The sequence below is a fragment of the Paeniglutamicibacter psychrophenolicus genome, from assembly GCF_030812255.1.
In the GTDB taxonomy this organism is placed as follows: Bacteria; Actinomycetota; Actinomycetes; order Actinomycetales; family Micrococcaceae; genus Paeniglutamicibacter; species Paeniglutamicibacter psychrophenolicus_A.
Window position 1 is genome coordinate 115,344 of sequence record NZ_JAUSSH010000009.1, and the last position, 49,068, is coordinate 164,411.

The following is a 49,068-nucleotide window of genomic DNA, read 5'->3' on the forward strand; positions in this document are numbered from 1 at the left end:
CCGCCCGCGCCTTCACCATGGACGCCAAGCGCCGCCGCGAACTGGCCACGGCGTTCAAGGTCGGCGGCGCCCACTATGACGCCGTGCGTCCCAACTACCCGGATGCCGCACTGGCCTTCATGGTCCCCGCGGCCACCCGCGAGGTCGTGGACGTGGGAGCCGGAACCGGGATTTTCACCGCCCAACTCCTGGCCCGCGGGCTGAACGTCACGGCGGTCGAGCCCTCGGCCGACATGCTCGCGGTGCTGCGCGGGCGCCTGCCCGAGGTCAGGGCGCAGGAGGGGACCGGGGAAGAGACCGGGCTGGGGGAATCCAGCGCGGATGTCATCACCTACGCCCAGGCCTGGCACTGGGTGGACCCGAACGTTGCCAGCACCGAGGCTGCCCGCGTGCTGAGGCCCGGCGGGAAATTGTCCCTGGTGTGGAACCAGCTCGATGTCTCGGTGCCCTGGGTGCACCGGCTGGCCCGGATCATGCATGCCGGGGATGTGCACCGGCCGGACTTCGTCCCGCCGGTGGGCCCGGAGTTCCATGCCCCCGAGTCCGGCTCCTGGATCTGGGAGCAGTCGCTGAGCGCCGAGCAGGTCATCGAGCTGGCCAAGTCCCGCAGCTATTACCTGCGTGCCGGGGCGGCGACCCGGGCGCGGGTCGAGCACAACCTGTCCTGGTACCTCTATGACCACCTGGGCCACACCCAGGGGGAGCCGTTCGGGCTGCCGTACCTGACCCACGCCTGGCGGGCACGGCTGCGCAGCTAGAATCCCGGGGTTTGGAATCCCGGGGTTGGCTTGGGCGCGGGACGGTTCCACCGCCGCTGCCGCAAGGCCATGGCGTTGATGCCCGCGCCGTCTGCGTCGCCGCACTTGCCGCCCTTCGGGAACCGAAATAGGGCAGACCCCGGCGGGGTTGTCCCCGTGCTGTCGATTCCCCCAGTTCCGTGGCCGGCATCGGCAAGGCCGGGCAGGGGTCACAGGAGGGGCCGGTGGCCTTTTCGTCGTACCGCGGAGCGGTCGTTCCCTTGCAGAAGACCACTGCACGGCGGAAGCCCACGGCAAGAGGCGCCGAGCGGGCGGTGAACGATGGTTCCCGGGGGACACCGGCGCCGGTGGCATTGCCTGTCGACGGTTGGAGACGATGGCGGTCTGGACCGCGGTGCGTGGCGGGCACGGCCGGGCGGCCAGGGCCTTGGCACGGGTGGGGAGCGCGGGCTCCATCCGGCCCCGGAGACCCGGCGGCAGCGCCTCCGCCGATTGCCCGGGCGGCAGAGGCGATGCCGCCGGATGTGCGGGCTGAAGCATGGGACCGCCGCAAGATGTGATGGTGGTCTCTTTCCTAACGTGTTACCGTGAGGGGAATTCGAGGTTCCGGGCCCGGTCACACCGGCAATTGCCATTTGGGCCTGGGCAAGTGCACCGATTGATTCCGGCGTTCCTGCGCCGGGGGAGAAGGTTCGGCATGGGCACCAGCATGAACTCCGGCTTGACGGATGCGTTGATCAGCACCCGGAGATTCTTCACCGGCAAGCAGGAGGTCTCACCCGACGGACGAACGCTGCTCAAGGTCGGCGGGCGCACCGGGGACGCGTTCTACCGCGACCGCTGGAGCCACGACAAGGTGGTCCGCTCGACCCACGGGGTGAACTGCACCGGCTCCTGCTCGTGGAACGTGTACGTCAAGGACGGCATCATCACCTGGGAAACCCAGGCCGTCGACTACCCCACCACCGGGCCCGACAAACCGGAATACGAACCGCGCGGCTGTCCGCGCGGAGCTTCCTTCTCCTGGTACACCTACTCGCCGACCCGCACGCGCTATCCATACATCCGCGGGGTGTTGCTGGAGATGTACCGGGAAGCCAAGGCCCGGCTGAAGGACCCGGTGCTGGCCTGGGCGGATGTCACCGAGGACCCGGAACGCGCGCAGCGCTACAAACGGGCCCGCGGCAAGGGAGGACTGGTGCGCGCCAGCTGGGACGAGGCGGTCGAGATCGTCGCCGCCGCGCACGTGCACACCATCCGCAAGTGGGGGCCGGACCGGGTGGCCGGTTTCTCGCCGATCCCGGCCATGTCGATGGTCTCCCACGCTTCCGGGGCCCGGTTCGTGAACCTGATCGGTGGCTCGATGCTGAGCTTCTACGACTGGTACGCCGACATGCCGGTCGCCTCCCCGCAGGTTTTCGGCGACCAGACCGATGTGCCCGAATCGGGGGACTGGTGGGATGCCGGATACCTCATGATGTGGGGCTCCAATGTCCCGGTGACCCGGACCCCCGACGCGCACTGGATGACCGAGGCGCGCTACCGGGGGCAAAAAGTGGTCGTGGTGTCTCCCGACTTTGCCGACAGCACCAAGTTTGCCGATGAATGGCTGGCCGCCGAGCCGGGCACCGACGGCGCTCTGGCGATGGCCATGGGGCATGTGATCCTCAAGGAATTCCATGTCGAGCGGCAGACCCCCTACTTCACCGAGTACGTGAAGAAATACACCGACCTGCCGTTCCTGGTCATCCTGGACGAGGCGCAAGACGCGGACGGGGCACGCACCTTCACCGCCGGAAAGTTCCTCACCGCCGAGGACCTGACCACGGAAATCGCCCCCGAGGAGGAAAACGCGGCCTTCAAGGCCGTGCTCGTGGATGCGGCGACCGACTCCCTGGTGGTGCCCCCGGGCACCCTGGGCCACCGCTACGGCGAAACGGGCGTGGGCAAGTGGAACCTGGACCTGGGGGACATCGACCCCAGGCTCACGCTGATCGACAACTCCGATGAAAACGTGAGCGTGGACATGCCGCGCTTTGACGCCGGCCAGGGCAACATCGGGGTCATCCGCCGCGGGGTCCCGGCCCGCCGGGTCGCCGGCCGGCTGGTGACCACCGTCTTTGACCTGCTGCTGGCCCAATACGGGGTGGGACGCCCCGGGCTTCCGGGGCAGTGGCCCACCGGCTACGACGACGCCGACTCCCCGTACACCCCGGCCTGGCAGGAAAGGATCACCGGGGTCCCGGCGGCCGCGGCCGCGCGGATCGGCCGCGAGTTCGCGCAGAACGCGGAAGACTCCAAGGGCCGGTCCATGATCCTGATGGGTGCCGGAACCAACCACTGGTTCCACTCCGACACCATCTACCGCACCTTCCTGACCATGACCACGGTCACCGGATGCCAGGGGGTCAACGGCGGGGGCTGGGCCCACTACGTGGGCCAGGAAAAGGTCCGTCCACTGACCGGATACACGCAGCTGGCCAACGCCCTTGACTGGATGCGTCCGGCACGGAACATGGTGCAGACCGCCTATTGGTACCTGCACACCGACCAGTTCCGCTACGACCAGTTCGGCGCGGACGCGCTCACCGCCCGCACCGGCAAGGGCCAGCTGGCCGGCAAGACGACCGCCGACGTCATCGCGCAGTCCGCACGCCTAGGCTGGATGCCCTCCTACCCCACCTTTGACCGCAACCCGCTGGTCATCGGCGCCCAGGCCCGGGAAAAGGGGCAAACCGCTGCGGACTACGTGGTCGATGAGCTCAAGGCCGGGCGCCTGGCCTTCGCCGCGGAGGACCCCGACGCCCCGGAGAATTTCCCCCGGGTGCTTTCGCTGTGGCGCTCGAACCTGATCGGTTCCTCGGCCAAGGGCAACGAGTACTTCCTCAACCACCTTTTGGGGGCCTCGCACACCATCACGGCGAAGGAAACGGCCGAGCGGTTCCGGCCCAAGGACGTGAAATGGCATGAGAAGGCCCCGATCGGCAAGCTTGACTTGCTGACCACGCTGGATTTCCGGATGACCAGTTCGACCCTGCACTCGGACATCGTGCTGCCGGCGGCGACCTGGTATGAGAAATACGACCTGTCCACTACGGACATGCACCCGTTCGTGAACTCCTTCAACCCCGCCATCTCCCCGCCCTGGCTCGCGCGCACGGACTGGGACGCCTGGCAGGAGATTTCCCGGGTCTTCAGCAAGCTGGCCGAACGCCACCTGGGAACGCAGACCGACGTGGTCGCCGCACCGCTGACCCACGACACCCCCGACGCGATGGCCGCTCCGCACGGAAAGGTGCGGGACTGGAAGCATGGCGAATGCGAGCCCGAGCCGGGCGTCACCATGCCCAGGATCATCGAGGTCGAGCGGGACTACACGGCCATCGGGGAAAAGATGCGGTCGGTCGGGCCCCTGCTGGACACCCTGGGCGCCACCACCAAGGGCATCACCTTCGAGCTGGGCCCGGAGATCGAGGAGCTGAAGAAGAAGAACGGGGTCGTGCGCGGAGGCGTGGCCCACGGGCGCCCGGACATCCTCAAGGACTTCCAGGCCTGCGAGATGATCTTGATGCTCTCCGGCACCACCAACGGGCGCCTGGCGACCGAGGGCTTCAAGACGCTGGAGAAGCGCACCGGCACCAGGCTGCACGACCTGGCCTCGGAACACGAGGGCAAGCGCATCACCTTTGCCGACACCCAGCGCGGGCCGGTGCCCGTGATCACCTCCCCGGAATGGTCGGGCTCCGAATCCGGGGGACGGCGCTACTCCCCGTTCACCATCAACGTCGAACGGCTCAAGCCCTGGCACACGCTCACCGGGCGGATGCACTTCTACCTGGACCACGACTGGATGACCGAGCTGGGCGAGTCGCTGCCCACCTTCCGCCCTCCCTTGGACATGACCGCGCTCTTCGACGAACCGGAGATCGGCTCCACGTCCTCGGCGGGCGTCACCGTGCGCTACCTGACCCCGCACAACAAATGGTCCATCCACTCCGAGTACCAGGACAACCTGCTGATGCTCTCGCTGTTCCGCGGCGGGCCGGGGATCTGGATGAGCCCGATCGACGCGGAAAAGATCGGGGTGCAGGACAACGAATGGATCGAGGCGGTCAACCGCAACGGCACCGTCACCGCCCGGGCCATCGTCTCGCACCGGATGCCCGAGGGAACCGTCTACATGTACCACTCCCAGGACCGGCTGATCGACATGCCGCTGTCGGAGACCAGCGGCCAGCGCGGCGGAAACCACAACTCGCTGACCCGGCTGATGATCAAGCCCACGCACATGATCGGCGGCTACGCCCAACAGACCTACGCCTTCAACTACATGGGGCCCACGGGAAACCAACGCGACGAGGTCACCGTGATCCGCCGCCGCAACCAGAAGGTGGAGTACTGATGCGTGTCATGTCGCAGATGGCCATGGTGATGAACCTGGACAAGTGCATCGGCTGCCACACCTGTTCGGTCACCTGCAAGCAGGTCTGGACCAACAGGTCCGGAGCCGAGCACGTCTGGTTCAACAACGTCGAAACCCGTCCCGGCCAGGGATACCCGCGCACCTACGAGGACCAGGAGAAGTGGAAGGGCGGCTGGACGCTGACCAAGCGCGGCCGGCTCAAGCTCAAGGCCGGGGGACGGCTGAAGAACCTCATGACCATCTTCGCGGCCCCCAACATGCCGGGCATCAAGGACTACTACGAGCCGTGGACCTACGACTACGACAACCTGACCACCGCCCCGGCGCAGAAGCACATGCCGGTGGCGCGGCCCAAGTCGCTGCTGACCGGGCAGGACACCAAGATCACCTGGTCCTCGAACTGGGACGACGACCTGGCCGGGTCGACGCAGAACACGCACAACGACCCGATCCTGAAGCAGGTCGGGGACAAGATCAAGTTCGAATACGAACAGACCTTCATGTTCTACCTGCCGCGCATCTGCGAGCACTGCCTGAACCCCTCCTGCGTGTCCTCCTGCCCCACCGGGGCCATCTACAAGCGCGAGGAAGACGGGATCGTGCTGGTGGACCAGGACCGCTGCCGCGGCTGGCGCCAGTGCGTGGGCGGCTGCCCGTACAAGAAGATGTATTTCAACCACAAGACCGGCAAGGTCGAGAAATGCACCTTCTGCTACCCGCGCATCGAGATCGGCCAGCCCACCATCTGCTCTGAGACCTGCGTGGGGCGCCTGCGCTACCTCGGGCTGATGCTCTACGACGCCGACAAGGTGCTGGAGGCGGCATCCACCACCGACGAACACGGCCTCTACGAGGCCCAGCGCAACGTGTTCCTGGATCCCCGGGACCCCGAGGTCATTCGCGAGGCGAGGCTGGCCGGCATTCCGGACGACTGGGTGGAAGCGGCCCAGCGCTCGCCGATCTGGGCATTGATCAACGAATTCAAGGTGGCCCTGCCGCTGCACCCCGAGTACCGCACGATGCCAATGGTCTGGTACATCCCCCCGCTGTCCCCGGTCGTGGATGCGGTCGGCGAGACCGGGGAAGACCCGGAGCACCAGGGCAACCTGTTTGCGGCCATCGACAAGCTGCGGATCCCGATCGAGTACCTGGCCGGGCTCTTCACCGCGGGGGACACGGTGCCGGTGGACCGGGTGCTGCGCAAGCTTGCGGCGATGCGTTCCTACATGCGCGACATCAACATGGGACGGGAACCCGACGAGTCCATCGCCGCATCGGTGGGGATGACCGGGCAGCAGGTCCAGGACATGTACCGGCTGCTGGCCATCGCCAAATACGAGGAACGCTACGTGATCCCGGCGGCCCACTACGAGGACGCCCACAAGCTGGAGAACATCGCCACGGAGTGTTCGCTGGACGTCGAAGGGGGACCGGGCATGGGCGGCATGGGCGGCATGGATGATTCCTTTGGCTCCGACCCGGGCGGCGGGGGACCGGATGTCCCGGGCCGTCCCGAGGGGGTCCGCATCAACCTGCTGAACTGGAACGGCCAGGGCACGCCCACCGGGCTGTTCCCCGGTACGCCGCCGGCCACGGGAGGCACCCCGTGACGCCCAAGGTGCCGGCCCTGAAATACTCCCCGGAGGAAGTCACCGCGGCCTGGCAGTGCGCCTCCATCCTGCTCGACTATCCCGACGAGCTGCTGTTCTCGCGCCTGGACCTGCTCGAGGAGGTCGCCGCGTCCCTGCCGGCCAGGATCGGGACGGGTTTGCTCGAAACAATCCGCTACCTGCGCCGGCCCGGGGTGGCGGACACCCAGAGCCAATACGTCGACACCTTCGACACCCGCCGGCGCGGCTGCCTGTTCCTGACCTACTTCTCCAACGGCGAGACCAGGAAGCGGGGGCTGGCGCTGCTGCGCATCAAGCAGGTCTACGCCCGGGCGGGCCTGGAGCTGGCCCCGGAGCAGCTGCCGGACCACCTGTGCGTGGTCCTGGAGTTCGGCGCGCTAACCGACGCCAAGGCGGGCCTGAAGATCATCCTGGACAACCGGGCGGGCCTGGAGCTGCTGCGCCTTCACCTGCGCGAGACCGGCTCGGCATGGTCCGGTGCGGTCGAATCGGTCTGTTCCACCCTCCCGCTGCTCAAGGGGAAGGACCACGAAATCGTGGCGCGGCTGATTGCCGAAGGGCCCGCGGACGAACAGGTTGGACTGGACACCTATGGAATGCCGGACTTGGCACCGATTCAGGGAGGCGCATGATGAACAACGGATGGGAAGTATTCCTGTGGCTGATTTTCCCCTACATCTGCCTGACGGTCTTTGTCCTGGGGCATATCTGGCGCTACCGCTATGACAAATTCGGATGGACCTCGCGCTCGAGCCAGATGTACGAGAGCAGCATCCTGCGCTGGGCCAACCCGATGTTCCACTTTGGCATCCTGGCCGTCTTCCTCGGCCATGTCATGGGACTTGGCATCCCCAAGACCTGGACAGATGCCGTGGGCATTTCGGATGGGGCGTACCACTTCATGGCGATCTCGGTGGGTGCCGTTGCCGGGGTCTTCACCATTGTGGGATTCATTGGACTGCTCTACCGGCGCCGCTTCACCAAGGCGGTGATGGGGGCAACCACCGTGATGGACAAGATCATGTACCTGGTGCTCGGAATCGTGATCGTGGGCGGACTGGTGAACACCGCCTCCGGGGTGGTGGGGCACTACAACTACCGGGAAGGGGTGTCGGTCTGGTTCCGCAGCATCTTCTACTTCAACCCGCAGCCGGAGTTGATGGTTGGCGCCCCGCTGAGCTTCCAGTTCCACGCGATTGCCGCCATTGCGCTGTTCGCGCTGTGGCCTTTCACCCGCCTGGTGCACGTGTTCACCGCGCCGGTGGGCTACCTCTTCCGCCCCTATGTGCTGTATCGCAGCCGTGACGCCCACGAGGGCTCGCGCGCGCACCGGCGCGGCTGGGACAAGGTCGATACGATCCCGCGCCGCCCCAAGTGAGCGGCGCGCCAACCATGCCATGTCCCCGGAACGGGGCCGGAGATTTCAGGGCGTGGAGGGCCCCGTTCGCGTTCCACGGAGGTTGCGGCGGCCGCGCAGCCAGGAGAACGCCGAATGGGCCATGGCGAGGGAGGAAGCCAGCCAGGCGAACAGCGCCACCCAAATGATGATCCGGCCCAGCCCCACCATGAAGTCCAGCCCCTCGACGGTCCCAAAGAGATTGCTGGCGCTGGCGTACATGCCCAGCGGGAAGACGATGCTCCACAGGCTGATTTCATAGCGCAGGGGCCGGTGCCGCAGCACGTGCCGCCAGATCCCGAAGAGCAGCAGCAACGGGATCCACCACAGGCCCAGGGCCCACAGGATGAAGCTGATCCCGGCAACTGCCGGCGCCGCGGTGTCCATGATGGGCATCTGCGCGGGCAACAGCAGGATCCGGGATCCGGCCAGCACCGAGATGGCGGTGGCACCCATGTAGATCCAATAGGTGGGGCTCAGGGATGCCGGGTCCACGGGGTGGGTGAGCAACCGTATCGTGACCAGGGTGGCCACGATCAGGTAGAGCATCACCCCGACTCCCCACAGCCCCACGGCGGAAGCGGCCAGCAGCTCCGATCCGCCCAAACGGGCCACCATGGCTGCGGCCACGGCAACGGACTGGGTTCCCACCACCCACAGGAACCAGCTGCCGTTGATTTCCGCGATGATCGGGTTCTTGCGCTCCGCGACCAGCAACTCCGTTGGCAGCGTGTAGTTGAGCACCACCCACACGACGGCACCCACCACGGCCATGGCCATGGCCGTGGACATCCAGCCGTACATCTCAAATCTTGCGCCAAGCACGTTGGCGGCGGCGACGATCGTGAAGAATCCGAAGGCGCGTCCGGGACTGCGGACATCGCGCACCACCCTGCCGAACATCCCGATCAATCGCAGCAGGGTCGCCGCGGCGAGCACGATGCCGGCGAGCACCGCAATGATGAACAGCACCAATGCCGGGACGGGCGCGCCATAGAGATCCAGGCCGGTCGAGACTATTCCGGTGGCCATCACGAAGGAAAAGGAAGCCGGCGGCAGGTTTGCGATCAGGCCGCCAGAGGGTTTTTCAACACCGGGGATTGGGGCATTGGCGGGATTGAGCTGCCCTTCGCTGAATTCGTCGGGGGCCAGCATGGCTACGGCACCGGTCCAACGGAGGGCAGGCATGCGGCATTTTCCCGCGCACGAACCGCGTTCCGACTGTTGGGCGTGGCCCGATCGCCGGATTCCGGACCTCTTGGTCTTGTCTCCATGCCTTCACCCTAGGCATCCAAGAGTCCCGTGGCCAGAGAAGCCAGGCACATCGACAGGAAACGCCGGTATCGGCGCACCGATTGCTTGGCGGGAACCGGTGCCGGCAAGGAGCGGATCATGTGCGTTGCGTCTCGAGGCGTGCCGCCAGGGGCCAAGTTCTTGGTAGACTTTTCTGCGGTGCCCGCTGCAGTCCGCGGTTGCGAGTGCACCTGCCGGTGACGGTGTTTTGAAACGCGGTACAACTCTAGGAGTTATTGTGGCATTAGACGCCGCTGTCAAGCAGGAAATCATGAAGGCCTACGCCACCAGCGAAGGCGATACCGGTTCGCCGGAGGTCCAGATTGCCGTGATGTCACGTCGCATCCTGGATCTGACGGAGCACCTGAAGATGCACAAGCATGACCACCACACCCGCCGCGGCCTGATGGCCCTGGTTGGTCGTCGTCGTCGCATGCTTGCGTACCTCAAGGGCACCGACATCGAGCGCTACCGTTCGCTGATCGAGCGCCTCGGCCTGCGTCGCTAATTCTTGGCACTAGGTTTGATTGAGATTCCCCGGTTCCCGTCACAGGGCGCCGGGGAATTTTTTTGCCCGGAGGGCGGCGGTGCCGGGTCCAGGGTTCCGCGGCAGTCTGTTTGCCGCCTGTGTAATTTTGGTGAACTTCGCGGGATGGCGCACTTTTCGGCAAGGGGCGCCGAACGCGGTGAAATGATTTGAGGATCAAGTAAAAATTTCGCCGGGAATCGGCGCGACCGATCAGGAGAACCCATGACCGACCAGCCGGCACCCGCCCGCCCGAAGAACAAGCGCCTGATATGGATCATCGCCCTGGTGGCGGCGATCGTTGTTGCGGGCATCTTCGTGGGTAGCCGCATCTACGCGGCCAATGTTTCCGCCCGGGCCGAGGCCGTTCCGGCCTTGTCGGCAACGCCCAGCGGCGAAGCGTCGAAAACGACGGGGCAGAGCGGAGCCGCAACGGCGGCCGAGGACCACTCGGGCACCTGGACCGTCGGTGCCGGGTCTTTCGCCGGATACCGGCTGGAAGAAGTCCTCAACGGAGCCGACGTGACGGTCACCGGACGCACCAAGGACGTGAGCGGTTCCCTGACCGTCGAGGACGACCGGCTGACGGCCGCGGACATCGAGCTGTCGGTGGACACCATCAGCACGGACTCCGATCGCCGCGACCAGTACTTCCGCACGACGGCCATCGACACGTCGCGATACCCCGAGGCAACGTTCACGCTGACCGAACCCGTTGACGTGTCGGGGGCGCTTGAGGGTGACACGCAGGCCTTCGCCATCACCGGAGACCTCACCCTCAACGGCCAGACGGTTTCCGTGGATGCCGACGTCCAGGGCGTGTTGGCCGACGGCTCGGCACAGTTGGTCGGCCAGATCCCGATGACCTGGGCGGAATTCGGTGTCGAGGCGCCGAACCTCGGGTTCGTCGCCGTGGAGGACTCGGGCTTCATCGAGTTCTCGCTGAATGTCGCGCGGGGCTGAGGACGGCCGGAAAACGATCCGGAGCGCACCGCACTGGTGTTCGTTCAACGAGGACCGTCACTGACGGATAGTCCGTGAATCCGTCGGGCCATGGCATTCGAACCTGCCTTGTCGGGGTTCAACAAATTGGTTTTCGGCCAGCGACGCTGCCGGTTTCCGCCCACCGGCATCCCCTGCGGCGGGCGGGAAACCATCGACGGTCGGCCTTTCCTGTGCTGCCGACTCCCGGTTCCCCCGTGGCCGGTGGTCTGTTCGCCGCCATATACTCGGAACATGCCAAATATGCGCCTCGACCGAGGCCTCCACGACCACTCGTCCGCCCTCGAGCAACGCCGGGGCGCTCTGTGAGCGGCGGCCTCGTCGCCCTGCTGGACGATGTCGCGGCCCTGGCCCGCATCGCGGCCGCCTCGGTGGACGACGTCGCCGCCGGCGCCGCGAAGGCGGGAGCCAAGGCAGCCGGGGTGGTCATCGACGATGCCGCCGTCACCCCGCAGTACGTTTCCGGTGCCGACCCCTCCCGTGAACTGCCAATGATCAAGAAGATCTTTTGGGGTTCGCTGCGCAACAAGCTGCTGGTCATCCTGCCGGCGCTGTTGCTGATCAGCGCATTCCTCCCGGGGATCATTCCGTTCATCCTCATGGCCGGTGGCACCTACCTCTGCTACGAGGGCGCCGAAAAGGTGTGGCACAAGCTCCGCGGACACCATGAGGCGGCAAAATCCCCGGCGGTCGACCGCGGACCGTTGGCGGAGGCCAAGGTCATCAAGGGCGCCATCACCACCGACTTCATCCTCTCCTGCGAGATCATGGTGATCTCCATGAACGAGGTGGCCACCGAGTCCCTGCTCTCGCGGGCCATCATCCTTATCGTCGTGGCGCTCGCCATCACGGTGCTCGTGTACGGGGCCGTGGGGCTGATTGTGAAGATGGACGACATCGGCCTGCACCTGGCCACCCAGGATTCCGCGGGCGCCAGGCGCTTCGGCGAGGCGCTGGTCAGGGGCATGCCCGCGGTGCTGGCCGCAATCACCTTTGTCGGGACGATCGCCATGTTGTGGGTGGGTGGACATATCATGCTGCAGGGCTCCTACGACCTCGGGTGGCATGCCCCCTACGACCTGGTCCATGTTCTTGAGACGCCTTTCGCCTCGATCCCCGCGGTGGGCGGCTTCCTGGCCTGGCTCGTGAACACCCTGTGCTCGGCCATCCTCGGAATCATCTGGGGAAGTGTCGTCATGGCCATTGTGCACCCGCTGCTCAAGGCGCTGCCGATGGGCAAGGCGAAGGACAGACACGAGGAGGGCGACCTCAGGGCGGAAATCGCCGGGTATCGGCCGGGGAAGGACACCGTGGATCCCGCCCCGTGAGCAGGAGGAGGAGGTCCCCAGGAATGCCTGCTGTCCGCATACGGGGCTCATTTTCCAGCCAGTGCTCCGGCACCGTTCTTTCCGGGTGCCACTTCTTCGGTGTCGTGCCCAGCCGCACGGTCTCGGGGATCGGTCAATCAGCATGTTTGACCAGTCGGGCTTGGACCTGTTTGGTGCCCTCGGCGTGTGTGGGGCGCCGCAGCGGATGACAGCGGGGGAGTCGCGCCGTCTGTCGGTGTGGCCTCCGGTTGCGGATTTCCCGGTTCGTCGGGCTCTTGATGTTTCCCCTGGGCGGCATCTGGAAGACGACAGGCGCTTGCTCCCGCCGGCAACTGTGCTTTCCCTAGAACAGCGGCCAGGGCACCGCCGGCATCCCACCGCTCGGAGCCGGAAACCGCCGGGCCAGGCGCAACCGCGTGCAACGTGCGCCGAGCGCGGAGATTTCCTCGGCGCTGAGCAGGGCCGCCAGGTCGCGTCCCAGCTGGCCGTGCAGTCCTTGGATGACTCGGTCCACCCCGTCGAGTTCCCCTGCGTCCAGGGCGGCTCCACTCCAACCCCACAGCACCGTCCGCAGCTTGTGGTCACGGTGAAAAGTGAGCCCATGGTCCACGCCGTACCGATGTCCGTCCCCCATGGCAAGAACGTGGTTGCCTTTGCGGTCGGCATTGTTGACGACCACGTCGAAAACGGCCATGCGTCGGAGTGCCTGCGAGTCTTCATGGACGAGGGCGACTATCCGCCCCTCCTCATCCCGGCCCTCAAGAACATGCTTCCAGCCCGTGTGCGGCACGTCGTCCGCAACCACCAGGTCCACGGCATTCTGGGAGGGATCTTGCTCCTGCCAGAGCTGCACCATTCCTTCACCCAGCGGGCCGTCGCGCAGCCAGGTGTGCGGCACGACGTTCCAGCCCAGGGCCTGCGAGACCAGGTAGGCGGCCAGCTCCCGGTGGGCCAGGGCGCCGTGGGGAAAATCCCACAGCGGCTGTTCACCTGCAATAGGCTTGTAGACGACCACCGCGTCGCCGATGCTGCCCATGAAGGTGGCATTTGAAGCCGTGGTGATGCGGCCGGTGAGCGTCAGCTCCGCGTTTGCCAGGTCGGGCTCCGGCATCAGTTCTCGGGAAGGGTGCAGGTGTGTCCGTCGGCGTCCATGGGGTAGCCGCAGAGCGGGCACATCGGACGCCCGGCGGCCACGATCTCGCGGGTGCGCTTGGCGAATGCGCGGGCGGAGCCCACCGGCATGCTCACCAGCAGCATTTCGTCCGCGTTGGGGTCAAACGCATCAGGCAATTCGACGTCTTCGTCGTCGTTGTCATCGACCTCGGTGATCGGGTAGGCCTTGATGACGACCTGGGCCGTCGTGGGGTCCCAGCCCAGGCCCATGGCCCCGGTGCGAAACTGCTCCTGGACGGCCTCGAGCTGGTCGTTGTCGACCAGTTCAATGGGAGTGCTCGCGGGAACACTGAAGGGGTTGCCCTCGAGGGCCATCAGTTGGTCGAGAATTTCATCGACCTTCTCGGCAAGCAGGGCCGCCTGCTGCTTCTCAAAGGCAATACTGACGATCTGAGTCCCTGCGCGCACCTGCAGGTAGAACGTGCGCGACCCCGGCAGGCCCAGGGTGCCGACAATGACCCGATCAGGCCAGATGAACTCGTGAACGCGTGTAGGCATGCAACCATCTTAGGCTCCGGGGGATCGTGGCGTCTCTTGCCCTGCCCCGCCGCCCACCGGTGCGTCGCCGGAAGGGGTGCTGTTCGCGAGCCACGCAAGATCCCCGGCGTCGGTGTTGGTCGCGTGGACGGTCGGCCGGCTGGCGCCATAGCGCACGATGGACATGGAGGCGGGGCCCACATTGATGCGCTGGAACAGGTCAAGGTGCATGCCAAGTGCGTCGGCGAGGATTGACTTGATGAGGTCGCCATGGGTCACCGCAGCCCATACTGCCCCTGGCCCGTACTCTGCTTCGAAGGCTGCATCGTGGCGTCGAATCGCTGCCACCGACCGGGCCTGCATTGCGGCCAATGATTCACCGCCGGGAAAGGTGACGGCTGAGGGTTGCGACTGCACCACCGACCAGAGGCTCTCGGTCGCCAGGTCATCGAGCGTGCGGCCCTGCCACCGGCCGTAATCGCACTCGATGAGATCCGGTTCGACCGGCGCGTACGGGGCCCCGGCCTGGCGGTCGAGGAGGAACCGGGCGGTCTGCCGGCAGCGCTCCAGGGGGCTGGATACCACGGCGACCAGGGGCACGGCCGCGAGCCGGTCTGCGGCCCGGGCCGCCTGGTCGATCCCGATGTGGTCCAGGCTGATGCCCGCTGCCCGGCCGGCCAGCAGCCCAGCGGCATTGGCCTGGGTGCGGCCGTGCCGCACGAGAATAACTGTCGCCATCCACCCAGCATAGCCATCGGCTCGACCGTCCTTTCCATCGGGGCCATGGGAACCAGTCGAGAGCGGATCAAGGCGGCTTGCCGACGGCAGGCGGGTTCCGGGCAGCCCGGCCACTTGTTGCGCCGGCTTCGATTCCGGTGCCGCCGGATGCCGTGCGACGTTGGGCGGTGCGGCTCCGGCTCGTTCCAGCGACTAGTTCATGACCATGTTCATTGGCACGTTCCTGGATCATCCATGTTCCGCGGCTGCTCCGGCGTACCAGTCCCGGGAATCCAGCGGGAGGTTCTTGTCCGGCAGGACCCGGATGTGGCGCCACGGCAAATGTCCCACAGCTGTGGTGCATTTGGCTCCAGGGCAGTCCACGCGGCTGCGGACGGACTTTCCCGGCCTTCGCGTTTCTGCTCGTTCAGGATCCGGGTCCGATTTTCCCGTACAAGTCAATGAGGGCGCTGTCCACGACCCATGGGGCCTGTGCCCGGGCCGAGCGGACATGGTCCTTCAACTCGGAGGGGGATTGCGTGCAGCCCGGGGCCTTCTGTGGAAGACCCTGCAGGGCTGCGCTGGCCATCCGGCTTCGGCCGGACCCCGGTGGTGCGGTTGGAACTCGCAGCGGGCCCACGCAGGGGTTGGCCCGCCAGTCAGGTGAACTACGACCGTGCCCGCGGAAGGTATGCGTGATAGCGATGTCAGCGCCGAACCACCAACCATTTTCACACGCGCCCACGTGTGGCCCTTGCGTTTTTCGCACTGCCCTGTGGGGCGGCGTCGGTGGGAGCAGCTCGATGGTCGATCTCGGCCGTGAGGCTGTCGATACGCTCCAGGGCGGCATTGAGGTCCGTGACCGTGGCCCAGAGAGCCGGGTGCTGCTCGCGGACCTGTTCCATGGTGCTGCCATGGGAGGTGAGCGCGGCGAGGTCGAAACTGACGTTGGTGCGCGCCCCGGCGACCGTCGCCCTGAGGGAGCCGAACGCGACCACGACATCGGCGATGAGTGCCCGGTTGCCGTGTACCGCGAGCCATGCCAAGGCGTCGATGGCCTCGATGGCCTCGATGGCCCGCTGGCCCAACACTGCCGAGGACTTCGCGGCATCCACGGAAGCTCGGGTCACGGCCTCATCACGCTCGGCTCCCGGTTCCAACCGGAACGCGGCACCGAAGGCCAGGGAAGCGGATGCGTCCTGGTCGGCCAGCCGCAGGGCCTCCTCGCGGAGAGCCTGGGCACGCTCCCGCACGCGGGAGAGTTCCGCCCGCCGGTCTTCCTCGGGTTCCGTGTAGCCGGCAACCATCGAAGCCATGGACGCGGCGAGGGCCAGCATCAGCCCCGTCCCGGCCCCGCCGCCCGGCGAACCTGTCGCTTGCGCCAGCGCGCGGGTCCAGTCCTCAACCGTCGAGCCCTGGGTGGTCACCGAGTCCGTTTCATCCATGGCACCCAGTGTGCCGCAAGGCGGGCGTCTTTGTGCAGGGGACGTTGAACCCGGACAGCCACGTGGATGCCGGCTATCGGCAGGCCTTCGATCACTTCTGGCGCCCCCCGAAGGCATCGCGTCCATCTGTTTGCCCCGGACTCCTCGCGTGGACGCCCGGGTTTCAGCGCCGGGACGGCCCGGCACCCTGGCGGGCGATGGCACGGGCGAGGCGGCCGGCGGCACGCATGCAAAACTGTTGCCACCGGGCTTTCGATCAAATAGCGTGGGTGTTCCCAGCGGTGGCCCGCATGCGGGCCAGATGCCGGGATTGTTCTTGTTACATCTAGCGAAGGAGGGCCCCGATGGGTCTCGACGACAAGATTGGCAACAAAGCGCAGGAAGCCGCCGGCAAGGTGAAGGAAGGCGTGGGAGACGCCACCGACAACGAAAAACTGCAGGCGGAAGGTGCCAGGGACCAAGCAGCAGCCAAGGCCAAGCAGGCCGGGGAACACCTCAAGGATGCTGCCAAGGATGTAACCGGCCACTAGGGCCGCTGCGGTCATTGGCGAAAATGCTCCCCGTTCCGGGTTCCGCGCTCAGCGGGAACCGCTGGAACGGGGAGCATTTACGTTCCCGGGCGGGGCCGGAACTTACCTGTTACGCGGACGTGTCCGAGCGTATGGTGCTCGTATGGACGATAATTACCAGGTCATCGTGGTTGGCGGCGGATTTGCCGGCATGGCCGCGGCCCGGGAGCTGGGCCGCAAGCGGATTTCGGTGCTCCTCGTCGACGCGAACAACTACCACCAGTTCCAGCCGCTGCTCTACCAGGTGGCGGCATCGCAAATAGGGGTCTCGGCGGTGGCCCGGCCACTGCGTTCGGTATTCCGCCGCATCAGGGACGTGCGGGTGCTCACCGCCGAGGTGACAGCGATCGACGCGGCCGCCCACACCGTCACCACCGCTGACGGCACCCGCTACCAGGGACAGGTCCTGGTCATTGCCGCGGGCGCGGTTCCCAACTTCTTCAACACCCCCGGTGCGCAGGAGCACTCCTACCCGCTGTACTCGCTGGACGATGCCGTGCGCCTGGGCACCGTGTTGACCCGGACACTGGAAACGGCGGAGCGGGAAAACTCCGGAGCCACGGACGTCGTCATCGTCGGCGGCGGGCCCACGGGCGTGGAGACCGCCGGAGCGCTGGCCGAGAACATCAAGTACATCGTGCCGAAATATTTCTCGCCGGCCCTTGCCGACCGGTGCCGGGTCCATCTCGTGGACATGGTCCCCAACGTGCTCAACGCCTTTTCCCCGAAATCCCAGGCCTACGCCCGGGCCCGGCTGGGAAAGCTCGGGGTGCAGCTGCACATGGGCCAGAGCGTGGGCGAGGTCCGTCCCGACGGGGTGGCGCTCGCCGACGGAACCGAGATCCCCGCCCGGATCACGGTGTGGGCCGGTGGCCTGCAGGCCGGGAAGATCATTGCCGAGTCGGGCCTGGAGCAGGGCAGGGGCGGGCGCATCGACGTCACCCCCGAGTTGCGGGCACCGGGCGTCGAGGGGGTCTACGTGCTGGGGGACTCGGCCAACATCACCGATGACACCGGAGCCAAGCTGCCCCAGCTCGGATCCGTGGCCCAGCAATCGGGCAAGTGGGCGGCCCGCAACATCCATGCCGACCTCACCGGCGGCACCCGCCAGCCGTTCAGGTACAGCGACAAGGGGTACATGGCGATGGTGGGCCGCGGCGCGGCGGTGGCCGAGCTCGGGCGCAAGCGCATCCAGGTGCAGGGGCCGCTGGCCTTTGCCTCCTGGCTGGGCGTGCACCTGGCGCTGCTCCCGGGCGTGCGCCAAAGGATCCGTGCATTGTCGTCCTGGGCCGCCGGCTACCTGACGCACAGCCCGACGCAGGTGTTCGTGGCCAAGCCGGACTAGCGGCAGCGCCGGGGGACCGGCACCGAACCGCTGCATGCACCACCGCTGCATTGCCCTCCGTTGCGCGCGGCACTGGCCAAGGAAGAAATCTCTGCTTCGGGAGTGCCCATGCATGCCCTGACGCTCATCCCGGGCGTGAAGGATTAGCCCCGCCCCTGGTGCGCCGGAGGGCAAAGGTGCCCGGGGAGGAGGCCGGGCCGACCTCGGCAGGAGGCGCGCATTGAACGCCACGGGAATGAACCGGGACGGGATGGTTACCAGGTGGTAGTGTCCCTGTATTCAATGTCGCAGCAACGGATATGGAACGCTCATGGACGACACACACCTGGACCACATTCCCGCCGGCGTGGACATGACCAGCTGGAAGTTTCCCGAGAACCTGCGCTGGTCCTTCCAGCACATGGCCGACTTCCTGCCCACGGCGGAGATATCACGGGGTGAAGGGCCAACGGCGCGGCTTCCGGCAGCCCACCGAGATCTGGACTCGGTGATGGTGGCCCCGGCCGTCCCCGGGGAAATTCCGGTGAGCGTGGGTTCGGTCATGGGCACGACCGAAACCGACGGGTGGATGTTCATGCACCGCGGCACGGTGCTAACCGAACAGTACTTTGGGGGGATGAAGGCCGACACCCCGCACCTGCTGATGTCCATGAGCAAGTCGTTGGTCGGCGCGGTGGCGGGGGCCTTGTGCGATTCCGGGGTGCTCGATGACGGCGCGCAATTGACCGATTACCTGCCGGAGCTTGCCGAGACGGGCTATGCCGGGGCCACCGTGCGCCAGTTGCTCGACATGCGCTCGGGCATAGATTTTTCCGAGAACTATCTGGACCCGGGCTCAGGGGTGCGGATGATGGAGCAGGCCATCGGCTGGTCTTCCCTCGGTGTTCCCGGACCCACGGGCATGTACCCGTTCCTGCGCACCTTGGTGCGCAAGACCGCCCACGGCGGGGTCTTCGAGTACCGCTCCTGCGAGACCGACTTGCTCGGCTGGATCTGCGAGGCCGCGTCCGAGAAGCCCATGGCCACATTGATGACCGAGTTGGTGTGGGGCAAGCTGGGCGCCGAATCGGATGCCACCATGTGCATCGACCAGTTCGGCACCGGGATATTTGATGGCGGGATCAACGCCACGATGCGGGACATGGCCCGTTTCGGCTTGCTCTTCCTGAACGAGGGCCTCTCGCCGAACGGCGAACAGGTGCTGTCGCGGGAATGGATCGCCCAGACGCTGGCCGGGGCACCGGACTCCCGAGATGCCTTTGCCGACAGCCCCGTGGACAACCTGATGCCCGGCGGGATGTACCGGAACCAGATGTGGCTCCCGTACCCCGGCGACGATGTCTTGCTGTGCCTGGGCATCCACGGGCAGATGGTCTACATCAACCGTCCCGCCGAAGTCGTGGCGGTGAAAATGTCCAGCTGGCCGGTGCCGCAGGACCCCGCCAGGCTCTTCCCCACGCTGCGTGCCTTCGACGCCATCGCCGCGGCCCTCTTGGTCGAGGCCAACACCGCATCGCCTGCCGCGGTGGAACCCGCCCCCGCCGGCTGACAGAAGCCGAGGCGGCCGGAAGCCTCGGAAAGCATTGCCGCCGCCCTCGGCCCGGCGGCGTACCGGCATCTTTGAAAAGGTCAGTGGAAGCCGCCCCGCGTGGGGGCGGCCACCGGTGTCAGCGAGCTGCCGCGATCAGTGCTCGTGGTGTTCGTCGGACGCCTTCTTGGCTGCCTTTTCGGCGTCCTTCTCCGCACGAAGCGCTGCGGCCTCGTCGTGTTCATCGACCTTCTCCTGATGGATGACCTCGGCCAGGAGCTTCTCCATTTCCTTGGCCACGCGGGCCGCGGACGCGGGGTTCTGGCCGGTCACCAGGCGTTCGTCCACCACGACGTTCTCCGTGAAGTTCTCCGCCGGCACGTGGGTGGCACCCTGTTCCTCGAGTCGGTCGGCGAGGAAGAACGGGATGACCTTGTCCTTCCCGACCGCGACTTCCTCCTCGTTGGTGAAGGCCGCCACCCTCCGGCCCTCGACGAGGCGGAACCCGTTCGCCAGTTCCACGTTCACCAGGCCGGCCGGTCCGTGGCAGACCGCGCCCACCACGCCACCTTTGTCGTAGACGCTGGCCACCAGGTTCTGCAGGCCTTCATGGTCGGGGAAATCCCACATGGTGCCGTGGCCTCCCACGAGGTACACCGCGTCGTATTGGCCGGGGTCAACGACGGCGACGCGGGCGGTGTTGTAGAGTCCGGCGCGCGTGGTTTCGTCCTGGGTGAAGGCGACCTGGATGGGATCTTCAGGGTCCACCGTGTCGCGCGGCGGCTGTCCGCCCTCGATGGAGGCGAAGTCGACGAAATGCCCGGAATCCTTGAAGACCTTCCAGGGGTGTGCGGCCTCGGCCACGTTGTAGCCGGTCTTTTCTCCCGTATCGGCGATCTCGGAAACGCTGGTCAGAACCATGAGGATTTTCTTCATGAAGTGCTCCTTTCGTCCACTTCCCACCCTAGGCGAGCGCCCGAGGCCTGCCTACCCCATGAATGCCCACCCGCCCGTAACCTTGCAGCCGTGAACGTTGAAAACCACCAGTATTCTGCCGTCTGCCGGCCGATTCTTGGTGCCCGCGTGTTGCGGTGGGGGATCGGTGAACGGATGTGGCGCCGAGGGCTGCGTTTCCCCGTGCGGCAGCACCACGCGCCCAGGGTGCCGCGGGCTGTCAGGGTTCATGAGCGAGTGCTTGCGGCCATAGTGGAGGTGGATGGCCGGGCCGGCCACCACCAGATGGCAATCCTCAGCCACGTCTCCCGGCGCAGCCGCGAGTCAGGAATCCCTTGGGCCAGCACTCCGAAGGCCGGGACCACCGGCATGAAGGGAAGCCGCAAGGTGCGGTGGACGTCGGGCTTCTTGTCGCGGAAGATGGTCACGGAAAGGTGGACCACCACGAAGGCCGCCGGGATGCCGACGTTGGCCGGGGCAGCGACGGCCTTGGCGGGGAAGGCGCCGGGCAGGAACCTCGGCATCACGATGGTGATGGACCGGGCGGCGAACATGGAGATGGTCGTGGCGATGGCCGGGAGCCCCGCGCCGTCGAACGCGGGGCGAATCCGGCGGTCGGGTCCATACCCCGCTCGTTCTGCATGCCGGTGGGCACCGGGGCGGACGCGACGTGGAGCCGCATGGTCATGATCAAGGCGTGCCCCGCAGGAATCCCGCTCATAGAGACCCGCCCCACAGAGGCAGCCATAGGCACCAGCGTGGATCGAACCGGCAACCGCGCAGTGCTCCTCCACCTGACACCATGTATACAAGACCGTGCAGATGCAGGAGACGCGCCCTATGCCGTGCGGGCCTCTGAAAACGGGCACGCTGCCTCGGATGGAGGGGGCGTGCCCGGATGCTACATGTTGGTCTAGACGACCGTGTAGCCGCCGTCGATCGGGATGGTCGCCCCGGTGATGAACTTCGCCTTGTCGCTGGCGAGGAAGGTGATGAGGTCGGCGACTTCCTGTGCCTCGCCGACGCGGCCGGCCGGGTGCAGCTTGGCATACTGCTCGAGGGTCGGCTCGTCGATGAGCGGGGTGCGGATGACGCCCGGGGCCACCGCGTTCACGCGGATGCCTTCCTTGGCGTACATGGTCCCGGCGGAGCGGGTCATGTTCACCACGCCGCCCTTGGAGGCCGAATAGGCGATGTTGTTCGAGACGGCCACGAGGCCGAACATCGAGGCGAGGTTGACGACGCCGCCGCCGGCGCCCTGCTTGAGGAGCTGCTCGATGACGTACTTGTTGGTGTAGAACACGCCCGAGTAGTCGATGCCGTTGGTGCGCTCCCAGTTGTCGATCGTGGAGGTCACGACGTCGCCCTCGCCGCCGACGCCCGCCGAGGTGACTGCAATGTCGACGCGGCCGAATTCCTCGACCGTCTTCGCGACGGCGGCCGGGACGCTCTCGGCCTTCGAGACGTCGCCCTGGACAAACTTCGCGCCGATCTCGTCGGCGACTTCCTGGGACTTGGGATTGAAGTCAAAGATCATGATCTTGGCGCCTTCGGCGATGAAGTTCCTTGCGGTGGCGAGGCCGTGCCCCGATTCGCCGCCGGTGATGAATGCGACCTTGTTTTCGAGTTGCACGAGCCAATCCAATCTCTAAGCGTTCCTGTCATGGTGATGACCTCCGTCAGGCAGGTACAACACCCGGGTGGACCAAGGGGCCACCAAACATTTTTATATGCGTATGCATATATCACCCCGCCATTGGGTTGACGTGTCAACTAAAAAATGAGGAGCATTGATGCCTGGCGCCGCATTCGTAGGGCGAGGGTAGGAGATTGGAAATTGCTGGGCCACCCGGCGATCCGGCAGTTCGCGCCGGGCCGGTCCGCGGACAGCCGCACCATGAGCGGTTACGGCACCACGGTCGCCGTGTCGGTGCTCGTCAAGGTCGTCACGCTCCGTTGATGCCGGCCGTCTGGTGCCGCGGCCAGGGGCGCAGGGCGTGTCCGCGTGCCCGGTTGCGCGTTTCGGGTCCCCGGTCCCCGGGCGTGCATCCGCGTCGGTCCGCATCGCGCGACACCAGCAACGGGCAGGGGCACGGCGTCCCTCACCCCGGAAGGCGCCGAGATGACCGCAACGGGCACCGCCGCCACCTCGGCGGCCGGCCACGGAACACCGCACAGGCCGCCTACACTCGAAGATGGTCGCCGGCAACAAGGCGCAGGCGGCGCCCGGGCCCACCTGCACCCGTGTCCAAGGAGTTCTCCATGACGTCATCCGCAGCACAGGGCCCCGCCCTCGAACCTGCCACCTGGCACCTGCGGGAAGCCGCGGAGGCCCTGGCTGCCTTCCGGGTTGACCCGGCCACGGGCCTGGGGGCAAGCGAGGCCGCAGGCAGGCTGCGGCAGGAGGGGCCCAACGAACTGCGCGCCGCCGCACCGGTGCCGATCTGGCGCAAGGTCCTGGCCCAGTTCCAGGATCCGCTGGTCTATCTCCTGCTGGTGGCCATTGCCATCTCCCTTGGTGCCTGGGCGGTGGAGGGCGCCCGGGGCGTACCCATCGATGCGGTGGTCATCGCCGCGGTGGTCCTGCTCAATGCGATCCTGGGATTCGTCCAGGAAAACAAGGCCGAGAACGCCGTCGCCGCCCTGCAGTCGATGACGGCGGCAAACTCCACGGTATGGCGCGACAGCGAACTCAAGACGGTCCCCTCCGCGCAGTTGGTCCGCGGCGACGTCCTGGTCCTGGGAGAGGGGGATGCGGTCGGGGCCGATGCCCGGCTGATCACGGCCACCTCGCTGCGCATTGCCGAGGCCTCACTGACCGGGGAGAGCGAGGCCGCCCTGAAGGATCCCGCGACACTTCAGCGGGAGGCACCGCTGGGGGACCGGGCGAACATGGTCTACAAGGGGACCGGGGTCGTGCAGGGAGTGGGCCGTGCAATCGTCACCGGGACGGGAATGCACACAGAAGTGGGTGCCATCGCCGGGATGCTGGAGGAAACAAGGTCCGAGCCGACCCCGCTCCAGAAGGAAATCGCGGGAGTCGGGAAGCTGCTGGGCATCACGGTCATCGTCATCGCCGTCGTGGTGATGGCAACCATCATCCTGGTCAACGACGTTTCCTCGCTGCCGGACCTGGTGAGGGTCCTGCTGCTGGGGGTCTCGCTGGCGGTGGCCGCGGTCCCCGAGGGGCTCCCGGCCATCCTCTCGGTGGTGCTCTCGATCGGCGTCCAGCGCATGGCCAGGCGCCATGCGGTCGTGAAGGAATTGCACTCGGTGGAAACCCTGGGCTCCGCCTCCGTTATCGCCTCGGACAAGACCGGGACGCTGACGCGCAACGAGATGACCATTGGCCGGATCCTCACCGCCTCGGGGCAGATCCAGCTCACCGGCGTCGGGTACCGGCCCGAAGGCCGGGTCCTCCAGGATGGCCGGGAGGCCACGGACCCGATGGTGCTGGCGGAGGCCCGCATGGTCCTGGCGGGCGGCACCTTCGCCAACAACGCCCAGCTGGGCCAAGCCGACGGCCAGTGGCAGATCCAGGGCGACCCCACCGAAGCGGCGTTCCTGGTCGCCGCGCTGAAGCTCGAGGGGGTGGGCGAACGCGTCGAGGAGTTCGAACGGCAGGGCGAGGTCCCGTTCACCTCGGAGCGCATGCTGATGTCGGCGCTGGCGCGCCACAAGGAACTCGACCACCTCACCCTGGTCACCAAGGGCGCCCCGGACGTGCTGCTGGGGCGTTGCACCCGGATGCAGGTGGGCGGGGACAGCGTGCCGCTGGATGCGGAACTTCGGGCCAAGGCGCTCGGTGACGTCGAGGCCCTCTCCGCGCAGGCCTTCCGCACCCTGGGGGTGGCCTACCGCAGGTACGGGGACCACGACCGCCACGAGGCGGCGGTGCTTGACGAGGCCGATGAACACACGCTCGTGTACCTCGGGGTGGCCGGCATCATCGACCCGCCGCGCGCCGAGGCGGCCGTGGCCGTGGCCGAGGCCCGTCGCGCGGGCATCCGGGTGGTGATGATCACCGGGGACCATCCGGTCACCGCCGCGCGGATCGCCGGGGACCTGGGGATCTCGGAACCGGGGGACAGAGCTGTCACCGGCGCCCAACTCGATGAGCTTGACGCCGCCGGGCTGCGCGCCGTCACCGCGTCCACCTCCGTCTACGCTCGCGTCTCACCGCACAACAAGCTCCAGATCATCGACGCGCTGCAGGCCCAGGGCAACGTCGTGGCCATGACCGGAGACGGCGTCAACGACGCCCCGGCCCTGAAATCCGCCGACATCGGCATTGCCATGGGCGTCACCGGGACCGAGGTGACCAAGGAAGCCTCGAAGATGATCCTGGGCGATGACAACTTCGCGACGATCGTCTCCGCGGTGCGCCAGGGGCGGGTCATCTTCGAGAACATCGAGAAATTCCTGCGCTACCTCCTGTCCTCCAACATGGGGGAGGTCTTCACGGTCTTCCTCGGCGTGGCCTTTGCCGGCACCATGGGCCTGGCGGGAGCCGGCGGCGAGGCGGTGGCGCTGCCGCTGCTGGCCACCCAGATCCTGTGGATCAACCTCGTCACCGATTCGGGGCCGGCGCTGGCCATGGGGGTGGACCCGGAGATGGGCGACGTGATGGCGCGGGCACCGCGGAAGATGACCGAGAGGATCCTCGGGCGACGGATGTGGGCCGGGATCCTGGTCGTGGGCCTGGTCATGGGCCTGGCCTCGCTGGCGACCATCGACATCTTCCTGCCCGGCGGCCTGGTCGACGGCGCGGACTCCCTGGACGTGGCCCGGACCGCCGGGTTCACCACCCTGGTCCTCGCCCAGTTGTTCAACGCCTTCAACTCGCGTTCGGACACGGCCAGTGCGTTCCACAGGCTCTTCGTCAACAAGTGGCTCTGGGGCGCGGTCCTGCTCACGGCGGCACTGCAGCTGGCCGTGGTGGAGGTGCCGCTGCTGCAACGGGCCTTCGGGACCGCGTCCCTGGACGCGGCCCACTGGGCCGTGTGCCTGGGCATGGCCTCCACCGTGCTGTGGTTCGACGAAGTGCGCAAGCTGTTGCTCCGGTGGCTGGACCGCAAGCGGCCCGCGGGGCGCTGAGGCCCGGGACCGGCCGTTGGGCGGCACGGCGGGCCCCGCCGACCCGGGGGTAGGATCGTGGGGTGCGGGCCCAGCAGGCCCGCCGAGTCCCCACTGGAGGCAGGGAAATGCTCGTGCTCGTGCTGAACGCCGGCTCCTCGACGCTGAAGTACTCGGTCCGCCGGTTCGACCAGGAGCGCACCCTCGCCGGCGGCGAGCCGATCGCCAAGGGCGTCGTGGAGCGGATCGACGAGGGGGAGGTGGCCGACCACCGGGAGGCCTTCGAGATCGTGCGCGGCGAACTTGCCCAGGCGCTGCCCGGATGCGTCCCGGACGCCGTGGGGCACCGGGTGGTCCACGGCGGGGAACGCTTCACCGGACCCGCCCTGGTCGACGAGGAGGTCATCGGCGCCATCGAGCGGCTGAACGCGCTGGCTCCGCTGCACAACCCGCCCGGTGCTCTGTGCATCCGGGCCGCCACTGCGGCCTGGCCCGGCGTGCCGCAGGTGGCGGTCTTCGACACCTCCTTCCACCGCACCCTGCCCGAGCACGCGTGGCGCTACGCCCTGCCCGATGAGCTGTACCGGAGTCACGGGATTCGTCGCTACGGATTCCACGGCACCAGTGTGCAGTACGTGGGACGGCGGGCCGCGCAGGTGCTGGGCATTTCGTGGGAGGAGTTCAATGCGGTGATCGCGCACCTGGGCAACGGCTCCTCGGTCACCGCGGTCCGCGGCGGGCGCAGCGTGGACACCTCCATGGGATTCACCCCGCTGGAGGGCCTGGTCATGGGCACCCGGTCCGGGGACGTGGATCCCGGCGCGCTGGTGTTCCTGCAGCGCCTGGGCTACGGCCCCGATGAACTCGATGACCTGCTCAACCGGGATTCCGGGTTCAAGGCGATGGCCGGGAACAACGACATGCGCGCCATCACCCGGGCCGCCGCCGCCGGGAACCCGGAGGCGGAGCTGGCGCTGGAAACCGCGGTCCACCGGCTGGCCCGGTATATCGGCGGCTACCACGTGAGCTGCTCGGGGGCCCGTGCGGTGGTGCTCACCGGCGGCATCGGGGAGAACTCCGCCGACTTCCGGGCCCGGCTCCTGGTCAGGCTCGGGCCGCTGGGCATCAGGCTGGACGAGGCCGCGAACCGGCAGGCCGCCGGCCGGCAGGGACCCCGGGTGATCTCCACCGCGGATTCGGCCATCCCGGTGTTGGTCATCCCCACCGACGAGGAGCACGCCATCGCCGAGGCAACCATCGGCGCCGTCGGGCCACGCTGACCCGCCGGGGCCGCTGCCTCAGGCGGGCGGCGGCGGCTTTTCCTGCCGGGGTGGCCCCAGCGCGAAGCTCCTTTCCCCGCCGCCGGCAAGCATCGCGTGGTTCCCGTCGACGCAGATTGCCACCGGAGGCGCGGTGCACGGCTGCAGGCGCACCCGAAGGCTCCGGGGGTCCAGGCGCACATCGATGCGGTGTCCCCGGTACTGGAGCTGGAAGCGGACCCGGCCCAGGCGGGCGGGCATCCGGGGGGTGAAGCCCAGCGTGTCGGCCTCGATGCGCAGGCCGGCAAAGGCGCGGACGACGATGTCAATGGTCCCGGACATGGCGCCCAGGTGGATTCCCTCGCGCGTGGTGCCGCCCTGGCTGTCGTCAAGGTCGGCGACCAGCGCCTCGCGGAACATCTGCCAGGCCCGGGTTTCGTCAAAGCGGGAGAGCACCGAGGCATGCACCACGCGGCTGAGCGTGGATCCCTCCGAGGTCCGGGCGAGGTAGTACTCCACGGTGCGGGCCAGGTCCGCCTCGGTGGCGGCGTAGCCGAGCCGCCGCAGCTGGTCGATCACGCCTGCGGGCCCGAGCAGGTAGACAAGCATCAGCACGTCGGCCTGCTTGGCCAGTTTGTACCGGTTGGTTGCGTCGTTTTCGGCCTCGAGGATCAGGTCCATCCGCCCGATGTTGCCGTAGCGGGCGCGGTAGCGTGGCCAGTCCAGTTCGGCCAGGTCCTCGTACCCGTCGAACTGGCTGATGACCCCGTCGGCGTGGAAGTGGACCGCGAGCCCGGCGGCGAGTTCGGACCAGCGGGTGGTTTCGGCCGGACCGATGCGCAGCCGCTGCGCGAGGTCCTCACCCGGGTGGCCCGCCAGTTCGCGCAGCACATCGGCGGCGCGGTCGAAGACCCAGGAGGCCAGCACGTTGGTGTAGGCATTGTCGCGCAATCCCTCCCCGGGCGCGTCGGGGTATCCGTCGTGGAACTCGTCGGGCCCCATCACCCCGGTGATGCGGTGGCGCCGCATCACCGGGTCCCAGTCCGCGAGGGCGGAAAACGCCCGGGTGACCTCGAGGATCAGTTCCCCGCCGCGCGCCGCCAGCCAGTCCCGGTCGCCGGTGGCCTGGAAATGCTGCCAGGCGTTGTAGGCAACGGCGAGCCCGACGTGGCGCTGGCGGCGGGAGTTGTCCGGCATCCACCGGGCCGAGCGGGGGTTGTAGAGCTGGCGGGGGGTCTCTTCCCGCCCGTCGCTGCCGCTTTGCCAGGGGAAGAGCGCACCGTCCAGGCCCTGGGCGCGGGCTGCGGCGCGGGCGGCGCCCAGCCGGTTCCAGCGGTACTCCAGCAGGGACCGGCTGACCTCCGGGAGCCGCAGCCCGGTGACCGGCAGGACGAACAGCTCGTCCCAGAAGACGTGCCCGCGGTAGCCCTCCCCATGCAGGCCCCGGGCCGGCACGCCGGCGTCCAGGGCCGCGGTGTGCCCGGAGACCGCCTGCAGGAGGTGGAAGACGTGCAGGTTGAGCACCAGCTGGGACTGCGGGTCGGTGTCCAGGGTGATCGCGAACCGGTCCCACAGCCGTCCCCACGCCGCCTGGTGGTCCCGCAACAGCGCCCCGAATCCGGCGTCGTGCCTCGCAAGCCCGCCCAGGGCCGCGGTGGCCGGGGAGGAGATGGCCGCGTCCCGGGAGGTCGCCAGTGCCATCGAGCGCAGCATGGTCAAGGATTGCCCGTCGGCCAGTGCCAGGTTGTACTGCCTCAGGTACCGGCCGTTTCCGCCTTCGGCCTCGGGGACGGGGAAGGGTTTGGGGGCAGCCGGATCCCCGGCGAACGTGGTCCGCACGGCCACGGCAATGCGGATCCGGCTCTGGTTCGTCTCCACCTCGCACAGCACGGTGCTGCCGTCGGTCTCGGTGAACACCGCGTCCCGCAGGTGCCTTTGGCCGGTGCCCACGTAGTCGCGGACGTTGGTGTTGGCGACCCGCGCGTCGATGCCGGTGCGGATGGACACCGCAATGTCGGTGCCGTGGGCCGTCAGGGTGGTTTCGAGGGCGGCCAGGTGGGGGTTGTCCATGGAGACCAGCCGGCGCTGGAGAAGCACGAGCCGTTCCCCGCCCGGCCCGGCGAGGGTGGCCCGGCGGGTCAGCACGCCGCGGCGCAGGTCCAACTCGCTGCGCTCGCCCAGGACCTGCGTTTCCCCGCCCGACCACCAGGGGCCGTTCCCGAGGCGGATATCGACCGGCAGCCAGTTGGGGACGTTGACCAGGTGCTCCTCCTCCATCGCACGGCCCCGGATGATGCCCGCGGTCCGGTTGTAGACCCCGGCCAGGTAGGTCCCGGGATAGTGGATCCCGTCATCGCGGTGCTCCGGGCGGGCCCCGCGGGTGGCCATGTACCCGTTGCCCAGCGCGGTCAGCGCCTCCCGGTGCCCCTCGTGCGCCGGGTCGAACCCCTCATAGACAAGTGTCCAGGGATCGGTGCGCGAGGCACCGAGGTCAAGCTGGCCGACGTCACCCAGGACAATGTCGGCACCCGCCGCCTCCAGCGCCTCCCGCCGTCCGGCGCGGTCGATCCCGACCACCAGCCCGAAGCCGCCGACGCGGCCGGCCCGGATCCCGGGCACGTCGTCGTCGATGACAACGGCGCGCTCCGGGGGCACGCCGAGCCGGCGGGCCGCCTCGAGGAGCATCGCCGGATCCGGCTTGCCGGGCAGGCCCTGCTCCGCCGCAGCCTGGCCGTCGAGGACCACGTCGAACGCCGGCGCCAGGCCCGCGGAGGCCAGGAGGTCGACGGCGTTGCGGCCGGCGGCGACCAGCCCCACGGGCACCCCGCCCTCGCGCAGCCGTTCCAGCAGCGCCACCGTTCCGGGATAGGTGCCCAGCCCGTCCCGGGCCAGCGCGGCCAGGAACAGGTGCCGTTGGCGGGCCCCCAGCCCGTGGACACTCCAGGTCTCCGCGGCGTCCCGCGGGCCGCCGGCGGGAAGCCGAATGCCCCGGGAGGCCAGGAAGGCGCGGATGCCGTCCTGGAGGTTCCGCCCGTCCAGGTACAGCAGGTAGTCCCGGTCCATGTCGAAGGGGGCCGCATCGGCCCCGGCCCCGGAGCGGGGGTCCGCCAGCACCGCGTCGAAGAGCTCCTTCCAGGCCGCCGCATTGATGTGGGCGCTGCGGATGAGAACCCCGTCCAGGTCGAACAGCACAGCATCGTAGGGCACCTCGGCGGTCTCGGGGGACGGGCGCGGCGGGGTCCGGGGCTGGTTGCCCTGCATTCCGGGCAGCCCCTATGGTGCCTCGTGGCCGGGCCGGCCGGCGCGGCCGGGGGATGCGGCCCATTGCCAGTCCCGGATCTCGGGCAGGTCCTCGCCGTGGGTCCGGATGTAGGAGCGGTGCTCGACGAGCTTGTTCCTGAGTTCCTCGCGCACGCGGGCCGAGATGTCCTTGAGCCGCGGCACCCGGTCGATGACGGCGATGGCCAGGTTGAACCTGTCGATCCGGTTCAGCACACACATGTCGAACGGGGTGGTGGTGGTGCCTTCCTCCCGGAAGCCGTGGACGTGGAAGCCGCCGTGGTTGGTGCGCCGGTAGGTGAGCCTGTGGATCAGCCACGGGTAGCCGTGGTAGGCGAAGACCACGGGCTTGTCCGTGGTGAACAGGGCGTCGAATTCGCGGTCGGCCAGGCCGTGCGGGTTCGCGGCCCGGTCCTGGAGCCGCAGCAGGTCCACGACGTTGACCACCCGGATGGACAAATCCGGGAACCGGGAGTTCAGGATCTCGACGGCGGCGAGGGTTTCCATGGTCGGCACGTCCCCGGCGCAGCCCATCACCACGTCGGGTTCGGCATCCGCCTCCGTGCCGGCCCAGTCCCAGATGCCCAGGCCCTTGGTGCAGTGCACCACGGCGTCGTCCATGTCCAGGTACTGCAGCGCCGGCTGCTTGCCGGCCACGATCACGTTGACGCGCTGGCGGCTGCGCAGGGCATGGTCGGCAACCGACAGCAGGGTGTTGGTATCCGGCGGGAGGTACACCCGGATCACCTCGGACTTCTTGTTGAGCACGTGGTCGATGAAGCCGGGGTCCTGGTGGGAGAAGCCGTTGTGGTCCTGCCGCCAGACATGGGAGGTGAGCAGGTAGTTCAGTGAGGCGACCGGCCGGCGCCAGGGGATCGAGTTGGCCGTGTCCAGCCATTTGGCGTGCTGGTTGAACATGGAGTCGACGACGTGGATGAAGGCCTCGTAGCAGGAGAAGAATCCGTGCCGCCCGGTGAGCAGGTAGCCTTCCAGCCAGCCCTGGCAGGTGTGTTCGGAGAGGATTTCCATTACCCGTCCGTCGGGGGCCAGGTGGTCGTCCTCCGGGACGGTCCGGGCGTTCCAGGTGCGGTCGGTGGCTTCGAGGATGGCCGCGAGCCGGTTCGAGTTGTTCTCATCCGGGGAGAAGACCCGGAAGTTGTCCATGTTCGCCGCCATGACGTCGCGCAGCATCTGTCCCAGAACCCGGGTGGCTTCCACCGCGCCGGTGCCCGGTTCCTCCACCGGCACCGCGTAGTCGCGGAAATCGGGCATCCGCAGGTCCCGCAGCAGGACCCCGCCGTTGGCGTGCGCGGTGGCGCTCATCCGCCGCGGACCCATCGGGTGCAGGGCGCGGATGGCTTCGACCGGGGTCCCGGATGAGTCGAAGAGTTCCTCCGGCCGGTAGCTGCGCAGCCATTGCTCGAGGATCTTGCGGTGGTTGTCGTTTTCTCGTGCGGCGCCGAAGGGCACCTGGTGCGAGCGCCAGGAGCCTTCGACCTTCTGCCCGTCGACCTCGGAGGGGCCGGTCCAGCCCTTGGGGGAGCGGAGCACGATCATCGGCCAGCGCGGCCGCTGGACCAGGCCCTCTTCCCGGGCGGAGCGCCGGATCTCCATGATCGCTTCGAGGCAGGAATCCAGGGCCGCGGCGAAATCCTGGTGCATCTGTTCGGGGTCCTGGCCCTCCACGTAGTGGGGGATGTGGCCGTAGCCGCGCAGCAGCCCGTCCAGTTCGTCGCGGTCCATCCGGGCCAGGATCGTGGGGTTGGCGATCTTGTAGCCGTTCAGGTGCAGGATCGGCAGCACGGCACCGTCCCGGGCCGGGTTCATGAACTTGTTTGAGTGCCAGCTGGCTGCCAGCGGACCGGTCTCCGCCTCCCCGTCTCCCACCACGGCGGCGACGATGAGGTCCGGGTTGTCGAAGGCCGCCCCATAGGCGTGCGAGAGCGAATATCCCAGTTCCCCGCCCTCATGGATGGATCCGGGGGTTTCGGGGGCGACGTGGCTGGGGATGCCCCCGGGGAAGGAGAACTGCCTGAACAGCCGCTTCATCCCCTCCAGGTCCTGGGAGATATTGGGGTAGGTCTCGGAGTAGGTGCCTTCGAGCCATCCCGCCGCGACCGGGCCCGGCCCTCCGTGCCCCGGACCCATCACGTACATCATCTCCAGGTCCCGTTGCATGATGGCCCGGTTCAAGTGGGCGTAGATGAAATTCAGTCCCGGGGTGGTGCCCCAGTGCCCCAGCAGCCGTGGCTTGACATGCTCGGGCCTTAGCGGTTCACGCAGCAGCGGGTTGTCCATGAGATAGATCTGCCCCACGGAGAGGTAGTTTGCCGCCCGCCACCAGGCGTGGATGCGCTCCAGCTCGTCGGGGGCCAGTGCGGGATCCTTCTCGGATGCAGTGTGGAGATGGCTCATGGGGAGGTGGCTGCCTTTCGCTTCGTCATGGAAATGATGATCCGAACCGCCTGTCCCTGCCTTGTGTCGTCGGGGTGTCGCGGCTCCCGGTGCAGGCCGGTGGAACCGTGGCATCCAGGAGGGGATCCTTTCGAGGAGGACGCTGTTTCCAGACCGGGGCGGCGGGGTGCCAAGGTCCACGATTCCCACCCTAGCAACGCCGGGAGGAATATGCTCGGCCGGGACCAGGACGGCTTCTTCCCGGCGGCCGGTGTGTCCACGGTGGCGAAGCTGACGCCGGTGGTCGAGGATGGAAGAAACAGGGGAAATACCGTGCGCGCGATGAAAAGGAAACAAGCTCAATGAGCATGCTGAAACGCTACCCGTTGGTGGCGGCAACCGTGGTGGTGTTGATCGGCACGCTGGTGATGATTCCCCTGGGGCTGGGGGAGCCGGCGCGTTGGGTGGCCAGCGCTTTTTCGCTGGGCGTGGCGGCGAAACTGGGCTGGGGCATGGCCAGGGACATTGCCCGGGGACATTGGGGCATCGACATCCTGGCATTCACCGCGATCCTTGCCACGGTGTTCGTGGGCGAATGGGTCGCCGCGGTGATCATTTGCCTGATGCTCTCCGGTGGCGCGGCACTGGAGGACTACGCCCAGGAACGGGCCACCAGCTCGTTGTCGGAACTGCTCAAGCGGGTGCCGACGCACGCACACCGGGTCGAGGCGGAAGGGAACCTCACCGAGGTCAGGCTCGAGGACCTGGTTCCCGGGGATGTGGTGATGGTCCGCCCGGGTGAGGTGTTGCCGGTCGACGGGGTGCTGCTGGACGAGCAAGGTGCCTTTAACGAATCGTCGTTGACCGGTGAATCGCTGCCGGTGCACAAGGTTGCCGGGGAATTGCTGATGTCGGGTGCGGTCAACGGCATGCATGCGGTCCACCTGCGCGCCACGGCCAGTGCCGCGGATTCGCAATACTCGCGCATTGTCGAGCTGGTCAAGGAGGCCTCCGAGTCCCGCGCACCGGTGGTGCGGCTCGCGGACAGGTACGCGGTGCCGTTCACGTTGCTGGCCTACGTCGTTGCCGGCGCGGCCTGGTGGGTGAGCGGGGACCCCGTCCGGTTTGCCGAGGTGCTGGTGGTTGCCACCCCCTGCCCGCTGCTGATTGCGGCGCCGGTGGCGTTCATGGGCGGAATGAGCCGGGCGGCCAAGTCGGGCGTGATCGTCAAGGACGGCGGCACGCTCGAACGCCTGGCAGCGGTGAAGACCGTGGCGTTTGACAAGACCGGGACCCTGACACAGGGCACCCCGGTGTTGCGGGCGGTCAAGCCCGTCGGGGGGATCTCGGAGGACGAGCTTTTGGGATTGGTGGCTGCGGCCGAGCAATACTCCTCGCACGTGCTGGCTGCCTCGATCGTGGCCGCGGCACGGGAGCGGTCCCTGGCCATCGCCTCGGCATCCGCGGCCAGCGAGGTGGCAACGAACGGCGTGAGTGCGTTGGTGGACGGGCGCCGGGTACTGGTGGGCAAACCCGCGTGGGTCGACTCGCAGGTCCCCGACATGCAACGTTACGAGCTCGGCCCGGGAGAGTCCTCGGTGTACGTGGCGGTTGACGGCCGCTTTGCGGGGGTCCTGGTGCTGGCCGACGGGTTGCGCGCGGATGCCGGGGCGGCCTTGCACCAGCTCCGTTCCCTGGGGGTGACCGAAATGCTCATGCTCACCGGTGACCAGCGGGCCACCGCGGAGCACATTGCCGCAGAGATCGGCCTGGACCGGATCCAGGCCGAATGCCTGCCCGAGGACAAGGTTGCCTTGGTGCGGGACCTGGAGCACCGCCCGGTGATGATGGTCGGTGACGGCGTCAACGACGCCCCGGTGCTCGCCGCGGCCGACGTCGGGGTGGCCATGGGAGCCCGTGGTTCCACGGCGGCCTCGCAAAGCGCGGACGTGGTGATCATGACCGAACACCTCGCCCAGGTGGCCAACGCGGTGCGCATCGGCCAGGACACTGTGCGTATTGCGCTGCAGTCCATCTGGCTCGGGATCATCTTCTCGGTGGTGCTGATGCTGGTGGCGGCCACCGGGGTGCTTCCGGCGGTCCTTGGGGCGTTGAGCCAGGAGGTCGTGGACCTGGTGGCGATCCTCAGCGCCCTGCGGGCACTGAAGGGAAGGCGCAAGCAGCGCGCGGTTTCACCGCCGGCCCCACCCGGACCAGCCTCCGACGGTTCGAGGGCGGCACGGGAAAGCGCGGCGCCAGATTCCCCGGGCGTCGACAGAAATCCCTAGCAAAGGGACACACCGGGGTGCCTGTTGAGCCTGACACTGCCCCGCATCCCGGCCTTTGGCAACGAATTGGACGGCGGAACGGAACGAATCCGCAGGACTCCGGCCCCTGGGATCCGCCGTCGGCGAATCGGCACCCGGTGCAGGGGCTTATTCCGGCACCGGAATTTCGTGTGCCCGGCTCCGGCATTGGCGAGGGGAGTTCGTCGGCCCGCTCGCGCGCAACGGCGCCGGGACGCCAACGGGACGTGCCAGGCTCGAGGCTGGCTGCCAGACCGGACACACATGGGCCTGGCACGACTCGCAACTGTTTGGACCTGCCCCCGGCGGTCCCATTCCCCTGACCTGCCCGCCCGGCCCGTGGGGGCCGACCCGGCTCGCACTGTGGCCTGATGGAAGGATGTCCATCCCGTCGTTCATGGGATGCGACCTGTTGGAGAACTGTAGGGCACTGAAGAAAAGGCAGAAGGAAATCATCACCTACTTCGCCACCGAGGGCGCCTCCAACGGACCCGCTGAAGCCACCAATGGACGTCCCTGAAACCATCCACGGGGTTGTCCGGGAAATCCGGAACCTCGAGAACCACCACATCCTCCCGCTGCCCTCCGCCGGCGGCCGCCGGCACCACCGGACACAGGCCAACCTCACCACGCTGGAATCCGCAGGGCCCATTAAGCACCGCGAAACCCGGGCCGTTTACCGCCGCGATCCACGGTTCTTGGATGCCGGATTTTCAATGCTCGGGATGTCACGGTGGGGGATCGGCTTTCAAGACTGGCGATTTCCAACCAAAGCTTCGGTGATGCGCCGGGTGGGTAGTTGCAGAGACTTAGATGTTCCTAAGACCTGCCATGGGTCCCGGCGACACGGCGATCGCTTCTCAAGACTCTTGGTTCGTGGTCGTTGAGCAGATTTTAGCCATGTGATCCGAGTGACCCTGGGCCAGCGCAGAGTACCGCATCTCCGTCAGCTCACAGCGTGCGTGCGGAGGTATCTCCGTCGTCAACCGCCCCGGGAAGCGGCGCCGGGGAAGTGGCGTCCAATTCAGACTTGGCACTCCACGGACGCTGGCTGTGGAACTCCAGAAGCTGGGCACCCAGACCAAAGGACACCATCGCAAGCCACACCACAATGTTGAGCCACGGGACTTGCAAGGCGGTGATCAGGATCAGGCCCCCGACGAACGACTTCAGCACCGGGTGCTGATCGCCGCGGAACAGGAGCCGCCCAACATAGAAGGCCCCGTAGACGAACGTCGCGAGCGATAGGGCAATCCAGACCAGGAGTCCAGTGAGTGCGAGGGGAGCCCCGATGATCGTTACGAGTAGGACCAGCAGGGCAACGGGGACGGCGATGGCTGCCAGGAACCCGACCAGCAGAGCCTTCCAGGGTGACGGCATGAGGTGGTTGGTTACCCGTGTCAGCCAGCGTGGGAAGAGAAGCCCAGCGAAGAGGGTCACCAGGCTTAGTGCGACCAGAGCGTAGAGCAAGCCGCGCAACCAGGCTACGAATGAAGCACCGGGTGATCGTTCCTCGCTCGTTGATTGCGGCGGAGCGACGCGCTCCACTGCACCGTCAACCGCGCCCTGCGCGATTTGCGCTTCGGTGTCGCTGTAGTAGGTTGCGTTTCCCCCGACGGTTCCGTCGATGCTGAGGCGATCGACGCTGACCATCAGGTCTCGTCCGACATTGCCGGCGATCTTGAGGTCGCTGGCGGCGCCAACCAGGTCGTTGCCAAGCTTCCCGGTTGCGGTGACGATGATGCTGGCCGCGAAGATGGTTCCGCTGCGTGAGACGTCGCCGCTGATCGTGACGTTCTGCCCGGCAAGCCGCACGTTGCCGCCAACGTTGCCTGTGATGGTGATCGTCTGCGCCGCGGCGATCACGTCGCCGGTGACGTTGCCGCTGATTGTGACGTTCTGCCCGGAAGCATACACGTCCCCGTCGACCACGCCCGAGACCTCGACGGACAAATCGCTGTAGAACTGAGGACCTTCGCTTTTGCTCGACGCCGAAGGGGGTGGCGTCGGGGCGGCTTCAGCAGGTTCCGTCCCTGGGAAGAAGGCTAGAAAGCAGACCAATAGGACGGCCCCGGTAGAACGATAGATGCGGGAAAGAACATTCATTCCGATATCCTTCCAAACCTGGACAACACATCCACGAGGCGGCGTCCATGCGAACGCCAGACGGTAAGAATCAGTGACGCTAACAGGCTCGGCCCGTGGGATGAACCTTGACTCAGCCTATCCAGCGGGGTTGGCACCGGCAATAGGAAAGGCCTCGGTCGCGTGCCTTAACCCCTGGATAGCTAAAAGCAAAGGTCCTTGTCTGTTATCTGGGGCAGAAGACGGAAAAATCGTACGCAAAGAGTTGAGCCAGGTAGCAACTGGACTACAGCTTGCCAATGGAGGCCACTTAGAGCCTGTCCGTGACGGGAACCTTGACCGGGTTGGACGGCTTGAGGTGGGTACCCTTGCTTGTGGATTTCAGCGCCCGGTGGCGGCTTTCTGTGATTACTCCGTGTTGCAGTTCTGGTTTCTCCTTCTGTCTTGGATCACATGGGCCGCGAGACGTCAGCAGGACTCGGTTCGTGGCCGCGTGGATCTGGTTGCATCGGTTCACCAATGCCAGGACGGCAACAACCCGGGCGAAACTCGTCAACGTCCCGGCTCGAATCGCCTCCAACGCCCGAAATATCCGGATGCGCCTCCCCGAAACCTGGTCCTGGCAAGCTCCCTGGGAAAACCTCTTCGCCGCGGTGAACGCACCACCGCAACCGGCCAGAACAACTGACCGCCAGCCGCACCACGGCATCATCAGGAACCAACGTGGAACACCACCGGCAGGGAGGCCAGCCCATGGAAGTGGACACCGTTGTCGAGTAGTGCACCACAGACCTCACCTCTCGGCCTGCGCCTCGGTCGGGCCGTCTCCGACGTCGGCTGCAGTGCTCCTGCTCGAGGTGTTGGACGCTTGGGATGGCCTGAGACCCAACCGTGAAGGTGATTGCGGTGGCTCCGGTCGTTCCCGCGTCAAGAGATTTCGTTCCTGCCACTCACGCCGAATCCGGAACAGGCGGCCGCGACCGTGTCCCCAATGCCGGTCCGTCCCTCGGGACAACAGGCCTGTACTGTCGCATGATCGCCCGGGACTTCACACGCAATCGCAGCGTCACCGTACTGCTTGTCGTGCTGATGATGCTGTCGGTGGTGCTGGCCACCGCCAGTGCCGGAACACTGGTCCGTCTCATCGGTGCGTCGAGCAGTTTGACGACCAAGGCCGATGCGCCGCACGTGGCCCAGCTTCATGCGGGATCCTACGATCAGTCGGCGGTGGATCGCTGGGTCGCCGAACGGCCCGAGGTCGCCGAGCACCAGGCGATGCTGATGCTGGGCATCGATGGGGTGAACCTGTTCTTCGACGATGTACCGCAGACCACGAATATCCAGCAGAACTCTCTCGTGGTGCCCAACACGGAGCCCGACCTGCTGCTGGACCTGGACAACCAGCCGATCACTGAGGTCGCACCGGCACGATGGTGCTTCCGGTGATCTACGAGGTGGAGGCCGACCTCGAGGTCGGCGACACCGTCAGGATCACCGCGGCAGATGGCTTTACCAAGGGCTTCGAAGTCGCTGGCTTCGCAAGCGACTCGATCATGAACCCCGCACTCGCCAGTTCCAAGCGGCTCGCGGTGGCGGCTTCAGATTTGGAAGAGGTGCACGCGCACACCGGCACGGTGGAACACCTGGTGGAGTTCTGGTTGCACGACCCTGACACTCAGACCGCCGTGTTCGCCAAGGACTACCAGGACTCGGACATGCCCAAGGCCGGTCACATGGTCGATTCGGCGGCCTTTGAGATGTTCACGATGATCGGCGACGGGATGGTCGCCGCCGTCGTGATCCTGGTCTCCGTTCTGCTTCTCTTCGCGGGGCTGCTGTGTCTGCGGTTCTCCTTCCCCATGGCAGTCGAGCAGGATTACCGCGGGATCGGAGTGCTCAAGGCGATCGGCGTCGCACCACGCGACGTGAAGAAGATCTACCTCACCAAGTACGCCTTTCTTGCCACCATCGTCTCAGCACTCGGGTTGCTCGGCGGGTTGGCGCTAACCCCACTGCGCACCCGGAGCATCACCCGCTACATGGGCCCGTCCCGAGTATTTGGAACTGGATCGTGCCTGCGCTGGCTGCTTTGCTGATCTTTGCGATGATGGTGTTGTTCGTTCTGGTTCTCCTGCGCCGAATCAGCAGGATCAGCGCTGTCGCCGCGCTGAGCACCGGCGCGACCGGCCGGCAGTCCACCGTGGCGCGCCTGCGACTGTACCGGTCGCGGATGCCGGTGCACTTCCGGCTCGGGACGATGGACGTGGTCGGCTGCCTGCGGACCTACCTCTTGCTGTTCTTCGTCTTCGCGGTGAGCACCTTCATCATGATCGTGCCGATCAACTCCGCCACTACTGCCAGTGCTCCCGGCTTCATCAACTACATGGGCACCGGTGCCGTCGACCTACGCATTGACCTGCGCTACGCCGACGACACTTCGCCGGAGCACTTCTCGCAGACTGTCGAGTACCTGCGAGCGGATCCCGACGTGGCCACTATCGCACCGATGGTGACCACTCGGAACAACTCCATCGACAAGAACGGAAATACGATCAGCCTCTACGTCGAGAACGGCGACCATGCGCGGTTGCCCGTGATGTATGCAGACGGGCGGGCACCCGGGGACGACTCAGAGATCGCGCTGTCGCTGCTCGCGCTGAACCAGGCCGGACGCGAGGTCGTCGATACCCGTCCGATCGAAGTCGCCGGGCAGGACCGCGACGTCACCATCGTCGGTAGCTACCAGGACATCACCAACGGCGGCAAGACGGCCAAGTCAGCCCGGCCAACCGACGAGAGCGAGGTGATGTGGTGCATGATCGGCGTGGAACTGGCCCCCAGCACAGACGCCACCGGCAATGCAAAGGAGTATGCTGACCGGTTCGGTCCGGCGCAGGTCGCCGACATGGACAACGTCGTGCCCCCGGCGCCAGTCGGTGGGCGACGCTCCGAGTGCTTCGGGTCCTGGATTGGTGGGAAGGCCGTCCAGCGAGGAGGGGGCCTGCAAAAAGCCCATGACTCTGGCAGGCTGGTCCCATGAACGAGAGTCGCGCCTCGTGCCGGCCATGGGGGAGCGGGGTGATACTCCGGGAACAGGCTCGGGGATTCGTGAGAAGAGGACGCAATGAACGCGCTGAATAGGAAGAGCCCCATCTGGCACGCAGTGATCTGGATAGTGGCCTACGTCGTACTTGTCAACCTCGGTGATTGGCTATCTGAACTGATCGGTGGGTCGAACTTGGCAACCCCGTTGCTCCTGGTCGCATTCTCCATCGGATTGGTCTTCTACGTGGCGAGAAACGGCTGGCTGAACTTTTACGGGCTCGGGCCGCTTCGAAGAAGAAGTTTCACCGGTACCTGGCTGTATATCCCGTTAGTCGTCATCGTTTCCCTCCAGTTCTTCAAGGGCTTCAAGGAGAACCTTGACGTCACCGCGGTGCTGTTGATCGTCGTCCTGATGATCTGCGTCGGCTTCATCGAAGAGTTGCTGTTCAGGGGGTTCCTGTTCAAGGGCATACTGGCCAAGGGAACCCTCGCGCGCGCGGTGCTCATCTCGGGGGTCACCTTCGGGATCGGGCACGTCGTCAACCTGGCACGCGGGTACACCGGCACCGAGCAGCTCCTCCAGATCGGCTTCGGCATTCTCCTCGGAATCGTGCTTGCGCTCCTGTTTGCCGTTACCGGGACGATCATTCCCTTCATCATCTTCCATGTCCTGTTCAACATCAGCGGAAACCTGACTGCAGAAAACAACGAATACAACTTTTGGATGCTGCTGGCAACCGTGGTGATCAGCATCGGATATGGGGGGTACCTGGTCGGTAGGCTTCGCCGCCACGGTGCCGACCAGGGCGTGCGCGAGCCCATGATCCCAGCAGCGCGGGAGGTGACGCGATGAGGCACCAATCCGCGCTCACGCGACCCCGGGATACCGGGGGGCCAACCTCAGGGGGCCGGGCGTTTGGTGTCGCCTCCATCGCCGGAGCTTCGATCGTGCCCGTTTGGGCGCTCATTGCGCTGATCGCCGGTGGCCTGGCGACCTTGGCTTGGCTGCCGGTGCTCCTGGTCTACGTCGTCCCGTACAACCTTGTGTATCTCGCTCTGCTCGTCGCGGCGACCACCTTGGGGAGTCTCGCCAGCCGTCGACGCCCGGGACGGCGTCTCGGTCAAGCCGGGTTGATTCTCGTTGCCCTCCAAGTGATCGCGGTCCTCGCGTTTACCGTGTGGGCGCTGATCGATCGTGTGCCGGTCTAACCGGTAAAGCCCGAACGTCGTTGTCCTCAGCGGGAGCTGGCCCGCGAAAGCCTTGGGTTCACGTCACCGCGAAGCCGGCCAACACGAGAACCGCAAGCAAGATGCACGAGGTGATCACCAGGCTGGGGTGCTTTCCTTGCCCTGGTTCAAGTGCGGGCCAGCGCCACCCGAGCACGATGGCGGTGCCGACCGCGAGGACCGCGTAGACGAGCCATATTGGGAAGGGATCGAGGAGCCCCATCAGACCGGCTGGGAGAACCACGCCCAACAGGGCGGTCCCGGCGATAACACCGACCACGTGTGTCACAGCGCCCTGGCGCGTTGGCGTGTGCCGGGCGATGTGCCAGATGCCCCATACCGACCATCCGAGGGTGCCGAGGGCGATGACCGCGGTCAGCACCATGACCAATGTGTCGCTCACGTTGACGCACCGCCGTCCAGCAAAGCCGCAACGAGGTCACCCTGAAGCGTCACCAGCTGCGCTCCTGTCGGCACTGAGTTGACCACATAGGCCAGGCCGCGGCCGGTTCGGGGGCAGTAGCCCACGTAGGAGTGGTGGGACCCCGTAAGTCCGCTGTGGAAGATGAGGTCCTCCCCTCCGACAGTTGTGGCGAGAGCCCAGGTGATGGCGATCTGTGCTTCGGGCATCCAGGGCAAGATCGGCGCGGGTGCCACCGGTTCAAGCCCCGCCGCCCCGGGTTGGCGCCCATCCCGAGTCAGGCGCATCCAGGTGGCGAGGTCCGCGCTGGTGGACCACATGCCGCCGCCTGGCGCCAGTCCGTTCAGTGTCCACGGCTCGGCAGGACGTCCGCCGAGTAGGCCCTTGTCCCACCCCTTGGGCAGGCCAGACCGGGTGACCGGAAGGTGGGTGTCTGCCAGCGATAGCGGCTTGAGGATCCGCTGGCTGAGTAGCTCCTTGTAGGTGACTCCGGCCCGGATGGCCAGCAGATGGGCCAACAGCGCAATGCCGGCAGTGGAGTAGGAGTACCCGCCTCGTGCCTCCAAACGCTGGTCCAGTACGTCGGCCAGCGTCTCATCCGCGTTCTGGTGTGCACCGTCGGCGTGGAGCAGGCCGAACCACGTGTTGCGGCTGCCGGTCTGGGTTGCCGTGAAGTCCGGCAGGCCCGCTGTGTGTGACGCGAGTTCCCGCAAGGTCACCTGGGCCAGCTCCAATCCGTTCGCATCGAGGATCTCGTTGACCGTCGTATCCAGGGTCACCTCCCCCGTTTTGACCATGTCCATCAAGACAGCCCCACAGAATGTCTTGGAGACCGAGCCGATCTCGAACAGCGTCCGCTCGTTGGCACCGATGCCTGCGTACCTTGTGGCGTCGCCGTCGAGGTAGGCGAGCGAGACCCGGTTAAGCCCACGCAGGTACGGCTCCACCTGAGCCAGCAGGGTGGGATCTCCGCTGCGGCCGGACGCCAAACTCACCGGATGGGGTCCGACCAAAGCCAAGAGCCCCGCCGTGCCCAGGCCCGCCCCCGCTGCCAGCAGGACTCTCCGGGACATCTGGCTGGGAGAAGATGGCCTCTGATCGTGCTCCATTTTCAATATCCTACGCACAACCACACCGCTGCATGGGGGAATGCGGTCAAGAGATAGTCCTGGAGATGGGCGAGCGGGGCGGCAGTAGCACGATTCTCCCAGCACCAGTCAATACGCGCGGCATCTCGCAGATCCCTCGACTGGCATGACGGCGGTTGATGCATGCCAGATGGTTCGGTTTTCCCGGATGCTGCAATCGGGGCGCAGCCAGTGCATCGTGCGCGTTGATGTGAGCCGACTTCTCCGTGAGCCATGAACAGGTCCTTGGCCGCGCGTTGGTCGGCTGGCCGGACGAGGGTCTGACCAGCAGGACACCCAATACGGGGACGCATTCCGGGACTACCCCCCCATGCGAACGGTGCGTGCGGGGCGCACGACTTGTTGACGATGTGGCAAGCCGCAGGCGGGTCCGGCCGATCGGCCGCATTGGAGCATTCGCACGGGCACGGAATGGCTACTTGATCACATTTCGCATGCCGTCCAGGGAGGACAACCGGTATTAACCCACCGGTCGGAACCCCGGCTACGGATGCAGCTCGACGAGGAGCCGTCCGGCCGGATGTCCAAGTCACCTTGTAGACAAGGAAGAGTGGGTGCCCATGGGTGCGGGGGATCGTGGTGCGCTGGAGCTTTCGACCGGGGACGGCGCCCCCGTGTTTGTCTGGCGTATGGATTGATAACGGAATTATAACTTTTTGCTTTGGCGCCGTTAGCGTTACATGGTGGGTTGCCCCTAGGCAACCTCTCCCGATCCGGTTCGCACAACCCTACCGGCGGATCCAGGAGCAAGAATTCCCGGTAGGGGCGGAGGACCCAATTCAACCGTTCCCGGCCATTGGCCGTGGATCTTGGGGTGAAGTTGAGCCCGCCTTGGTGGGCTCGGCCGAGTTGATCTCATGACTCGAATCCGACAGCTAACTTCGCAGGCGACACATGAGAGGTAATCATTTGACCCAGCAGCAAAATTCCGGGCGCCGCCGCGCGTCCAACCCGGTTGATGCTTCGCCTGCCAACGGTTCCATGGAGCAGATCGTGGACACCGCACTGAACGGCGAAAGCACTTCCCGGCGCCCCGGCCGGCGCGCAGCAAGCGCGATCCCGGATTCCGTCGAGAATCCTGAAACCCTGCAGTACGGTGGCCGCCGCTTTGTGGCCAGCCCTCGCTATGCAGCCTCCCCGGAGACGGCATCCATTGCCGCCACCGAAATCCCTGCCGCGCCCGTTGCGCGGACGATGCCGCTGGCGATGCCCGCCGAAGGCGACAAGCTGGACAACGTCCTGAAGTCCGCTCCCCGGACCCTGCGCCCTCGACTTGGGTTTGTGCACAAGCTTGCCGCGGTCGCCGCCGTGACCGGCCTGGCATTCGCCGCCGCCCCGGCGCAGGAATCGGACGAAGTTGTCGCTGCTCCCCAGCGCGTCGCCCAGACGTCTGTCGCAGATGTCAAGGCCCCGGCCAACGACAAGCTCACGGTCGACCGCGCCTCGGTGACCAGCAAGTACGTCAAGGTGGTCAAGCCGGCACCTGTCACCACCGCTGCCGCCGGAAAGGTTGCCAAGAAAACCAAGCCGGCGCCCGCCACCACCGCCGACACTGGAAAAGTCACCAGGCTCTCCCAGCCCGTGGACAGCATCCGATTGACCTCCCGCTTCGGTTTCCGCAAGAACCCGACTGGCCCCGGCTACATGAACCACAACGGCCTGGATTTCGCGGTGCCCTCGGGAACCCCGATCAAGGCCGCCGCCGCCGGGACCGTCGTCCAGGCCGAGTGGGCCGGACACTCCGGTTTCCGTGTGAAGATCGACCACGGCAACGGGTTGGAGACCAGCTACAACCACAACTCGGCCCTGAAGGTGTCCGTGGGCCAGAAGGTCGAGCGCGGCGAGACCGTCTCCCTTGCGGGCAGCACGGGCAATTCCACCGGTCCCCATTTGCACCTCGAGGTCATCGTCAACGGCGAGTGGGTCAACCCCGAGGGCTGGCTCTAACGACTACTGCCACCGTTCCGTGTCCGGAACGGTGGCTATTGCCTGTGCCTTGTATTCCGCCTGGCGGATTCGCGGATGACAGAAGACGCCTGCCCCGGGCATTGGTGTCATCCATAGATAACGCAATGTTGCTCGCTACACCGCGACAACTAGGCGTTCAAGACACATGCCGGCTTCGGGGCCCTGCACTCATAACTGGACTACATACGGCGACGTTGCGATCGTGGCCGGCACTTGGGCACAGCCATTGGCTGCGATGGTCGCGAACTTTCCGATGCTCAACGCCTGGCGAATCCTGCAGAGCGGCGGGAAGATATCGCCAGGTTTCCGTTGGACCGAGCCTGGCCGAGTGGATGATCCCCAGAAGGTCCTTGAAGAGGAGGGCCTTCGTTTTGATCCAGAAGGACACGCGGATCCTGAACAGTTCATGGGTGCAGAGGAGCTTGCAGACGCTGCCGGCCTTGATGTCGACGATGCTGCGATGGCTGCACGACGAAAGAAAGGCAAACTTTCTGTCGGGGCCGCAAGTAGACCCTTCGTGAAGGCTGCCCAGCTTGAGTTCTTCGGGAGGGTTCGAGACTACGGACTTGTCAACGCGAGCAACATCGCCACATGGCGCAAGCCCCGCCCGCAACACTGGTACGACGTCGGCATAGGGGACAACCGCGGGCAAATCTCACTTATGGTCAATTCCCGGAAGAAGATCGTTACGGCGTTATTTTGGATCAACCACGACAAGGACCTCTATGCACAGTTGCTGGCTCAGCGCGAGGCCATTGAAAGCGACCTCGGCTTTGCCCTCGAGTGGGATGACAAGCCCGAACGCAAGGCTTCGAAGCTTGTCATCAGCCGTCACGGCGACTTTCTTGACGAAGCGCAATCCCAGGAACTTGTGGAGTGGCTTGTGACCATGGGAGACGGATTCGCGCGAGTGTTGCCGAAATATTTGTGAGGAATTGCCAACCATGGCCGCGAGACAGTGCGCCCTGCTTGATTCCTGGAGGACGATGAAACACCCGTGGTCAGCCAACAATTGGCAAAACACCTAATCACTCGGCCGGGGTATCCCAGCCCGCGGACTTGCGCGGCGTTCATTCAGTTGTCGGGCGACGTGTTCGAGCTCCTCCGGCCCATTTTCGGCAGGAACAGCGCTTTTGTGCATTGTTGCGCTTGAATCGATTCCGCGTACACCCGTGGAGGATCACCGCACTGCATCGCGCCTTGGGCAATTGGGTACATTGTGGTCCGGGCGGCCCCGAGCAACTTCAGTCAACTCCGCACTATCCTGCCTGCAACATTAGCGACCGGTAGGTTCGGATGTTTGCATTCCGTGGCGGATGGGACATCTGATCCGGAGGGCTCGAATCCGGCGACGACCAGGGCGCTGAACAGGAGCCGGGAAACCAGATCGGTGACCCCATGGGCGTTGCAACCATAGCCGAGCTTGATGTTGCCCTGGAACAGTCTTCGCCGATTTCCGGGGCGCCGGGCGGGCGGCTTGGGAACGGGGCCAATCGCAGCGGTGAAGCCGCCTGAACGCAGCGTTGACGCAGAAAAGGGGGAGAGGGCAGTCGGCCCTGGCGGCCACGGTGCCCCCTGAAACCTGGGAGGACGATCGAGGTTGTCATCCGGGGTGGGGCGACTTTAGAAAGATGCCTACATTAACCCTTGACGTGAGTGGGATCACATGGCCATACTGGTGCAATCGCGTTGCAACCAGTGCAACTCCTGTTCATTTTGGTGGTAGTCCAATGAATCAGAGCAACAACACTCCAAAACATTCCATTGCGACCTCGCACACAGCACACAATGGCATCGACCTGGGCCCCACGCTCAGCGGCCAGGAACGTCCCGATCCGGCCGGGGTCGGCAAGCAGACCCGACGCAAGGTCGTTGCCGCAAGCTTCATCGGCAATTTCGTGGAATGGTTCGACTACGCCGTCTACGGCTACCTCGCGGTCACCATCACCGCGGTCTTCTTCCCCGAGTCCGATCCGGCAACCGGCTTGATGCTGACCTTCGCGCTTTTCGCGGTCTCCTTCCTGGTCCGTCCGTTGGGTGGATTCGTCTGGGGGCACCTGGGTGACAAGATCGGTCGTCGAACAGCGTTGTCTTGGTCGATCCTGATCATGTCCGCCGCAACCTTCTGCATTGCACTGATTCCGTCCTACGACACCATCGGCATCTGGGCCCCGATCCTGCTGCTGATCATCCGCGTGGTCCAGGGCTTCTCCGCCTCCGGCGAGTACGCCGGCGCTTCGGCCTTCCTGGTCGAATACGCCCCGGCCAACCGGCGCGGCGTTTACGCCGCCGTTGTCCCGGCCAGCACCGCCACGGGGCTGCTGCTCGGCTCGCTGCTGGCGGCACTGCTCACCGGCCTGCTCGAGCCCGAACAAATGCAGTCGTGGGGCTGGCGACTGCCGTTCCTGCTGGCAGCCCCCATGGGCCTGATCGGCCGCTACATCCGCACCAAGCTCGAGGACTCGCCGGTCTTCAAGGAACTTGCCAAGGAAGACAACGCCATCAAGGCCCCGGTCAGCGCGCTGTTCAAGAACCATTGGCGCCAGCTCATCCAGGCCGTCGGCGCGGTGCTGCTCAACGCGGTGGGCTTCTACGTCATCCTCAGCTACATGCCCACCTACCTTTCCCAGGAACTGGGACTGGATGAAACGGCCTCCTACGTGGCCACGACCGTGGCGTTGGTGACCTACATCGGCTTCATCTTCCTCACCGGCATGCTCTCGGACCACTTCGGCCGCAAGAAGGTCTTGATGAGTGCCTCGATCCTCTTCGTGCTGCTCACCGTCCCGTCCTTCATGCTCCTGGACACGGGCAACTTCCTCATCATCATCCTCATCCAGATCCTGCTCGGTGGCATGCTGAGCCTCAACGACGGCACACTGCCCAGCTACCTGGCCGAGATGTTCCCGACCCGGGTCCGCTACTCCGGATTCGCCGTGTCCTTCAACCTCTCCAACGCCCTGTTCGGCGGCACCGCCCCGTTCGTGGCCACGCTGCTGATCGCCACCTCCGGATCCCTGCTGGCCCCCGGCTGGTACCTCATGGGAGCCGCCGTGATCTCCCTGGTCGCCGTGGCGCTCTCGGCGGAAACCAGCAAGAAGGCACTGGCCTGAGTTCCGGCACCCACCCGCATATCCACCCACACCGCAATACCCCAGCCATAAGGACACCATCATGAACGAAACAGCGAAAAGCGCAACCAACGTTTCCGAGCTTGAGCGCCTCAAGACCCTGCACAACGGCACCAAGCAGCAGCTGACCTTCTCGGACGCCGAGTTCGAGCGCCGCCTGGCCGGCCTGCGCAAGATCATGGCAGCCAAGGAACTGGACGCGGTCATCCTGACCAGCTACCACGGCATCAAGTACTACTCGGACTTCCTCTACACCACCTTCGGGCGCAACTACGCGCTGGTGGTCACCGCCGACAGCTCGACGACCATCACCGCGAACATCGACGCCGGCATGCCGTGGCGCACCAGCTACGGCGACAACATCGTCTACACCGACTGGAAGCGCGACAACTTCTACTACGGCCTGCAGGAGGCCCTGAAGCGCAACGGCGTGAAGGCAACCCGCATCGGCGTCGAGGACGACGCCCTGGCCCTGTTCACCCGCCAGGCCATCGCCGCCACCTTCGACGGTGCCACCCTGGTGGATGTCTCGCAGGATGCCATGCGCCAGCGCATGATCAAGTCCGCGGAGGAGATCGAGGTCATCAAGCACGGTGCCCGCATCGGCGACCTCGGCGGCGAGGCCATCAAGGCCGCGATCCGCGAGGGCATCACCGAGTACGAGGTCGCCCTGATCGGCACCGAGGCCATGGTCCACGAGATCGCCAAGACCTTCCCGCACCGCGAGGTCCGCGACACCTGGGTCTGGTTCCAGTCCGGGATCAACACCGACGGCGCCCACAACTGGGCCACCACCCGCAAGCTTCAGCGCGGGGACATCCTCTCGCTGAACTGCTTCCCGATGACCTCGGGCTACTACACCGCCCTGGAGCGCACCTTGTTCCTCGGTGAGCCGGACGCCCGTTCCCTGCAGGTGTGGAACGCGAACGTTGAGGTGCACAAGCGCGGCCTGGAATTGATCAAGCCCGGGGCTGTCTGCAAGGACATCGCCGCGGAGCTCAACGAGATCTTCATCGGCCACGGCCTGCTGCCCAACCGCACCTTCGGCTACGGCCACTCCTTCGGCGTGCTGTCGCACTACTACGGCCGCGAGGCCGGCCTGGAGCTGCGCGAGGACATCGACACGGTGCTGGAGCCGGGCATGGTGGTCTCCATGGAACCGAT

The 49,068-nt window shown here is 66.3% G+C and carries 38 protein-coding genes and 1 riboswitch (1 of these 39 cut by a window edge); of the genes, 25 read left to right on the plus strand and 13 right to left on the minus strand.

The genetic code is table 11. The annotated features are described in order from the left end of the window. From J2T21_RS13470 to narI, 5 genes are all read left to right on the plus strand, one after another. Nucleotides 1–758, plus strand: partial view of a class I SAM-dependent methyltransferase gene (locus J2T21_RS13470; protein WP_307581833.1) — the 3' portion only. Its footprint begins 58 nt before the window's first position; only the last 758 of its 816 coding nucleotides appear in the window; the start codon falls outside the window, past its left edge; its stop codon occupies nt 756–758. 697 nt (nt 759–1,455) lie between these two features. Continuing rightward, nucleotides 1,456–5,160, plus strand: a complete 3,705-nt coding sequence (locus tag J2T21_RS13475; RefSeq protein ID WP_307581835.1) for a nitrate reductase subunit alpha — start codon at nt 1,456–1,458, stop codon at nt 5,158–5,160. Further along, on the plus strand, nt 5,160–6,791 hold the full coding sequence (narH, locus tag J2T21_RS13480; RefSeq protein ID WP_307581836.1) for a nitrate reductase subunit beta: 1,632 nt from the start codon (nt 5,160–5,162) through the stop codon (nt 6,789–6,791). The genes J2T21_RS13475 and narH overlap by 1 nt, the downstream gene beginning before the upstream one ends. Continuing rightward, on the plus strand, nt 6,788–7,444 hold the full coding sequence (gene narJ / locus J2T21_RS13485) for a nitrate reductase molybdenum cofactor assembly chaperone (protein ID WP_307581837.1): 657 nt from the start codon (nt 6,788–6,790) through the stop codon (nt 7,442–7,444). The genes narH and narJ overlap by 4 nt, the downstream gene beginning before the upstream one ends. Further along, complete coding sequence (gene narI / locus J2T21_RS13490) at nt 7,444–8,190, plus strand: respiratory nitrate reductase subunit gamma (protein ID WP_307581909.1); 747 nt, start codon at nt 7,444–7,446, stop codon at nt 8,188–8,190. The genes narJ and narI overlap by 1 nt, the downstream gene beginning before the upstream one ends. A 45-nt stretch (nt 8,191–8,235) precedes the next feature. Here narI and J2T21_RS13495 read toward each other — a convergent pair whose 3' ends face one another. Beyond that, the gene (locus J2T21_RS13495) at nt 8,236–9,396 is read right to left on the minus strand and encodes a tellurite resistance/C4-dicarboxylate transporter family protein (RefSeq protein ID WP_307581839.1); all 1,161 of its coding nucleotides are present in this window, start codon (nt 9,394–9,396) and stop codon (nt 8,236–8,238) included. Nucleotides 9,397–9,739: 343 nt separating this feature from the next. On the opposite strand from J2T21_RS13495, the gene rpsO reads away from it, so the two are divergent. The 3 genes from rpsO (at nt 9,740) to J2T21_RS13510 (ending at nt 12,357) form a co-directional block, all read left to right on the plus strand. Beyond that, nucleotides 9,740–10,009: a 30S ribosomal protein S15 gene (gene rpsO / locus J2T21_RS13500; protein WP_071215675.1), complete on the plus strand. Its 270-nt coding sequence runs from the start codon at nt 9,740–9,742 to the stop codon at nt 10,007–10,009. 243 nt (nt 10,010–10,252) lie between these two features. Beyond that, nucleotides 10,253–10,990, plus strand: a complete 738-nt coding sequence (locus tag J2T21_RS13505; protein ID WP_307581840.1) for a YceI family protein — start codon at nt 10,253–10,255, stop codon at nt 10,988–10,990. 344 nt (nt 10,991–11,334) lie between these two features. Continuing rightward, the gene (locus J2T21_RS13510) at nt 11,335–12,357 is read left to right on the plus strand and encodes a DUF808 domain-containing protein (protein ID WP_307581841.1); all 1,023 of its coding nucleotides are present in this window, start codon (nt 11,335–11,337) and stop codon (nt 12,355–12,357) included. Between the two features lie 343 nt (nt 12,358–12,700). On the opposite strand, the gene J2T21_RS13515 is transcribed toward J2T21_RS13510, so the two are convergent. From J2T21_RS13515 to J2T21_RS13530, 4 genes are all read right to left on the minus strand, one after another. Next, a complete protein-coding gene (locus J2T21_RS13515) occupies nt 12,701–13,468 on the minus strand; it encodes an SCO1664 family protein (RefSeq protein ID WP_307581843.1) in 768 nt (255 codons plus the stop codon). Further along, nucleotides 13,468–14,028: a DUF3090 domain-containing protein gene (locus J2T21_RS13520; RefSeq protein WP_307581844.1), complete on the minus strand. Its 561-nt coding sequence runs from the start codon at nt 14,026–14,028 to the stop codon at nt 13,468–13,470. Before J2T21_RS13520 ends, J2T21_RS13515 begins: the two co-directional genes overlap by 1 nt. A 9-nt stretch (nt 14,029–14,037) precedes the next feature. Beyond that, nucleotides 14,038–14,745 (minus strand): MSMEG_4193 family putative phosphomutase, encoded by a 708-nt coding sequence (locus tag J2T21_RS13525; RefSeq protein ID WP_307581846.1) that lies wholly within the window; start codon nt 14,743–14,745, stop codon nt 14,038–14,040. A gap of 710 nt (nt 14,746–15,455) precedes the next feature. Beyond that, complete coding sequence (locus tag J2T21_RS13530) at nt 15,456–16,169, minus strand: cyclodeaminase/cyclohydrolase family protein (RefSeq protein WP_307581848.1); 714 nt, start codon at nt 16,167–16,169, stop codon at nt 15,456–15,458. A gap of 344 nt (nt 16,170–16,513) precedes the next feature. On the opposite strand from J2T21_RS13530, the gene J2T21_RS13535 reads away from it, so the two are divergent. From J2T21_RS13535 to J2T21_RS13545, 3 genes are all read left to right on the plus strand, one after another. Next, the gene (locus tag J2T21_RS13535) at nt 16,514–16,699 is read left to right on the plus strand and encodes a CsbD family protein (RefSeq protein WP_307581850.1); all 186 of its coding nucleotides are present in this window, start codon (nt 16,514–16,516) and stop codon (nt 16,697–16,699) included. Nucleotides 16,700–16,841: 142 nt separating this feature from the next. Further along, complete coding sequence (locus J2T21_RS13540; protein ID WP_307581852.1) at nt 16,842–18,083, plus strand: NAD(P)/FAD-dependent oxidoreductase; 1,242 nt, start codon at nt 16,842–16,844, stop codon at nt 18,081–18,083. Nucleotides 18,084–18,393: 310 nt separating this feature from the next. Then, complete coding sequence (locus J2T21_RS13545) at nt 18,394–19,632, plus strand: serine hydrolase domain-containing protein (protein ID WP_307581854.1); 1,239 nt, start codon at nt 18,394–18,396, stop codon at nt 19,630–19,632. 135 nt (nt 19,633–19,767) lie between these two features. On the opposite strand, the gene J2T21_RS13550 is transcribed toward J2T21_RS13545, so the two are convergent. The 3 genes from J2T21_RS13550 to J2T21_RS13560 all read right to left on the minus strand — a co-directional run bounded on the left by J2T21_RS13550 (nt 19,768) and on the right by J2T21_RS13560 (nt 22,198). Continuing rightward, the gene (locus J2T21_RS13550) at nt 19,768–20,547 is read right to left on the minus strand and encodes a type 1 glutamine amidotransferase domain-containing protein (protein WP_307581856.1); all 780 of its coding nucleotides are present in this window, start codon (nt 20,545–20,547) and stop codon (nt 19,768–19,770) included. 245 nt (nt 20,548–20,792) lie between these two features. Continuing rightward, complete coding sequence (locus J2T21_RS13555; protein WP_307581858.1) at nt 20,793–21,119, minus strand: hypothetical protein; 327 nt, start codon at nt 21,117–21,119, stop codon at nt 20,793–20,795. A gap of 359 nt (nt 21,120–21,478) precedes the next feature. Beyond that, nucleotides 21,479–22,198 (minus strand): SDR family NAD(P)-dependent oxidoreductase, encoded by a 720-nt coding sequence (locus tag J2T21_RS13560; protein ID WP_307581860.1) that lies wholly within the window; start codon nt 22,196–22,198, stop codon nt 21,479–21,481. A gap of 204 nt (nt 22,199–22,402) precedes the next feature. Between J2T21_RS13560 and J2T21_RS13565 the strand changes: the two genes are divergently transcribed. From J2T21_RS13565 to J2T21_RS13575, 3 genes are all read left to right on the plus strand, one after another. Further along, entirely contained in the window at nt 22,403–22,525 is a 123-nt protein-coding gene (locus tag J2T21_RS13565) for a hypothetical protein (protein ID WP_307581862.1), read from the plus strand. 302 nt (nt 22,526–22,827) lie between these two features. Next, nucleotides 22,828–25,662: a cation-translocating P-type ATPase gene (locus J2T21_RS13570; protein ID WP_307581864.1), complete on the plus strand. Its 2,835-nt coding sequence runs from the start codon at nt 22,828–22,830 to the stop codon at nt 25,660–25,662. Nucleotides 25,663–25,769: 107 nt separating this feature from the next. Next, nucleotides 25,770–26,921, plus strand: a complete 1,152-nt coding sequence (locus tag J2T21_RS13575) for an acetate kinase (protein ID WP_307581910.1) — start codon at nt 25,770–25,772, stop codon at nt 26,919–26,921. 18 nt (nt 26,922–26,939) lie between these two features. On the opposite strand, the gene J2T21_RS13580 is transcribed toward J2T21_RS13575, so the two are convergent. Then, nucleotides 26,940–30,161 (minus strand): HAD-IA family hydrolase, encoded by a 3,222-nt coding sequence (locus tag J2T21_RS13580; protein WP_307581865.1) that lies wholly within the window; start codon nt 30,159–30,161, stop codon nt 26,940–26,942. Nucleotides 30,162–30,173: 12 nt separating this feature from the next. After that, entirely contained in the window at nt 30,174–32,594 is a 2,421-nt protein-coding gene (locus tag J2T21_RS13585) for a phosphoketolase family protein (protein ID WP_307581866.1), read from the minus strand. Between the two features lie 341 nt (nt 32,595–32,935). On the opposite strand from J2T21_RS13585, the gene J2T21_RS13590 reads away from it, so the two are divergent. Together J2T21_RS13590 and J2T21_RS13595 are read left to right on the plus strand one after the other, a co-directional pair. Continuing rightward, nucleotides 32,936–34,861: a heavy metal translocating P-type ATPase gene (locus tag J2T21_RS13590; protein WP_307581867.1), complete on the plus strand. Its 1,926-nt coding sequence runs from the start codon at nt 32,936–32,938 to the stop codon at nt 34,859–34,861. A 397-nt stretch (nt 34,862–35,258) separates the two neighbouring features. Then, on the plus strand, nt 35,259–35,399 hold the full coding sequence (locus J2T21_RS13595; RefSeq protein WP_307581869.1) for a hypothetical protein: 141 nt from the start codon (nt 35,259–35,261) through the stop codon (nt 35,397–35,399). Between the two features lie 431 nt (nt 35,400–35,830). On the opposite strand, the gene J2T21_RS13600 is transcribed toward J2T21_RS13595, so the two are convergent. Further along, nucleotides 35,831–36,985, minus strand: coding sequence for a polymer-forming cytoskeletal protein (locus tag J2T21_RS13600; protein ID WP_307581870.1), 1,155 nt, complete (start codon nt 36,983–36,985; stop codon nt 35,831–35,833). Between the two features lie 1,011 nt (nt 36,986–37,996). On the opposite strand from J2T21_RS13600, the gene J2T21_RS13605 reads away from it, so the two are divergent. From J2T21_RS13605 to J2T21_RS13625, 5 genes are all read left to right on the plus strand, one after another. Beyond that, nucleotides 37,997–38,410 (plus strand): hypothetical protein, encoded by a 414-nt coding sequence (locus J2T21_RS13605; protein WP_307581872.1) that lies wholly within the window; start codon nt 37,997–37,999, stop codon nt 38,408–38,410. Then, on the plus strand, nt 38,407–39,060 hold the full coding sequence (locus J2T21_RS13610; RefSeq protein WP_307581874.1) for an FtsX-like permease family protein: 654 nt from the start codon (nt 38,407–38,409) through the stop codon (nt 39,058–39,060). Before J2T21_RS13605 ends, J2T21_RS13610 begins: the two co-directional genes overlap by 4 nt. After that, complete coding sequence (locus tag J2T21_RS13615) at nt 39,036–40,004, plus strand: hypothetical protein (protein ID WP_307581876.1); 969 nt, start codon at nt 39,036–39,038, stop codon at nt 40,002–40,004. Before J2T21_RS13610 ends, J2T21_RS13615 begins: the two co-directional genes overlap by 25 nt. Before the next feature lie 84 nt (nt 40,005–40,088). Next, nucleotides 40,089–40,862: a CPBP family intramembrane glutamic endopeptidase gene (locus J2T21_RS13620; RefSeq protein WP_307581878.1), complete on the plus strand. Its 774-nt coding sequence runs from the start codon at nt 40,089–40,091 to the stop codon at nt 40,860–40,862. Between the two features lie 95 nt (nt 40,863–40,957). Further along, on the plus strand, nt 40,958–41,218 hold the full coding sequence (locus J2T21_RS13625) for a hypothetical protein (protein WP_307581880.1): 261 nt from the start codon (nt 40,958–40,960) through the stop codon (nt 41,216–41,218). 58 nt (nt 41,219–41,276) lie between these two features. On the opposite strand, the gene J2T21_RS13630 is transcribed toward J2T21_RS13625, so the two are convergent. Next, entirely contained in the window at nt 41,277–41,639 is a 363-nt protein-coding gene (locus tag J2T21_RS13630; protein WP_307581882.1) for a hypothetical protein, read from the minus strand. After that, nucleotides 41,636–42,766, minus strand: coding sequence for a serine hydrolase domain-containing protein (locus J2T21_RS13635; RefSeq protein WP_307581884.1), 1,131 nt, complete (start codon nt 42,764–42,766; stop codon nt 41,636–41,638). The genes J2T21_RS13630 and J2T21_RS13635 overlap by 4 nt, the downstream gene beginning before the upstream one ends. Nucleotides 42,767–43,527: 761 nt before the next feature. Further along, a riboswitch (cyclic di-AMP (ydaO/yuaA leader) is annotated at nt 43,528–43,711 on the plus strand. Between the two features lie 3 nt (nt 43,712–43,714). On the opposite strand from J2T21_RS13635, the gene J2T21_RS13640 reads away from it, so the two are divergent. The 4 genes from J2T21_RS13640 to J2T21_RS13655 all read left to right on the plus strand — a co-directional run. Beyond that, the gene (locus J2T21_RS13640; RefSeq protein WP_307581885.1) at nt 43,715–44,752 is read left to right on the plus strand and encodes a M23 family metallopeptidase; all 1,038 of its coding nucleotides are present in this window, start codon (nt 43,715–43,717) and stop codon (nt 44,750–44,752) included. A gap of 223 nt (nt 44,753–44,975) precedes the next feature. Next, complete coding sequence (locus J2T21_RS13645) at nt 44,976–45,704, plus strand: DUF4268 domain-containing protein (protein ID WP_307581887.1); 729 nt, start codon at nt 44,976–44,978, stop codon at nt 45,702–45,704. Nucleotides 45,705–46,503: 799 nt separating this feature from the next. Beyond that, the gene (locus J2T21_RS13650) at nt 46,504–47,886 is read left to right on the plus strand and encodes an MFS transporter (RefSeq protein ID WP_307581889.1); all 1,383 of its coding nucleotides are present in this window, start codon (nt 46,504–46,506) and stop codon (nt 47,884–47,886) included. A 61-nt stretch (nt 47,887–47,947) separates the two neighbouring features. Beyond that, a partial coding sequence (locus tag J2T21_RS13655; RefSeq protein ID WP_307581891.1) for an aminopeptidase P family protein occupies nt 47,948–49,068 on the plus strand: 1,121 nt, incomplete at its 3' end.

Excerpts from the sequence above, each read along its gene's own strand:
- J2T21_RS13595 (WP_307581869.1), top strand. The coding sequence starts at position 35,259 with ATGTCCATCCCGTCGTTCATGGGATGCGACCTGTTGGAGAACTGTAGG.
- J2T21_RS13530 (WP_307581848.1), bottom strand. The coding sequence starts at position 16,169 with ATGGATGAAACGGACTCGGTGACCACCCAGGGCTCGACGGTTGAGGAC.
- J2T21_RS13580 (WP_307581865.1), bottom strand. The coding sequence starts at position 30,161 with ATGCAGGGCAACCAGCCCCGGACCCCGCCGCGCCCGTCCCCCGAGACC.
- J2T21_RS13515 (WP_307581843.1), bottom strand. The coding sequence starts at position 13,468 with ATGCCGGAGCCCGACCTGGCAAACGCGGAGCTGACGCTCACCGGCCGC.
- J2T21_RS13600 (WP_307581870.1), bottom strand. The coding sequence starts at position 36,985 with ATGAATGTTCTTTCCCGCATCTATCGTTCTACCGGGGCCGTCCTATTG.
- J2T21_RS13520 (WP_307581844.1), bottom strand. The coding sequence starts at position 14,028 with ATGCCTACACGCGTTCACGAGTTCATCTGGCCTGATCGGGTCATTGTC.
- J2T21_RS13550 (WP_307581856.1), bottom strand. The coding sequence starts at position 20,547 with ATGAAGAAAATCCTCATGGTTCTGACCAGCGTTTCCGAGATCGCCGAT.
- J2T21_RS13540 (WP_307581852.1), top strand. The coding sequence starts at position 16,842 with ATGGACGATAATTACCAGGTCATCGTGGTTGGCGGCGGATTTGCCGGC.
- J2T21_RS13525 (WP_307581846.1), bottom strand. The coding sequence starts at position 14,745 with ATGGCGACAGTTATTCTCGTGCGGCACGGCCGCACCCAGGCCAATGCC.
- J2T21_RS13475 (WP_307581835.1), top strand. The coding sequence starts at position 1,456 with ATGGGCACCAGCATGAACTCCGGCTTGACGGATGCGTTGATCAGCACC.
- J2T21_RS13620 (WP_307581878.1), top strand. The coding sequence starts at position 40,089 with ATGAACGCGCTGAATAGGAAGAGCCCCATCTGGCACGCAGTGATCTGG.
- J2T21_RS13650 (WP_307581889.1), top strand. The coding sequence starts at position 46,504 with ATGAATCAGAGCAACAACACTCCAAAACATTCCATTGCGACCTCGCAC.
- J2T21_RS13505 (WP_307581840.1), top strand. The coding sequence starts at position 10,253 with ATGACCGACCAGCCGGCACCCGCCCGCCCGAAGAACAAGCGCCTGATA.
- J2T21_RS13545 (WP_307581854.1), top strand. The coding sequence starts at position 18,394 with ATGGACGACACACACCTGGACCACATTCCCGCCGGCGTGGACATGACC.
- J2T21_RS13575 (WP_307581910.1), top strand. The coding sequence starts at position 25,770 with ATGCTCGTGCTCGTGCTGAACGCCGGCTCCTCGACGCTGAAGTACTCG.
- narI (WP_307581909.1), top strand. The coding sequence starts at position 7,444 with ATGAACAACGGATGGGAAGTATTCCTGTGGCTGATTTTCCCCTACATC.
- narH (WP_307581836.1), top strand. The coding sequence starts at position 5,160 with ATGCGTGTCATGTCGCAGATGGCCATGGTGATGAACCTGGACAAGTGC.
- J2T21_RS13585 (WP_307581866.1), bottom strand. The coding sequence starts at position 32,594 with ATGAGCCATCTCCACACTGCATCCGAGAAGGATCCCGCACTGGCCCCC.
- J2T21_RS13635 (WP_307581884.1), bottom strand. The coding sequence starts at position 42,766 with ATGGAGCACGATCAGAGGCCATCTTCTCCCAGCCAGATGTCCCGGAGA.
- J2T21_RS13605 (WP_307581872.1), top strand. The coding sequence starts at position 37,997 with ATGATCGCCCGGGACTTCACACGCAATCGCAGCGTCACCGTACTGCTT.
- J2T21_RS13570 (WP_307581864.1), top strand. The coding sequence starts at position 22,828 with ATGACGTCATCCGCAGCACAGGGCCCCGCCCTCGAACCTGCCACCTGG.
- J2T21_RS13590 (WP_307581867.1), top strand. The coding sequence starts at position 32,936 with ATGAGCATGCTGAAACGCTACCCGTTGGTGGCGGCAACCGTGGTGGTG.
- J2T21_RS13535 (WP_307581850.1), top strand. The coding sequence starts at position 16,514 with ATGGGTCTCGACGACAAGATTGGCAACAAAGCGCAGGAAGCCGCCGGC.
- J2T21_RS13555 (WP_307581858.1), bottom strand. The coding sequence starts at position 21,119 with ATGTTCGCCGCCCGGTCCATCACCATCGTGATGCCGAGGTTCCTGCCC.
- J2T21_RS13495 (WP_307581839.1), bottom strand. The coding sequence starts at position 9,396 with ATGCCTGCCCTCCGTTGGACCGGTGCCGTAGCCATGCTGGCCCCCGAC.